Raw genomic sequence first — 56,269 nt, 5'->3', positions numbered from 1 at the left:
ACGAGCCAGTACAGGGCGGCGTCCGGGGCCGAGCCCCGCACGGCCTTGTGCAATGCCGAGATCTGGTCGTAGAAAGCCTCCCCGCCCTTGTCGAAGCGCCGACGCCCCCCCGCGATGACCTCGGCGACGACCCCGTCGGTGACGCTGCCCTCCTCGCCCGCGAGGTCGGCGCAGAGCTCGAGCAGGTTCAGGGCCCGGCGCGCGTCGCCGTCCGCCGCTTCGGCGAGCGTCTGCAGCTGCTCCGGCGTGAGCCGCGCCCGGCCGGCCAGACCCCGTTCCTCGTCGGCCAGGGCGCGCTCCAGGATGCGCACCAGCGCCGCCCGGTCCAGCGGACGCAACACGTACACCCGGGCCCGGGACAGCAACGCGTTATTCAGTTCGAAGGAAGGATTCTCGGTGGTGGCGCCGATAAAGGTGAGCGTGCCGTCCTCCACGAACGGCAGGAAGGCGTCCTGCTGCGCCTTGTTGAAACGGTGCACCTCGTCCAGAAACAGTACCGTGGCCTCGTCGAAGTCCTCCCGCGCCTTGCGGGCTTCCTCGACGGCGGCACGGATGTCCCTGACCCCGGCCATCACGGCCGACAGGGCGATGAACCGGGCCTCCCCCTGCCGCGCCACCATCCGCGCGAGCGTGGTCTTGCCGCTGCCCGGCGGACCCCACAGCACCATGGAATGGATTCGGCCCTCCGCCACTGCCCGGGGCAACGGGCTGTCGGGGCCGAGCAGATGCTCCTGACCCGCGAACTCTGCCAGTTCTGCCGGCCGCATCCGGTCGGCGAGCGGGCGGCTCTCGCCGCGACGGCCGCGTTCGCCGACGCTCTCAGGCATGCCGGCCTCCCGGCAGCAGGGACTCCAGCCGGCGGCACCAGGCATCGGCCCCGGCCGCGGCTACCGCCAGGCCGACAGCGACGCCCGCCGCGTTGGCAGCCATGTCGGCCAGGTCCGCCTGCCGGTAGCCGGTGCGGCCCTGGGCGAACTCGATCGCTGCGCCCAGCAGGAGCAGACCCGCGGCCACCAGTGGCCAGTGGCGCCGCTCGTGCACGCCGCAGAACCACAGTGTGAGGGTCAGGTAGGCCCCGGCGTGCAGCCACTTGTCGAAGTGGCGCGGCGCCGTCTCCATCTCGGGCCAGGGTATGAGGGAATTCACGGTCAGGATGACGACGATCGCGTAGCCCGCCGCCTGCCACCAGCGGCGGTAGCGAAGCCCGGCCACCGCGTTCACCTGCTGCCTGTCGCCGCCGGTGTGGCCGCGGACGACTCCTGCACGCCGATGATGTCGACTCCCGCCGGCGGCTCGAAGGTGAACAGCGCGGCCTCGAGGGATTCGTTCATGACCAGTTCGGTGAACTCGATGCGCGTGACCTGCCCCAGTGCATCGGTGAGTTCCATCATCTCCAGCTCGCCGCCGGCGAAGGACAGGCTCACGGCGCGGAAGTCCGACTCCGGCGCCACCGGCTCCAGCCGCAACCAGTCACGGTCGTCATGGCTGTAGGAGCCGAGATAACGGAACGCCTCCAGGGCGCCGGCATCGCCGCCGAGCAGCATGGCCGGCGACTGGCTCAGCGAATCGGTCTGCTCGCGCACCGTGACCTGTTCGAAATCCGCATCATAGAGCCAGATATTCTCCCCGTCGGCGACGATCAGCTGCTCGTAGGGCTCGGTGTACTCCCAGCGAAAACGGCCCGGTTTCAGGATCGCGAACTCCCCGGCCGACCGCTCCACCGCCTCGCCCCGGGTATCGAACAGCACCTGCCGGAATTCTCCGCGGATGGTGTCGATGTCCGCGAAGAACCGGCGCAGCTGCGCCGGCACCCGCGTCTCGTCGCGCAGCTGTGCGCGCTCGGCATCGCCCGGGTCGGCCCGATCGGTCTGCCCGCCCGGAGCGGCCTGATCGGCCGGATCAATCTGCCCGACCTGGTCGGCTGGTGCCGCCGCCGGGTCCGCATCACCCGACTGCGCCTGCAGCGGGGCCACGGCTGGCACCGCCGCCAGCAGGGCGGCCGCCACGGCCGTGATCAGTGCTACCCGGATTCTCATCGTTTGCTCGATCCCACCTTCAGTCCTCGGGCGGCGGCGGCGCGAGCACCTCGCGCGAGCCGTTCGCCTGCAACGGTCCCACCAGGCCGGCCTCTTCCATGGCTTCCACCATGCGCGCGGCCCGGTTGTAGCCGATCTTCAGGCGCCGCTGGACCCCGGAGATCGAGGCCTTGCGGGTCTCGGTCACGATGCGAACCGCCTCGTCGTAGAGGGGGTCCTGCTCGCTGTCCACGCCCGCATCGCCGGCGCCGCCGATATCCGGCATGCCGGGTATTGGACTCGTGGGGCCGCTGAGAATTTCATCGATGTAGTGCGGCTGGCCGGCCTTGCGCAGGTATTTCACCACCTTGTGGACCTCGTGATCGGCCACGAAGGCGCCGTGCACGCGCTCCGGCATGGAGGTGCCCGGGGGCAGGAACAGCATGTCGCCGTGGCCCAGCAGGTTCTCGGCACCCTGCTGGTCGAGGATGGTGCGCGAATCCACCTTGGCCGAGACCTGGAAAGCGATGCGGGCCGGCACGTTAGCCTTGATCAGGCCGGTGATGACGTCGACGCTGGGCCGCTGGGTGGCCAGGATCATGTGGATGCCCGAGGCGCGGGCCTTCTGGGCCAGCCGGGCGATGAGCTCCTCCACCTTCTTGCCGACGATCATCATCATGTCGGCCAGCTCGTCGATCACCACCACGACGAAGGGCAGCGGCTCGAGGTCCGGCGCCTCGACGGGCTTATCCTCGTCCACCAACTCCGGCGGCTCCCAGGTGGGATCCTTCAGCGGTTCGCCCGCATCCGCGGCCTCGCGCACCTTGCGGTTGTAGCCGCCGATGCCGCGCACGCCGAGCGCTGCCATCAGCTTGTAGCGCCGCTCCATCTCGCCGACACACCAGCGCAGCGCATTCGCCGCCTCGTTCATGTCGGTGACGACCGGTGTCAGCAGATGCGGGATGTCCTCGTAGACGGAGAGCTCCAGCATCTTCGGGTCGATCATGATCAGCCGCACGTGCTCCGGCTGCGCCTTGTACAGGAGGCTCAGCACCATCGCGTTGATGCCGACGGATTTACCGGACCCGGTGGTGCCCGCAATCATCAGATGAGGCATGCGTGAGAGGTCCGCCACGACGGAATTGCCGCCGATGTCCTTGCCGAGGGCGAGGGTGAGCGGCGAGGCCATCTCGTCGTAGACCTTCGAGCGCAGGATCTCGCCGAGGGTCACCAGTTCCCGGCTCTCGTTCGGAATCTCCAGCCCGATGTAGGCCTTGCCGGGGATGACCTCGACCACCCGCACGCTGACCACCGAGAGCGAGCGCGCCAGGTCCTTGGCCAGGTTGGAGATCTGGGCGGACTTCACGCCCGGCGCCGGATCGAGTTCGAAGCGGGTGATGACCGGGCCCGGATGGACGGAGACCACCTCGACGTCGATGCCGAAGTCCTTCAGCTTCAGCTCCACCAGCCTCGACATCGCCTCCAGCGCGTCTTCGGAATAGCCCGAGCTCTGCTTCGGCGGGTCGTCCAGCAGGCTCAACGGCGGCAGCTCGCTCGCCCCCGGCGGTTCGAACAGCGGCACCTGGCGCTCCTTCTCCACCCGGCTGCTCGTCTCGAGCGCCGGTATGACGGGCTCGATGCGGGGCTTGGACCGGCTGGCGGTGCGTTTCTTCTCCGCCCGCACCACTTCCTGGCGCTCCTGCTGCGCGCGTCGGCCGCGCGCCCGGTCACGCAGCCGGTCGATCAGTCCGACGAGCCGCTCCCAGGCTTCGAGCGCGAAATGGCCCACATGATCCATCACCGCGAGCCAGGAGAAGCCGAGGAAGACCGCCACGCTGCCGACCCAGACGGCCAGCAGCAGCAGCGTGGCGCCGAGCGTGCCCATGAGCGACTGCAGACCGCCGCCGACCAGCTGCCCGACCACGCCGCCCGCCGTCTCCCGGAGCTCGGCGGCGGCGAAGTGCAGCGTGCCGAGGCCGCAGCTCGTCGCCAGCGTCAGCAGGAAGCCGACGAAGCGCAGCCCGAACTCGGCCCGGTCCAGCGGCTCGGGATTCCGGCGCTCACGGAAGATGAGCCAGCCGGCGAACAGCATCATCACCGGGAACAGGTAGGCCGGCGCGCCGAACAGCATGTAGCTCAGATCCGAGAACCAGGCCCCCACCGTGCCGATGCGGTTATGGATGCGCTCCGCGCCGCCCGCCTGGGAGAAGGCGGGATCGGCCGGGTGATAGGTGGCCAGCGCCACGAACAGGATGATGGCGAGCGCGCCGAAGACCCACAGCGCCGCCTCCCTGAGGGTGCGCACGAGGGGCGCCTGCACGGGCGCGCGGGGGCCGGTGCGTGACTGTTTCAGACGCGTTGCTTTCGCCATAGGGGGAATTATGTCTCGGAAGCAGCCGCCTACGATAGGTCGCCGGCCTGCGCCTTGGCAACTTTGCGGCAACTTCAGCACAACTTCGACGCGACCGGCGGCCGCGCACGGGGATTTTGCCGACCTCGCCCGCAATCCCATAAACTCGGTGTCTCTGATCGACCGGCACCGCCTGGGTTCCCCCAGGCTCCCATAAGGGTTCCGCCCGGTCGCCGACACACCGAGAGCACGAGACGCGGAGCGATTATGACTGAGACGAGACACTGCCGGGTACTGATTCTCGGCTCGGGGCCCGCCGGCTATTCGGCGGCAGTCTACGCGGCCAGGGCCGGACTCGATCCGGTGCTCGTCACCGGCGTGGAACAGGGCGGCCAGCTCATGACCACGACGGACGTCGACAACTGGCCCGGGGACGTGGAAGGCCTGCAGGGTCCCGGCCTGATGGACCGCATGCTCCGCCATGCCGAACGCTTCGACACCGAGATCATCAACGACCATATCCATACCGCGGATATCACACGGCGCCCGTTCACGCTGCACGGCGACTACGGCAGCTACACTTGCGACGCGCTGATCATCGCCACCGGCTCCTCGGCGAAGTATCTGGGCCTGCCGTCCGAAGAGGCCTACAAGGGCCGTGGCGTCTCTGCCTGCGCCACCTGCGACGGCTTCTTCTACCGCGGCAAGCCCGTGGTGGTGGTCGGCGGCGGCAACACGGCGGTGGAGGAAGTGCTCTATCTCTCCAACCTGGCATCGAAGGTGACGCTGGTGCACCGGCGCGACAGCCTGCGGGCCGAGAAGATCCTCCAGGACAAGCTGTTCGCCAAGGCGGACGAAGGCAAAGTGGAGATCGTCTGGGATCACGTGCTCGACGAGGTGCTGGGCGACGACAGCGGCGTCACCGGCGTGCGCATCCGCGACGCGGCACACGAACACGCCACCCGCGAGATCGACTGCGATGGCGTATTCATCGCCATCGGCCACAACCCGAACACGGAGCTGTTCCGCGAGCAACTCGAGACCCGCAATGGCTACATCGTGGTGAAGTCCGGCATCGACGGCAACGCGACCGCCACGAGCGTGCCGGGCGTCTTCGCCGCCGGCGACGTGGCCGACCACGTGTACCGCCAGGCCATCACCTCGGCAGGTACCGGCTGCATGGCGGCGCTGGATGCGGACAAATACCTCGAGTCCCAGGAGACGAACCGGTCCCGGGAGGCCGCGGCTTAAGCCGTGGCCGGCCCGCTGCCACGCGAGAGTGACACCGGCATACGCATCCATGCCGGCATCGACGAGATCGCACCCGCGGCGTGGAATGCGCTGGTCGACCCGCGCTATCCCTTCCTGCGCCACGAGTTTCTGGCGGCGGCCGAGCGCCACCGTTGCGTCTCACCCGAGACTGGCTGGACGCCCCGCCACGTGGCGCTGTACGAAGCCGGGCAACTCCTCGGCGCGGTGCCCCTGTACGAGAAGACCCATTCCTGGGGCGAATTCATCTTCGACTGGGCCTGGGCGGATGCCTACCGCCGCGCCGGGCTCCCCTACTACCCCAAGCTGGTCGCCGCGGTCCCGTTTACGCCGGCCACCGGTGACCGGCTGCTGACCCGCGGCGACGGGGCGCAAGCCCGGCGCGCCGCGCTGGCGGCCGCCGTGGTCGCCCATGCTCGGGAGCGCGACCTGTCGTCGGCTCACGTCCTGTTTCCCGCACGGCAGGAACTGGCCGCGCTGGAGGAAGCCGGTTTCCATGCGCGCAAGGACTGCCAGTTCCAGTGGCGCAACCGGGGCTACGCCGACTTCGAGGATTTCCTGGCCGACTTCAGCTCCGCCAAGCGCAAGAAAGCGCGGCGCGAGCGCCGCCGCGTGGCCGAGGCGGGCATCGGTTTCCGCAACCTGGCCGCCGACGAACTGAGCGAAGCCGAGTGGGCCGAAGTCTTCCGGCTCCTGAGTCACACCTTCATGCGTCGCGGAAACCTGCCGTATCTGAGCCTGGAGTTCTTCCTGGAACTGCGCCGCACACTGCCGGCCGCCCTGCGCGTGATCGTCGCCGAATGCGACGGCGCCATCGTCGCGGCCGCCGTCTTCTATCGTGGCAGCGATACGCTGTACGGCCGCTATTGGGGCAGCGACGACGACTACCACAGCCTGCACTTCGAGACCTGCTACTACCAGGGCATCGAATACTGCATCGCCGAGGGCATCGTGCTGTTCGAGCCCGGCACCCAGGGCGAGCACAAGATTCGCCGGGGCTTCCTGCCGACGGCGACCTGGTCGGCCCACTGGCTTGCGCATCCCCAGTTCGCCGCCGCCGTCGGACGCTATCTGGACGAAGAGCGCGAGCACGTGGACGACTACATCGAGGCGGCTGCGGAACATTCTCCGTTCCGCAGCGACCTCCGGGCCGACTGAAGCGCCCGGCGTTGCCGCGATGTACCGCATCCACTGGCTGTCACGGCACGACCCGCCGGACGCGTTCCCCGACGCCGGACTCGCACTGCGCGATCCGGACGGGCTGCTGGCTGCCGGCGGGGATCTGTCGGTGGAGCGGCTGCTGGCCGCCTACGAACGCGGCATCTTCCCCTGGTACGAGGAAGGCCAGCCGGTGCTGTGGTGGTCCCCGGACCCCCGCGCGGTGCTCCGCCCCGGCGGCTTACACGTCTCCCGGAGCCTGCGCCGCAGCCTGCGCCGGGCGGGCTACAACGTGACCTGGAACCGGGCCTTCCGCCGCGTGGTGACCGCCTGCGCCGAGCCCCGGCCGGGCCAGTACGGCACCTGGATCACCGCGGCGATGGAGGAGGCGTTCGCCGAGCTGCATAGCCGGGGCTGGGCCCACTCGCTGGAGGTGTGGCAGGGCGACGAGCTGGCCGGCGGCCTCTATGGCCTGGCGATCGGCCGGGTATTCTTCGGCGAGTCCATGTTCAGTCGGCGGACGGATGCGTCGAAGACCGCCATGGTCGCACTCGGTGCAGAGCTGGTCCGTCGGCACTTCGCCCTGATCGATTGCCAGGTGGTTTCACCCCACCTGCTCAGCATGGGTGCGGAGACGCTGCCCCGGAGCGAGTTCCTCGACCTCCTGCGGCGCCATTGCGCCCGCCGATGCAAACTCCTCGATGCACCTGCGGAAGCGCTTCCGGCGCGGGTGCTGGCCGCTCCGGGCCGCGTTGCAAACGGGGCCTAGTTTCTGCACAATGCCGGCCTCCCAGAGAACCGAGGTGTGCCGAACACGTGGCGAAAGAAGAAGCCATTCAGATGGAAGGAGTCGTCGTCGAGACGCTCCCCAACACCACATTCCGTGTGGAACTCGAGAACGGTCACATCGTGACCGCCCACATCTCGGGCAAGATGCGCAAGCACTACATCCGCATCCTCACCGGTGACAAGGTCACGGTAGAACTGACCCCCTACGATCTCTCCAAGGGCCGCATCGTCTACCGCGGACGGTAACCTTGTAGGAGGGGCTTTAGCCCCGATCCATTATCGAAAATCGGGCCTGAAGGCCCTCCTACTCCTCCTACTCGGAATCTTCCGGCAGGTGGGCCAGTTCCCGGCGCACCGGTTCCGGCTTCAGCTCCAGGTCGCCGTCCTCGCTCACCCGGATGCGCACGTGCCCGCCTTCGGCCAGCTGGCCGAACAGCAGCTCCTCCGCGAGCGGACGCTTGATCTTCTCCTGGATGAGCCGCGCCATCGGCCGTGCGCCCATGGTCGGGTCGTAGCCGCGCTCGGCAATCCACGAACGGGCCTCGTCGTCGAGTTCCAGCGTGACGTTGTTGGCGGTGAGCTTCGCCTCGAGCTCCACCACCAGCTTGTCGACCACCCGGGCGATGGAAGTGGTGTCCAGCGAGGAGAACTGGATGATGGCGTCCAGCCGGTTGCGGAACTCGGGCGTGAACGTCTTGTTGATGATCGCCAGCGCGTCACTCGAGTGATCCTGCTGCATGAAGCCGATGGAGCTGCGGCTCACCTCGGCCGCGCCGGCATTGGTGGTCATCACCAGGATCACGTTGCGGAAATCCGCCTTGCGGCCGTTGTTGTCCGTGAGCGTGCCGTGGTCCATGACCTGCAGCAGCAGGTTGAACACTTCCGGATGCGCCTTCTCGATCTCGTCGAGCAGTACCACCGAGTGCGGGTTCTTGCTCACGGCTTCGGTCAGCAGGCCGCCCTGGTCGTAGCCCACGTAGCCCGGCGGCGCGCCGATCAGCCGCGACACCGTGTGCCGCTCCATGTACTCGGACATGTCGAAACGCACGAGCTCGATGCCGAGCGAGAGAGCGAGCTGACGGGTGACCTCGGTCTTGCCCACGCCGGTGGGGCCGGCGAACAGGAAACTGCCGACCGGTTTCTCCTCCTCGGTGAGACCGGAGCGCGCCATCTTGATGGACGACGCCAGCGCCTCGATGGCGGTGTCCTGGCCGAAGATGACCAGTTTCAGGTCCCGCTCCAGATTCTTCAGCACGTCCTTGTCGGAGGCGGACACGCTCTTCGGCGGGATGCGCGCCATGCGGGCGACGACGTTCTGGACCATCTCCGCCGTCACCGTGTCGCCCCGCTCGGCCGCCGGTTTCAGCCGCAGATTCGCACCGGCCTCGTCGATGACGTCGATGGCCTTGTCCGGCAGATGGCGGTCATTGATGTGACGCGAGGACAGCTCCGCCGCCGCTTCCAGCGCATCAGTGGCGTAGCGCACGCCGTGATGTTCCTCGAAGCGGCTGCGCAGCCCTTTCAGGATCTCCACCGTCTCCTCCACGCTCGGCTCCGGCACCTCGATCTTCTGGAACCGGCGCGCCAGCGCATGATCCTTCTCGAAGATGCCCCGGTACTCCTGATAGGTGGTGGAGCCGATGCAGCGCAGCTGGCCGTTCGCGAGCACGGGCTTGATCAGGTTCGAGGCGTCCATCACGCCGCCGGAAGCCGCACCCGCGCCGATCACGGTGTGGATCTCGTCGATGAACAGGACGGCACCCGGGTCCTCGCGCACCTCCGCCAGCACGGCCTTCAGGCGCTTCTCGAAGTCGCCCCGGTACTTGGTGCCCGCGATCAGCGCGCCCATATCCAGGGCGTAGATCGTGCAGTCCTGCAGCACCTCCGGCACCTTCTCCTCGACCACCATCCGCGCGAGGCCCTCGGCCAGCGCGGTCTTGCCCACGCCGGCCTCGCCCACATAGAGGGGGTTGTTCTTGCGCCGCCGACAGAGGATCTCCACCGTGCGCTCGATCTCGATACTGCGGCCGATCAGCGGGTCGATACGCCCCTCCTCGGCCAGCCGGTTCAGATTCGTGGCGTACTTCTCGAGCGCCGACGAGCCGCCCTCCGGCTCGACACCGGGCTCCTCCTGCGCCGCCTCGGCGCCCTCGCCGCCTTCGTCACCGATCTTCGTGATGCCGTGGGAGATGAAATTCACCACATCCAGGCGCGTGACGTCCTGCAGGTTCAGGAAATAGACCGCCTGGGATTGTTTCTCGCTGAATATCGCCACCAGCACGTTCAACCCGGTGACCTCCTTGCGCCCGCTCGACTGGACGTGGAAGACCGCCCGCTGCAGCACGCGCTGGAAACCGAGCGTGGGCTGGACGTCGTTCTCGTCTTCCATCGACACCCGCGGGGTGGACTCGTCGATGAATTCCGTGAGTTGCGCGCGCAGCTTCGCCACGTCGGCGTCGCAGGCCCTTAGCACGTCGTGCACCTGGGGCACGTCCAGCAGCGCGAGCAGCAAGTGTTCCACCGTCATGAATTCGTGGCGGTTCTCGCGCGCCGACTGGAAGGCCTCGTTCAGGCAGAATTCGAGTTCACTGTTCAGCATAGTTGGTTCCGACCGTCCTTCGTCGAAGTAGTTCGGGAGGCTCAGGCCTCCTCCATGGTACACAGCAGCGGATGCTGGTGCTGTTGCGCGTAACCGTTCACCTGGGCCACCTTGGTCTCCGCGATCTCGTAGGTGTACACGCCGCACACGCCCTTCCCCCGCGTGTGCACCTCGAGCATGATGCGGGTCGCCTTCTGCCGGTCCATGCCGAACACCCGTTCCAGCACCTCCACGACGAACTCCATGGGCGTGAAATCGTCGTTGATCAGGACCACCCGGTACAGCGGCGGACGCTTGAGTTTCGGCCGGGATTCCTCGACCGCCAGACCGGTGTTGTCCTGCTGATCCTGGTTCGGTGTCTCTTCGCTCATGATCGGGTGGGGAGCTTCCTGCTGTTCGACGATGACGCCCGTGGGCCGGCGATGCCCGACTCCGGATTATATATGCGGCCGCCTGTGCCGTTGACAACCCGTGCCGCCGCACGCTCCCCGGAGCGGGGGCCGGACTGCCGGAGGCCGCATCAGCGCTCCGTTTGCGCCGATTTTTTAGGTAGTTACCACCTTGTTCGGTGATATGCTGACCCTTATCATGCCTCCGATGCGTTAGACGGAGCGGGATGCTCTCCGGGCGGGGGAGCCAGACAAGGCGCAGGGGTGCCGCGCAAACCCATGAATGCGGAAATGAAACTGGCGGAGCTCAAGAGCATGAGCCCTTCGGATGCGATGTCGGCTGCCGGCCGGCATCTGCCCCGGTGGGTGGCACTCGCGCTCGTGATCGCCATCGGCTGGCAACTCGCTTCCATGATCTGGATGCTCGTCCCCGCCAGCGAGGACGACGTCGTCGCGCCGCCGCCGGCTGCAACTCCTGCCCCGTCGGCGTCCGGTAACCGGGTCAGCGGCATCGACGTTGCCGGCATCGTCAACGCGCACCTGTTCGGTGAGGCCTCCGCCGATGCGCCGGCGCCCGTCCAGTCCGAGATCGACGACGCACCCGAGACCCGCCTGAGCCTGACCCTGAAGGGCACGGTAGCGGCAGACGATCCGGCCTACTCACTGGCCATCATCGCCGACAGCCGCGGCGATGAGAAAGTGTATTCCATCCGCGACAGCATCCCCGGCGGCGCCTCGCTGCATGCCGTCTACGCCGACCGGGTGATCCTGAACCGCGCCGGCACGCTGGAGGCGCTGAAGCTGCCCCGCGAAGCCGAGGGCCAGACGATCAGCCGCAGCCGGCAGACGAGTTCCGCGCGCGTCGCGACAGCATCGAGCCGACCCAGCGTGCAGCAGATGATCACGGACAATGCGGTCCAGCTCATGGACGTCATCCGTCCGCAACCCTATTTCGCCGACGGCCAGCAGCGCGGTTACCGGGTGTATCCCGGGCGGGACCGCAAAAGCTTCGCCGCGCTCGGCCTGCGGCCGGGCGACCTGGTGACCGCCATCAACGGCACGCCCATGAACGACCCCCGGACCGGCATGGAGGTATTCCGGACCCTCGGCGACGCCACCCAGATCACGGTGACCGTGGAACGCAACGGTCAGTCCGAACAGCTCACGCTCAGCACCAGCCAGCTGGAACTGGGCGATGACGGAAGCAGATGAAGACGGCAGGGAACATGCATAACGAGAACAGCCACACCCGCAATTCCTTCACGGCGCTGTTGCGCGCATCCCTCGCAGCGGCCGCGCTGGCGGTGTGCGGCCTGGCAGTCGCGCAGAACGCGACGATCACGCCCAACTACAAGGACGCCGACATACGCCAGATCATCGAGGCGGTGAGCGACGTCACGGGCCGCAACTTCATCGTCGACCCGCGGGTGAAGGCGCAGGTCACCATGCTGTCGTCCACGCCGATGTCGGCGGATGCGTTCTACGAGACGTTTCTCTCCATCCTGGATGTCTACGGTTTCGTGGCGGTGCAGAGCGGCAATGTCGTGAAGATCCTGCCGGACGCCAATGCCCGCCAGATACCCGGCGCGGAGACCTATTCCGGGGACGCCGCCAACGACGACATCGTCACCCAGGTCATCGAGGTGCAGAACATCGCCTCCGCCCAGCTGGTGCCGATACTGCGGCCCTTGATCCCCCAGTACGGCCACCTGGCGGCGCATCCCCCGTCGAACATGCTGATCATCTCCGACCGCGCGGCGAACGTCCGGCGGCTGCTGCGCATCATCGGCCGCATCGACCAGGCCGGCGACGAGGACATCGAGGTGGTGCCGCTGGAGCACGCCACCGCCGGCGATGTCGTGCGGGTGCTGACCTCGCTGGCGCAGGCCCAGCGCACGGAGGGGGCGGGCCAGATGGGGCTGGTCGCCGACGACCGCACCAACAGCGTGCTGATCAGTGGCGAGAAGAACCAGCGCCTGAAGATGCGCACCCTGATCGCGCACCTGGATACACCACTGGAAGACGGCGGCAATACCCGCGTGCGCTATCTGCGCTACGCGAATGCCGAGGAGCTGTCCACCAAGCTGCAGAGCCAGTTCACCGGCGCCGGCGCCGGCGGCCAGGGGGGCCAGGCCGCGGCGCAGGGCGGCGGCATCGCCGGCGCCGCAGGAGGCCCGGTACAGATCTGGGCCGACGAACTCACCAACGCGATGATCGTCACGGCACCGCCCAAGGCCATGCGCGCCATCATGGCCGTGGTGGACAAGCTGGACATCCGCCGGGCGCAGGTGCTGGTGGAGGCGATCATAGTCGAGATCACCGCGGACAAGTCCGCGGAGCTCGGCGTGGAATGGGCCGTCGACGGCAGCGCCGACAACAACGCCATCGGCATCCAGAACTTCCCCTCCTCGGGCGTGAATCTGCTCGGGCTCGCCGGGGGAGCCGCCGGCGGCGGCACCGAGGGTGCGGCGAACGCCCTGTCAGGTCTCGGCTCCGGCATCACGCTGGGCGTGGGGCGAATCTCGGAGAACGGAACGAGCTTCGTCGCCCTGCTTCGCGCCCTGCAGGGTGACGCCGACACCAACATCATCTCCACGCCGACCATCGTGACCATGGACAACGAGGAGGCGTCCATCGAGGTGGGCCAGGAGGTGCCGTTCCTAACCGGCCAGTTCACCAACACCGGCGCGAATACCGGCGCCGTCAACCCCTTCCAGACCATCAACCGGGAGAGCGTCGGCACAAAGCTCGAGATAACGCCCCAGATCAGCGAGGGTGAGTCCATCGTGCTGAAGATCAACCAGGAGATCTCGAGCATTGCCCAGGGCGCCACCGGCGCCGTGGACCTGGTGACCCAGGAGCGCAAGATCTCGACCTCGGTGATCGTTGAGAACGGCGGCATCCTGGTGCTGGGTGGCCTCATCGACGACACCATCCGCGAGAGCGACCAGCGTGTGCCCGTACTCGGCAGCATCCCGGTGCTGGGGAACCTGTTCCGCTCACGCTCTACCAATACGGTGAAGGCCAATCTGATGGTGTTCATCCGGACTTCCATCCTCAGGAACCCGGAACAGACGCATATGGCGACCGAGGAGAAGTACAACTACATGCGCGAGATGCAGCAGGAAGAGGGTCGCATCCGCCTCATGCCCGGCAAGACACGGCCGACGCTGCCGCCGCTCGAGACCTACGAGCCGAGCGAGCCGCGCGAGCGTCCCGGCGACATCATGTCCGGGGAGGACATCGACGAATGAGTGAGATGGAGACCACCGAACTGAGTCTGGCCGAGGAGATCCCTGCGACCGAGCCGCCGAAGATCGGCGACCTGCCGGACAAGCGCCTGCCCTTCTCCTTCGCCAAGCGCCACGGGGTGCTGATCCGCGACTACGTCGACGGCAAGGCCGACGTGATCTGCCGGGTCGGCGTCTCGCCGGCGAGCCTGGCGGAGGTGCGCCGCTACGCCGGGGTACCGCTGAAGCTCACCCGCGTGACCGCGGAGGCCTTCGACGCCATGCTGCGACAGGCCTACGAGGGCGGCAGCAACAACGCCATGCAGATGATGGAGGGGCTGAGCGACGACACGAACCTGTTCCAGGTGGCCCAGGAGCTGCCGGAACCCTCGGACCTGCTGGAGAGCGACGACGACGCGCCCATCATCCGGCTGATCAATGCCGTGCTGACCGAGGCGGTCAAGGAGAACGCCTCCGACATCCACGTGGAACCCTACGAGAACCGGCTCGTCATCCGCTTCCGCGTGGACGGCGTGCTGCGCGAGGTACTGGAGACCCGGCGCGCGGTGGCCCCGCTGATCACCTCGCGCATCAAGGTCATGTCGAGGCTCGACATCGCCGAGAAGCGCCTGCCCCAGGACGGACGCATCTCGCTGCGCATCGCCGGGCGCGCCGTCGACGTGCGCGTCTCCACGATCCCGTCCGGACACGGCGAGCGGGTCGTGCTGCGTCTGCTGGACAAGCAGGCCGGACGCCTGGATCTCAATTCGCTGGGTATGGACCAGTCCTCCCAGCGCACCATGGACGAACTGATCCACAAGCCCCACGGCATCCTGCTGGTCACCGGCCCCACCGGCTCGGGCAAGACCACCACGCTGTATGCGGCGCTGGAGCGCATCAACGACAACAGCCGCAACATCATGACGGTGGAGGACCCGATCGAGTACTACATCGACGGCATCGGCCAGACCCAGGTGAATACCAAGGTGGAGATGACCTTCGCCCGAGGCCTGCGCGCCATTCTGCGCCAGGACCCGGACGTGGTGATGGTCGGCGAGATCCGCGACCTGGAGACGGCCGAGATCGCCGTGCAGGCATCGCTGACCGGCCATCTTGTGCTCTCCACCCTGCACACCAACACCGCCGTGGGCGCAGTGACCCGCCTGCGCGACATGGGCGTGGAGCCCTTCCTGCTCTCGTCCAGCCTTATCGGCGTACTGGCCCAGCGGCTGGTGCGCGTGCTCGACGACGATACCAAGGTGCCCTACACGGCTCGGGAGTACGAATGCCGCGTCCTGAAAGCCGATCCCGACAACCCGCCGACCATCTACCGCGCGGGCGACGTGGACGACGGCGGCTTCCGCGGCCGTACCGGCATCTACGAACTGGTACCCGTGGACGATCACATGCGCACGATGATCCACGACGGCGCCGGCGAGCACGAGCTGGAGAAATACGCCCGTAACCTGAGCCCGAGCATCCGCGACGACGGTCGCACCAAAGTCCTCTCCGGCGTTACCACCCTGGAGGAGGTACTCCGGGTCACGCGGGCTGACTGAACCCGCCCGGGACCGGCAACGTGGGAGCTTTCGAATACGTCGCGCTCGACAGCGCCGGCAAGGAGAAGAAAGGCGTTCTGGAGGGCGATACCGCCCGACAGGTCCGTCAGCTCCTGCGCGAGCGCGCGCTTGTGCCGCTCGAGGTTTCCGAGGTGGCCGAGAAGGAGTCGGCGCGCCAGTTCTCCGTGGGGCTGCGTCGCGGTTTCTCCGCCACGGAACTCGCGCTGGTCACCCGCCAGCTCGCCACCCTCGTCAACTCCGGCATGCCGCTGGAGGAGACACTGCAGGCCGTCGCCCAGCAGACCGAGAAACCACGCACCCAGAGCATCCTGCTGGGGGTGCGCGCCCGTGTCATGGAGGGACACACGCTTGCCGACGGGCTGGAGGAGTTCCCGCAGGCATTCCCCGAGATCTATCGGGCCACGGTCTCGGCCGGCGAGCAATCCGGTCATCTGGACGCGGTGCTCGAGCGGCTGGCGGACTATACGGAGACCCGCCAGGCCCTGCGCCAGCGCATCACCAACGCACTGGTCTACCCCATCGTGCTCGTGCTGATGTCGCTCGGCATCATCGCCTTCATGCTCTCCTACGTCGTGCCCCAGGTGGTCGGCGTATTCGAGACCACCGGCGCCGAGCTGCCCATCCTCACCCGGCTGCTGATTGGCATCAGCGACTTCCTGAGGGAATGGTGGTGGCTGCTCATCGCCGGCATCGCCGCCGTCGCCTTCGGCGTGTGGCGTTTACTGAAGATAGAGGGGCCGCGCCGGCGCTATCACCGTCTGTTGCTGCGCCTGCCGCTGATCGGCCGCATCACGCGTGGTGTCAACACCGCGCGGTTCACCCGCACGCTCAGCATCCTTGCCGGCAGCGGCGTACCCGTGCTGGAGGCGCTGAAGATCTCCGCCGAGGTGATCATGAACGTGCCGATGCGCGAGGCGGTGCAGGAAGCCTCGCTCAGGGTGCGCGAGGGCGGCGCCATCTCCCGCTCGCTGTCGGCGAGCCGCCTGTTCCCGCCCATGACCATCCATCTCATCTCCAGCGGTGAGTCCAGCGGGCAACTGGAACAGATGCTGGGCCGTGCCGCCGACAATCAGGAGCGGGAGATGGACGGACTCATCACGACGATGATGGGGATCATGGAGCCGCTGCTGATCGTGTTCATGGGCGGCGTCGTGCTGACGATCGTGCTGGCCATCCTGCTGCCGATATTCCAGATAAACAATCTCATCCAGTAGTTGAATTCCCGCATAAATACAGAAACTTACGAGTTTTGTAAAAACTGTGGCCCACCCTGTTGCGCTGGCACCCTCATTCGGGATATACATGCGCCGAACGTGACATAAACTCTCTGACACGAGCCGGCGCGGGGACGCTCCCATGGACGAGACGTTGATGCAGTTGGAACGGGAAGATCCACTCGACGTGGACGACGAATTCGAGGACGAAGATATGGAGGATGCGGATCTGGCCGCAGAAGACGATGCTGACGACGATAACGTCGGAGAGTTATCCGTCGAGATCAACGTCGAGCAGCTGGTCGCCGAGATCGAGGGCTCGCAGTCCGGCGGCACCGGCAGCTTCGCGGCGCGTCGCCGGCTGGAGGAGCTGATGGAGCAGAAGCGCTTCGAGCGCGCCCTGCGCGACATGGACGACTGGGATTTCGACGACTGACTCAGGCACTTCAGTGGAACTCCCGCGAGCGCACGGCCAGATTCCCCAGCAGACCGTTGTGCTCCGTCAGCCTCCTGGCGATGACATGGATCACCTCCCCCTCTATCTGTACCTCGCCTTCCACCCCCATCAGCCGCGCCGATAGCAGCGCACGTCGCTCGGCCTCGGCGATCGCCTTCCATACCACCAGATTGACCTGACCGGTCTCGTCCTCGAGGGTGACGAACGTGACCCCGCTCGCGCTGCCCGGCCGCTGGCGGGTCACCACCAGCCCGGCCACCCGTACCCGCGTCCCGTGCCCGGCCGCCGGCAGTTCCTCCGCCGTGATGTAGCGCCGACGGCGGAAACGCTCCCGGAGCAGTGCCATCGGATGACGCCCGAGGGTCAGGCCGAGGCTCTCGTAGTCGGCGCGGACGTCCTGTCCCTCGGCCGGCCGGGCCAGGAGCGGCGATGCCTCGTAGCGGGTCATCGACCGGAACAGCCCCTCCGGCGCCTCCACGCCGGCCACGTCCCAGCGGGCCCGGAAGCGGTGTCCCGCGAGACCGGCCAGCGCGCCGGCCGCGGCCAGGGCGGACAGGGCGGCGCGGTCCAGACCCGCCCGTTCGGCGAGGTCCTGTACGGAGCCGAAGCGCCCGCCGCTCTCCCGCGCCGCCACCAGCGACTCCACCGCGGCCGCGGCGAGCCCCTTGACTCGGTCGAATCCCAGCCGCACGGCGGCCGTGCCGTCGTCGCACCGCTCCAGCGACGACTCTTCCCGGCTCGCGTTCACGTCTACCGGTCGCACTTCCACGCCGTGGCGAACGGCGTCCTGCACCAGCTGGGACGGCGCGTAGAAGCCCATGGGCTGGCTGTTCAGCAGCGCGCACAGAAAGGCCGCCGGCTCGTGGCATTTCAGCCAGGCGGAGACGTAGACCAGCAGCGCGAAGCTGGCCGAGTGGGATTCCGGGAAACCGTACTCGCCGAAACCCTGTATCTGGTTGAAGATCTGTTCGGCGAAGCGCTCGCTGTAACCCCGCGCCCGCATACCGGCCTTCAGCTTGTCCTCGAAGGGGCCGAGCCCGCCGCGGCGCTTCCAGGCGGCCATCGCCCGCCGCAGCCGGTCCGCCTCGCCGGGTGTGAACCCCGCGGCCACCACCGCGAGTTCCATCACCTGTTCCTGGAAGATGGGTACGCCAAGGGTGCGATCCAGCACGGCGCGAACCTCTTCGCTGGGGTAGCTCACCGCCTCTTCGCCGCTGCGCCGGCGCAGATACGGGTGCACCATGTCGCCCTGGATCGGCCCGGGGCGGATGATGGCCACCTCGATGACCAGGTCGTAATAGCAGCGAGGCCGTAGCCGCGGCAGCATCGCCATCTGGGCGCGGGATTCAATCTGAAACACACCCATGGTGTCGGCGGCCGAGATCATGTCGTAGACCGCCGGGTCCTCCGCGGGAACGCCGGCCAGGTCCAGCTCCCGGCCGTCGAAGCCGCGCACGAGGTCGAAACAGCGGCGGATCGCGGTCAGCATGCCGAGGCCCAGCACGTCCACCTTCAGCAGTCCCAGCTCCTCCAGGTCGTCCTTCTCCCACTGGATCACGGTGCGCCCCTCCATGGCGGCGTTCTCCACCGGCACGAGCTCTTCCAGCGGGCCGTCCGAGATGACGAAGCCGCCCACGTGCTGGGACAGATGGCGGGGGAAGCCGATCAGCTCGCGCACCAGCGTGAGCAGCCGGCGCATGACCGGACTGTCCGGATCGAGGCCGGCCTCGCGAACCCGCTCCGGGTCGACGTGGCTGCCGTCCCACCACTGCATGGCGCGCGCCAGCCGGTCGGTCTGCAGCGAGGAGAGCCCGAGCGCCTTGCCAACGTCGCGCATCGCGCTCCGCGGCCGGTAGGTGATCACCGTGGCTGCCAGCGCGGCATGCTCACGGCCGTACTTCGCGTAGATGTACTGGATCACCTCCTCCCGGCGCTCGTGCTCGAAGTCCACGTCGATATCCGGCGGCTCGTCACGCTCCTTCGAAATGAAGCGCTCCACCAGTGTGGACATCCGTTCCGGGTCCACCTCGGTGATGCCGAGACAGAAACAGACCGCGGAATTGGCGGCCGAGCCGCGGCCCTGGCAGAGGATGCCGCGGGACCGCGCCCAGGCCACGATGTCGTGCACCGTGAGAAAATAGGGCTCGTAGGCGAGGTCGGCGATGAGCGCGAGTTCGTACTGCACGAGGTCGCGCACCTTGCGCGGCGCGCCGTCCGGCCAGCGCCGGGCCATGCCCTCCTCCGTCAGGTGCGCGAGCCAGCTCGCGGCGGTGTGGCCGGCCGGCACCAGTTCCCGGGGATATGCGTAGGCGAGTTCGTCCAGGGAGAAGTCGATTCGCTCCGCCACGGCAATCGTCTCGTCAAGCAACGCCGGGGGATAGAGCTCGCCGAGCCGCGGACGCGAGCGCAGGTGGCGCTCGCCGTTGGGGTGCAGGGCGAACCCCGCCTCGGCCACAGGCACCTTCAGCCGGATGGCCGTGAGCGTATCCTGTAATGCCCGGCGGCCGCGGCGGTGCATGTGCACGTCGCCCGCTGCGGCCAGCGGCAGGCCGGTGCGCCGGGCGAGCCGGCCGAGCCCGTCCAGCCGGGGCCGGTCCAGCCCGTCGGCGGCGAGTTCCGCGGCGATCCAGCAACGGCCGGGAAACAGCCCGGCGAACCAGTCACCGTGTCGGCTGCCGCCGAGATCCCGGCCCGGCAGCCACAGCACCAGGCAGTCCGGCAGGCCGTCTTCCAGGTCTTCGCGCTGCAGCCGGTAGGCGCCCTTCTCCGCGTTGCGCCTGCCCCGGGTGATCAGGCGGCACAGCCGGGCATAGCCGCGGCGGCTGGCGGCGAGCACTACCAGCACCGGTCCGTCGGCGAGGCGGAATTCGGCGCCGACGATGAATTTCAGGTCTCGCCCGCGGGCGGCGCCGTGGGCACGCACCACGCCGGCCACGGAGCACTCGTCGGTGAGGGCCAGCGCGGTATAGCCCATCGCGTCCGCCCGCTCCACCAGTTCCTCCGGATGGGAGGCGCCGCGCAGGAAAGTGAAATTGCTGACGGCGTGCAGTTCGGCGTAGTGAGGTGCCATCTCAGCCGAAGATGCCCTGCAGATACCACCCGGCCGGCGGGCGGCGATCCCGGTAGACCCAGAGCCTCGCGCCGGTGCGCGTCTCGGCCACGTAGTAGTCCCTGGCCGTGTCCGCCCCGTCCCACCAGCCGCTCTCGATGCGCTCCGGTCCGTCCACGAACTGCAGCGGACCATCGTGGCAGGGATGCCCTTCGTGCATGGCGAGCCGCTGGGGCTGCGTCAATATCCACAGCGGGCGCTCGAGTAGCAGATCATCGCCCTCACCCCGGCCGGCGGCCGCGGGCAACTCCCGTACCCGGTTCCAGGGTGACGGCCCCGCACCGCCGCCGCCTGCCATGCCCTCCAGGGGATCGGTCTCGTCCCAGGCCTGCTGGGGCCGGTGCTCCGCGAGACTCCGGAGCCCGCGGACGGCATTCTCGCCCAGGCGGGCCCGCAGGCTCTCCACCAACCGGGGCAGCCCGCCGTCATGCCGGCCGACCTGGCCGGGCACCAGCGGCAGGGCCACCGTATCGCCCTCGCGCTGCTCCAGCCGTCCCGTGGCGAGTTCCACGGCGATCGCCGGCGCCGGCAGACGGAGGCGCTCCAGCCGGATGCCGAGCAGGCTCCGCCAGTGCTCCACATCGCAGCCGGCATCGCTGAAGCCCAGGGTGAGCGGCGTCACCCCGCCACGCAGATGGAAGAAGCGGAACCGCAGGCGGCGCGCCGTCCGCTGATGGCGCAGCAGAAACTCCTCCAGGGAGGCCAGCAGCCGCGAGCAGCCGGCCGCGAGCAGCGCCTCGTCCCGGGTTTCCTCTCCGAGGTCGATCTGCTCGCGGAATCGCGGCGGACCCGTGTAATGGAGCCGGGGATCCGGCAGTCGGCCGAAGGCCCGGTCCAGCGTCTGCAGCCGGGCCGCGCCGAAGCGCCGGGCGAAGCCTTCGCGGGGTAGCCGGCGGCACTCGCCGATGGTCGTCACGCCGATGCCCGTGAGCCCCTGCAGCACCGCCGCCGGCCACCCGGTAACCCGCAGATCCAGCGGATTGAGATGCCGCGGCAGTGCCGTTACCTCATCCACCCGACCGCCGCCTTCCCGCGAGAGCCAGAGCGCCGCCAGCGGCGTGGGGCCCACGCAGACGAGGGCCCGGTGGCCCCGTTGCCGCAGCCCTTCGGTGACCAGCCGGCAGAGCCGGTCCAGGCCGCGGAACAGACGCAGGCTGCCCTGCACCTCCAGCAGCAGCGCATCCGGGGCCTCCAGACTGACCAGGGAGCTGAAGCGTCCCGCCCAGTCAGCCAGGGCTTCCAGCAGGATGCGCTCGCGCCGCGGCCGACGGGAGAGGGTAAGGAGCCCCGGTGCCAATGCCAGGGCGGCGCTCAGCGTCTGACCGGGCCTGATCCCGGCTGCCGCGGCGGCCCGGTTCGCGAGATGGACGGCGACCTGCCCGCCTTCCTCTTCCACCACCGCCACCGGCCCGGTGGGCGCCGCCGTGGACTCGTCCAGTGCCTCGAGGGCAATCCCGGGCAGACGGACACACAGCCACAGCTGCGAGCGGCGCTGCCGCGAATACGCAGGAGACGGGTCTTCGGCCGGGGGTTCGCCGCCACCGAGGGGCAGCGGCTGCTGCCGGTCGGGTTCGGGGACGGCCGTTACCCGCCCCCGCTCGGACCGGGGGTGCGGAGACTCCCTTTCGGCCGGCAGGACGGAATCGGGCTCGGACGGCGATACCATGGAGAAGCGGCCACGTCGTCAGCCCGAACCGGCGCCCCTGCCGACGCCCACCGCTGCCGCACCGTCCTCCAGGCCCTCTCCCGGCGGGCGCACCAGCGGCAACGGGCAACCGCCATCCCGGCCGTCATAGTCGCTCACCAGCGCGGGCCGCGCCCCGCGTACCTTGAACAGGTCCACGTCGGTGCCGTTGCTGCCGGGGCGCAGCATCAGTCGCAGCGCGGCGGCGGAAGCCTCCCGCCTGGCGGCGGCCGGCCGGAAGGCGATGGCCCAGCTCTCGCCCCTGCCGGCTGCGAGCTGCAGCCGCCGGCTGGTGCGCTCGTCCATGCGGTTGATCCAGGCCAGAACCGCCACGCAGGTGCCCGAAGACAATGCCTGCTCCATCGCCCAGAGCGCCTCCTGGTCACGGGCCGGATGGATCAGCAGTATCCGGGAGACTTCCAGCCCCCACTGCATCAGCGCCGGCGCATAGGGCACATGGGGCGGCGCGATCCAGACCACCCAGCCCTCACGCTGCCGGCACAGTGCAGAGAGCGCCGGCATGAACAGGCGCAACTCGCCGATGCCGCAGGTAGCGGACAGGGCTTCGGTCAGTGAGGCGAGCGGCCAGCCGCCGCCGGGCAGGCAGGCGTCGAGCTTGCGGTAACCCGTGGCCGCCACCCGGCCGGCCTGACCTTCCCGCACGGCGCCCTCACTGCCGCGCCAGAGACGGTAACTGCCGAGCAATTGTTCGAGGGCTTCGTCCACGGGCGGAAGAGGCGTCAGTGCACCGGCATGCCGTCGCGGATGACGCCGACGACCACGCCTTCGATGACCAGCGGCTGGTGGGCGAGATCCACCCGTATCGGAGCGAACTCGCTGTTCTCCGGCATCAGCCAGACCATGGTGCCTTCCTGCCGGTAGCGCTTCACGGTGACCTCGTCCTCCAGACGGGCCACCACGATCTGGCGGCTCCGTACCTCGGGCGTGCGATGCACGGCCACCAGGTCACCGTCCAGGATGCCCACATCCTTCATGCTCATGCCCTGCACCCGCAGCAGGTAATGGGGCTTCGGCCGGAACAGGCTCTTGTCGATCTGGTAATGGGCCTCGATGTTCTGTTCGGCCAGGATGGGCTGGCCGGCGGCCACCCGTCCGACCAGCGGCAGGCCCATCTGCTCGCGCAGGGAATCCTTCAGCTGGATGCCGCGGGAGGTACCGGCCCTCAGTTCCAGCACCCCCTTGCGCTGCAGCGCCCGGAGGTGCTCCTCGGCAGCGTTGGGTGAACGGAAACCCAGCTCCTCGGCGATCTCGGCACGGGTGGGCGGCATGCCCGTCTCGGCGATGAAATCCTGGATGAGTTTCAGAATCTGCGACTGGCGTGGGGTGAGATCGGCCATGGTGTTATCCTGTATGCATGCCCAGATACTGTGATTATATACAGGTTCCGTTCCGGCGCAAGTTTCTCTGGCTCATCCTGCCCGCCGCCCTCCTGGCCGGCGGCTGCGCCACCCTCTCCGAGACCGAATGCCGGCAGGCCGACTGGGAGGCTCTGGGAGAGGCGGATGGCGCACGCGGCTATCCGCCCGAACGCATCGAAGAGCACCGGGAGGCCTGCGCCGAATACGGCGTCCTCCCCGACCGGGAGGCCTATGCCCGCGGCCGCCTCGCGGGCCTCGACCGCCTGTGCACCGTCGCCGGCGGCCTGGCCCAGGGCCGCGACGGGCGCAGCTACCAGGGCGTCTGCCCGCCGGGCTACGAGGAAGACTTCTACACCGGATACCAGCTGGGTCGGCGCATCCACCGGGTGAAAGAGGAACTCGACGATACCGAGCGGGCTCTCCGCCAGCTGGATCTCGATCTTCAGCGTGGGGATCTGAGCGACGATCAGCGCCGCTCCATCTATTTCCGTCTCCGCGATCTGCAGCGCGAACAGGACTTCCTGGAACGCGAACTCGCCCGACTGGAGGACGAAGCCCGCCGGCTGCTCAGCGAACTCTGACGGAAAGCGCCGGATACGTGTCGCAAAACGCAGACAAATCAAATGCCTCGGGCGAAAAAAAACCGCCTCCGACACCCTGATTACGTTGAACACTGACCGCGTTTAATAAATAATACGCTTGTTTTTAATGCCTCCAACAGGGGAAAACGCATATGAAGAGAATCGCAACGAAACTCGGCGCCGTCGCAGCCACGATGCTGCTGGTCACCGGTTGTGCCAACCAGACCGCTCTCGACGAAGTGCAGGCGACCGCCGAACGCGCTGCTGCCGACGCCGCTGCTGCGAAGTCGGCCGCTGAAGCCGCACGTTCCGCAGCGGACCGTGCCAGCCAGATGGCTTCCAGCGCTCAGAGCACCGCCAGCCAGGCGCTGTCGGCCGCACAGGGCGCGCAGAGCTGCTGCGATGCGAACCGCGAACGCCTGGAGCGCATGTTCCAGAAATCGATGTCCAAATAATTCGCGGATTCAGAGATTCTTCAACGCCGCGCTCGTCGCGGCGTTTTTTTGTCCGCAGGATTCGTCTGCGAGTCTTCTCCGCCCGGGCGGCGGGTTAATCCTGGTCCGCTACCAGCGTCTCGCCGATTCCGGCCGCGTCCACCCGGCGCGGTATGCCGTCGGCGGCATGATGCAGCGCTTCCACCCGGTCCCAGTCCACTTCGACGCGTCGCTCGCCGGTGGCCGCCACGTAGAGTTCCGTCAGCCGCGTCAGCGTACTGACCGGCGCCGCGTCGTCCGTCTCCGCGGGACTCTCCAGCGGCTCATGGGCCTCCATGAGCAGCTGCCCGTCATACCAGCCGAACTTGTAGGGCTCGTCGATGATCCGCACCGGCGTTCCGGTCGGGATGCGCTCGAAGGCGAACTCGATGTCTTCCGGGAACATGCGGATGCAGCCGTGGGTCACACGCATACCGACGCCGGCAGGCCGGTTCGTTCCGTGAATGAGGTAGCCCGGGATCGCCAGGCGCATCGCGAATTGCCCGAGCGGGTTATCCGGCCCCGGCGGTACCACCCGCGGCAACGAGCGGCCGTCGGCTTCGTGCTCCTTGCGCACGGATTCGGGCGGGTACCACGCCGGATCCCTGGCTTTGACCGTGATGCGGGTCACTCCCAGCGGCGTCTCCCAGTCCATGCGGCCGATGCTGATCGGGAAGGTCATGACCGTGCGCGCGCCATCCGCCTCCGGCGGCGGGAAATAATACATGCGGTACTCGGGCAGATTCAGCACGACGCCTTGCCAGGGCACGTCCGGCAGGATGAAGCGGGTCGGCAGGACCACCTCGGTGCCGTCGCCCGGCAGCCAGGGGTCCACGCCCGGGTTGGCGCGGACGATATCGTAATAGCCGAGTCCGTGACGGCGGGCGATGTCCAGCAGCGTGTCCCACTCGCGGGACTCGACCGTCGTCATCCGCCCGACCACGGTATCGCCGTTGTCCGGCAGGTCGAATACCTCACCCTTCGCCGACATCGCGACGAACAGACCGAGCGTCGCCGTAGCGATCAGGCCGAGCCTGCCTGCAACCGTCCTCATCGAGCGGATCTCTGCGCAACGCACCACGGGGTGCAACGGCGGAGATTCTCCCAGATATCCCGCATCCGGTCGACGTCCCGGCGTTGACCGCCTTCCCGGAGTCGCCTACCTTTCCTTCGTGCCCCTCCCCGTCCCTCGGACCGTGAGCGAAACCCATGAGCATCAAAATCAGTCTGCACATCAGCGAGCACGACCTCAAACAGTTCCGAAAGGCCATGAAAGGGGCCCGCGACGCGGCGAAAGATGCCGACGAGATGGAGATCGTCACGGCCACCCGGGACGTGATGGAGTCCCTGCATCCGGGAGCGCTGCCGGACTTCGTGCGCGAGCGGCTCCCGCGCCTGCAGGCCATGTGCGCCATGCTGGAAGACGAGGAATGGGCCTTGCCCGCCGCGGAACGGCTGAAGCTGCTCTCCGCGCTGATCTATTTCGGCGACCCCGAGGACCTGATCCCCGACGATATGCCCGGACTCGGCTACCTGGACGACGCCATCATGATCGAGCTCGTGCTGCGCGAGCTGAAGCACGTCATCGAGGCTTACGAGGATTTCTGCGGATTCCGCGACAACTATTTCCGTCGCTTCAAGGTGGGTACCGACGCGGCGACCCGCCGCGAGCGTATTGCCGCGCGGCGCGAGCAGCTGCACGAGCGCATGTTACGGCGCACCCGGCGCGACCGGGAGACGGCGGCGGTACCCGCGCCGCTCTGGTAGCGCGGCCGCAGCGTCAGTAGCGGATCAGCGCAGAACCCCAGGTAAAGCCGCCACCGAACGCCTCCAGAAGCAGGGTCTGGCCCCGGTTAATGCGCCCGTCGCGTATCGCCACGTCGAGGGCCATCGGCACCGACGCGGCGGATGTATTGCCGTGGTCCTGCACCGTGAGCACCACCCGCTCCATGGGCATGTCGAGGCGCTTCGCCGTGGCCTGGATGATGCGGATGTTCGCCTGGTGCGGGATGAGCCAGTCGATATCGCTCTTCGACAGGCTGTTGGCGGCCAGTGTCTCGTCGACGACGTTACCCAGGGTCTTCACCGCCACCTTGAAGACCTCGTTGCCACGCATGTGGATGGCCGCCTCGCCCCGCAGCATGTCGTCCAGCTTCTCGGACGGACCCGCCGGGTAGTACAGCAGATCCTTGTACTGGCCGTCGGCGCCGAGGTGGGTGGACACGACACCGGGCTCATCGGCCGGCTTCAGCACCACCGCGCCGGCACCGTCGCCGAACAGCACACAGGTCTGGCGGTCGTCCCAGTCGGTGATCCGGGAAAGCGTCTCGGCGCCGATCACCAGCGCGCAGCCGGCCGCGCCCGTGCGCACGAACTTGTCGGCCACGCTCAAGGCATAGATGAAACCGGTGCAAGCCGCCTCGACGCTGAATGCGGCGCAGTCGTGGATGCCCAGCTTCTCCTGTACCAGGCAGCCGACGTTGGGGAAGACCCGGTCCGGCGTGGTCGTGCCCACGACGATGAAGTCGATATCGGCCGGGCCGACGCCGGCGGCCGCCATGGCTTCCCGCGCGGCGCCCACCGCGAGATCGCTGGTGTACTGGTCGTCGGCGGCGATGTGGCGGCGCTCGATGCCGGTGCGCGTGCGGATCCACTCGTCGGTGGTGTCCACCTTCTTTTCGAGGTCGGCGTTGGTGAGGATCCTGTCGGGCAGGCAGCGGCCGGTGCCCTCGATACGCGAATATTTCATGCGGCTTCCCGTTGCAGCAGACGTCCGATCTGGGACGGCACGTCGTGCTCGACCTCCACCACCGCCGTCTCGATGGCGTGCAGGAAGGCAAGCTCGTCGGCGCTGCCGTGACTCTTCACGACGATACCGGTGAGACCGACCAGGCTCGCGCCATTATATTGCCTGGGATCCAGCCGGGCCCGTAGCCGGCCGAGCACGCTGCGCGCCGCGAGTGCCTGCAGCTTCGAAAGCCAGGTCTCGGTGAAGACCGCCTTCAGCATCTCGGAGATGAATCCGGCCGTCCCTTCCATGGTCTTCAGCGCCACGTTGCCGGTGAAGCCGTCGGTCACGACAACGTCGGTCTTGCCGGAGATGATGTCGTTGCCCTCGACGTAACCGACGTAGTTCAGCCCGCTGGCGGCGAGCAGGGCCGCCGCAGCCTTCACGGTCTGGTCTCCCTTGATCTCTTCCTCGCCGATGTTGAGCAACGCCACTCGCGGGTGTTCCAGACCGCGAACGTCGCCGGTCACGACCGAGCCCATCATGGCGAACTGGAACAGCTGCTCGGCCGTGCAGTCGGTGTTCGCGCCGAGGTCGAGCATGTGGACCGAACCGCCGCGCGCGGGCATCTCGGCGAGGATGGCCGGCCTGTCGACACCCTGCACCGTCTTCAGCACGAACTTCGCGATGGCCATCAGCGCGCCGGTATTACCCGCGCTGACGCAGGCCTGCGCCTCGCCCTGCTTTACCAGGTCGACGGCCACGCGCATGGACGACTGCTTCTTGCGCCGCAGCGCATCCACCGGCGCATCGTTCATGGTGACGATCTCGGGCGCGTGGCGGACGACGAGACGCCCGGCAGCATCGTCACCGGCAGCGGCGACGAGAGGCTCGAGCACGGCTTCGTCACCCACCAGCACAATGGCCAGGGCGGGATGGCGCCGCAGCGCCTGCCTCGCCGCCGCCACCACGACGCCGGGACCGAGGTCCCCGCTCATGGCATCCAGGGCGATGGTGAAATCGACGGCCTGCATGGGTGTGGAGAACCGGCCCGGATCGCCCGGCACCGGCTCAGGCAGGAATCAGTCCTGCTCTTCCACGATCTTGGGCTTCACCACCTGGCGGCCCCGGTAGAACCCGTCCGGACTCACGTGGTGACGCAGGTGAGTCTCGCCGGTGGTGGGCTCCACGGAGAGCGTCTCGCCCTTCAGTGCGTCGTGGGCGCGGCGCATGCCACGCTTGGAAGGTGTCTTGCGACTTTTCTGAACTGCCATTTTCCGGTCTCCAAAAAAAACTGACCCGCCGGCAGCCCTGAGGCGTCAGGCGGGATCGGTGTCGAATCGATTTTAAGTCATGTGAGGCCCGGCCGTGGGGTCACTCGCCCTGATCCTCGTCTTCTCTCAGCAGCGCCTTCAGTGCGCTGAACGGCCGCTGCGTCTCCGGCTCCGCTTCCGCCTCGTCCGTTGCGTAGTGCTCCGTCACAGGGCGGCAGCGCGAACGGTCCTCGTGCATGAGGGCCAGCGGTAACGCCAGCAGCAACTCCTCCTCCACCAGGTCGAGCAACCGCACGCCGCGGTCCTCCACCGGCCAGACCTCGAAGCCCGGCAGGGCCTCGTCGGTCATGTCGGCGTCCGGCAGCAGGAACGCGATGTCCGCTGCCAGCGCCAGCTCCATCAGTCCCAGGCATCGTTCGCAGACCAGTGGCAGCGTAACCCGGGCTGTTCCGGTCACCGCCGGCACCGGCTGACTGCCCTCGACCTGCCGGCGCTCGAAGTCGAGTTCGACCGCGAGCGGCCAGCGTTCCCAGTCCCCGGGCACCTCCCGGTCGCAGCGCGTCGACACCTCGCGGACGAGGCCCGCCAGACGATCCGTGGAGCCCAGCGGAATGGTATCCCTGATCTCCTCACGTCGGGCGGCCAGCGCGTCGGGCCGCACCGCCTGCAGCATGGGGCTGGACATAGCCGGCGGATGATAAGAGCCTTGACCCCTGCTGTCAAAGAAAACAAGGGGCGTCGCAGGGGCCCACAAGTCCTTACAGGTGACTGATCGAGAATGGAAAATCCCGCTTCGAACGAGGTCGTGCTAGCTTCCTCCTCGCCCTACCGGCGCGACCTGCTGGCACGGATCCTGGGCCGCTTCGAATGTGTGGCGCCCGAGCTGGACGAGACCCCGCTCGAAGGCGAAGCCCCCGCCGCCCTGTCGCTGCGGCTGGCACGGGAGAAGGCCGCGGCCGTCGCGGCCAGGCACGCCGGCGCCACGGTCATAGGCTCCGATCAGGTTGCGGTGCTGGAAGGCAGGGCCTGCGGCAAGCCCGGCAGCCGGGACGCGGCCGTGGCGCAGCTGCTGGCGGCGCGCGGCCTGCCGATGCGATTTCTGACCTCGGTCTGCATCCTCCCGGGTCCGGGGGGCGAGGAAAGGGTGCATACAGACGTCACCGAGGTGCGCTTCCGGCGTTTCGAGCGCGCGCTCGCGGAGCGCTACGTGGACCGGGACCGCTCCTGGGACTGTGCCGGCGGCTTCAAGGCCGAAGCCAGCGGCCCGGTCCTGTTCGAGCGCATCGAGAGCCAGGATCCGACAGGGCTCGTAGGCCTGCCGCTGATCTGGCTGGCCCGCACGCTCGAGGATCTCGGCATCCCGCTGCTCTGACGATCCGTCAGCTGCGCCGCTCTTTCAGCCTCGCCAGCACGGCGTCAAGCTCCGCGGGCAGCGGTGCGGTAAACAGCCGGTCGTTGCCATTGCCGTCGACGAAGCCGATGGACTGGGCATGGAGGAACAGTCGCCGGAGTCCCAGCCGGGCGAAGCGCGCATTGGCCGCCTCGTCGCCGTAGCGCTCGTCTCCCAGCACGGGATGTGCGCAGGCCGCCGCGTGCACCCGGATCTGGTGCGTGCGACCGGTCTCCGGCTGCGCCTTCAGCAGGGTGCAGCTACCGTAGGCCGCCTGCACGCTGAAGCGGGTACGCGACGGCTTGCCGTTCTCGTGATCCACCTGGACGTGGCGCTCGCCGCCCTTGCGTCGGTGTACCGCCAGCGGCAGATCCACCGTGCGGGCGCCCAGCTGCCAGTCGCCGGCGACCAGCGTCAGATAGGCCTTCTCCACCGCCCCCTCGCGGAACAGCGCATGCAGCTCGCGCAGCGCACTCCGCTTCTTGGCCAGCACGAGACAGCCGCTCGTCTCCCGGTCCAGCCGGTGCACCAGCTCGAGTACTTTCAGCTCCGGGCGGCCGGCGCGCAGCGCCTCGACCACGCCGAAACTGATGCCGCTGCCACCGTGCACCGCGACGCCACTCGGTTTGTTCACGACCAGCAGACGCTTGTCCTCGTACACCACCGCCGCCAGCAGCCGCTCCACCAGGCCGCGGTCGGGGCGGCCCGCCTGCGCGGGCTCGATGGTGACCGGAGGCAGGCGCAGCTCGTCCCCGGCACAGAGACGGTAGTCGGCCTTCACGCGGCCACCGTTTACCCGCACCTGCCCCTTGCGCAGGAGGCGGTAGATACGCGGCCTCGGCAGGCCCTTCCACTCCCGGGCGAGGAAATTGTCGATCCGCTGCCCGGCGTCGTCGGCGGCGACGGCGAGCTTTCTCACGCCATGGCGCACCGAACCGTTGCCGGCGGCGGAGTCGGTGGAGGACTTATCGAAGGAGGACAATAACTTAAGCCGATTGCTGAAGGCGCAAGAGGTTGCTATATTACTGACCGGTCACGGTCCCGTACTCCGCTATCGTACCGGATCGGACGGATTCAGCGGGGCGCCCCCATCAACCCGGAATGATTTCCCGGTACAGAGATTGGGACGCCATTGTTCAGAGGCCCCGGATTTGGGGGCCGTGCGTGGTCGCGAGCCGGTCTGCACGACGGGCGACACCCGAGCATCTGAGCCGCCAGGGTTTCAAGGGTTTTTCATGATCATTGCCGCGCTGCTGTCGATCATCGCGCATCGACTCGGCAAGTCTTATCTGAAGTACGAAAACGACCCCGGATGCGTCCGGCCGGTCGCCGCATACCCCTGCCCTTCCCGGTTCGCTCGGTCAGTCCCGGCAGCAGACACCGACTCGCCGCCCGCACAAGAAATCAAAGCAGGGCACTATGAAAAGAATGCTGGTGAACGCAACTCAGGAAGAAGAGTTGCGCATGGCGCTGGTCGATGGCCAGCGGCTCTACGACCTTAATATCGAGACACCGTCACAGGAAAGAAAAAAAGCCAACATCTACAAGGGCAAGATCACCCGGATCGAACCCAGTCTCGAAGCCGCCTTCATCGACTACGGCGCAGAGCGGCACGGCTTCCTGCCCTTCAAGGAAGTCTCCCCCGAATACTACGTGAAAGAGTCCGAGGGCAACGGCCGTCCCGGTATCAAGGACGTGCTGCGCGAGGGCCAGGACATCGTGGTCCAGATCGACAAGGAGGAGCGCGGCACCAAGGGCGCGGCACTGACCACCTTCGTCAGCCTGGCAGGACGCTTCCTCGTCCTGAAGCCGAACAAGCCGAAGTCCGGCGGCGTCTCCCGCCGCATCGTCGGCGAGGACCGCGAGCAGATCCGCGAATCGCTGGAAGAGCTCGAGATACCCGACGGCATGAGCATCATCGTGCGCACCGCGGGCATCGATCGGTCCGCCGAGGAACTGAAGTGGGACCTGGACAACCTGTTCGCCGTGTGGGAGGCCATCCTGAAGGTGGTCGTCGAACGACCCTCCCCGTTCCTGATCTACCAGGAATCGAACGCCATCATCCGGGCGATGCGCGACTACCTCACCAACGACATCGGCGAGATCCTGGTCGACGACACCAAGGCCTACAACGAGGCCCGGGAGTTCGTCGAGCGGGTGATGCCGCACAATCTGCGCAAGCTGAAGTACTACGACGACGCGGTACCGCTGTTCACCCGTTACCAGATCGAGAGCCAGATCGAGTCGGCCTTCGCCCATTCGGTGATCCTGCCCTCCGGCGGCAGCCTGGTAATCGACCACACCGAAGCGCTGGTCTCCGTCGACATCAACTCGGCGCGGGCGACCAAGGGCGAGGACATCGAGAGCACCGCGCTCAACACCAACCTGGAGGCGGCCGACGAAGTGGCGCGCCAGCTGCGCCTGCGCGACCTCGGCGGACTCGTCGTCATCGACTTCATCGACATGGGCCCGCAGAAGAACCAGCGCGAGGTCGAGAACCGGCTGCGCGAGGCGGTACGCATGGACCGCGCCCGGGTGCAGATCGGCAAGATCTCCCGCTTCGGGCTGCTGGAGATGTCCCGTCAGCGCCTGCGGCCCTCGCTCGGGGAGTCCAGCCACCAGATCTGCCCCCGCTGCAACGGCACCGGCAACATCCGCGGCGTGGAATCGCTTGCGCTGGCGATCCTGCGCCTGGTCGGCGAGGAAGCGCGCAAGGAGCGTACCGCGAAGGTCATCGCCCAGCTGCCCGTCGACGTCGCGACCTATCTGCTGAACGAGAAGCGCGACTGGGTGCAGAACGTCGAGGACCGAAACGAGGTCGAGCTGCTGCTGGTCGCGAACCCGGACCTCGAGACGCCCAACTACTCCATCCGCCGCGTGCGCGACGACCAGACGCTGCTGCCGGAGAACACCGGTGTCAGCTACGAGCTGGCAGCCGTCGACGGCGAGGACGAGATCCCCTCCTGGCAGGCGGACAAGAAGCCGTTGGAGAAGCCGGCGGTGACGGCCATCGTCCCGTCCGCCCCTGCCCCGCCGCCGCAGCGGCTGGCCGAAGACCAGCCTCAGGGTCCCCAGGGACCCGGCCTGTTCGTCCGCCTGTGGCGTTATCTGTTCGCCACCGGCGACGAGGACAGCGGCGGGAAGAAGACCCGCGGCAAGCGGGACTCCGGCAAGCGCCCGGCCTCCTCCAGGTCGCGCCAGGGTAGCAGTAGCGGCAAGAGCAGCAAGGCCGGGAAAGGCAAGCAGCAGCAGTCCCGCAAGGATGGCGACGAACAGCGCAGCCGCGGCGGCAAGAAGAGCGGCGCACGCAAGGGCCGAAAGAGCGACGGCAAGAGCCAGCAGGCCGGTAAGCCGCAGAAGCCCACCGCAGATGGCAAGGAGAGCCCGGACGACAAGAAGGCCCAGAATCAGGGCCAGAGCGATGGCCAGCAACAGTCGCAGAAGAGCACCGGCGGCGACGGCGGCGGCCAGAAGAAACGCCGCGGCAGCCGCGGGCGCGGACGTCGGCGCCGCGGGCCGAGGCAGGACGATCAGCAGCAGGCGGCCTCCGGCGAGGCCGGAGAAGCTCGCGACGAGTCCGGCGGCGGCGATAGCGGTGAGGCCCGCTCCTCACGGCCGAAGTCGCCCGAGGAGTCCGCACCTCGCAAGGAGTCGAGCGAAACCGGCAGTGCCAAAGCGACCGGTGAGAGCCAGCCGCATCAGGAGGCGAAATCGGACTCCCGGCGCACCCAGGAGACCGGTGGCGCGGAGAGCACCGGCGACGGTTCCGGCGGCCGCGGTCGCCCGCCGAAGCCGGCTGCAGTCGCGGATACCGGGGCGCCCGAGCAGCCGTCGTCTCCGGCAAAGCCTGCGCCTGCCGAGCAGCCGGCGGCAGCGGAAAGACCCCCGGCTCCGGAACGGCGCCCGAGCGACAAGCAAGAGCAGCAGCAGGCGGAAACGTCCGCGAAACCGGCTGCCGCGAATCGCAATAGCAATAGCGACAGTGCCCGCGACAGCAATCGCGGCAGCGACGACGACGACGGCAATGGCAGAGCCCGCAGGCGCAGTGCCGGCTCCGGTGCGAAGGAGGCGAGCTCACCTGCCGCCGGGCGCGAGGCGACGAAAACGACGGACGCGGGCAATAAAGACACGGCGCGGCAGGGGAAACCGGCGGACCAGGACAGGCTCCTGCCGTGGGAGATGCCCGTCCGCTCCGATCCGGACAAGCGCTACACTGTCTGGTCCTCCACGCCCGAGGACGACGGCGACAAGCCCTGAACGACCGGGCGGGTCCGGGTCGGCGGCAGCCGGCTCAGGCCCGCCCGAGCCTCGCCCGGACGTCGCGCAGCAGGCCTTGTGCGGCATCTTCCACCAGGTCGAGCACCCGCTCGAAGCCTACCGCGCCGCCGTAGTAGGGATCCGGCACCTCCTGGCGGGAGGGGTCGCTGCCGAACTCCAGGAACAGGCGGATCCTGCCGTGATGGTCCTCGAGCGCGGCGCCCAGCAGGATCTCGTGGTTGTCCCTGTCCATCGCGAGGACGTAGTCGAAGCGCTCGAAATCCTCGGCGGACACCCGTCTGGCGGACTGGCCGGACAGGTCGAAACCGCGTCGTTCCGCCGCGGCTGCCGCCCGCTGATCCGGCGGCTCGCCCGTGTGGTAGGCGTGAGTACCGGCCGAGTCGATGTGCACGAACTCCTCCAGGTCCGCATCGACCACCAGCTTGCGGAACACGCCGGCCGCGGTCGGTGACCGGCAGATGTTGCCCATGCAAACAAAAAGCACGGAAACACTAGGTTTTTGGCTATCTAAATCAGTCACTTAATATTGCCTCTGTCCGTCTCCGTCCGTGGTAATTCGCCTGAATTCTTGCTACATTTGCTACGTGGACTTGCTACACGGAGCGGCAAATGTCGAAGCTCACGGACATCAAGGTAACTCGTACCAAACCCGGCAAGAATGATAAATGGCTCGCCGATGGTAATGGGCTCTATCTTCGCATTACACCCGCCGGGGCGCGATCCTGGTGGTATCGGAAAACCAGCAAGGGCCAGCGGATACAGGACCGCATTGGTAGCCTGGATGAGTATGGACTGAAAGAGGCCCGAGCAGAGGCCGCGAAGCTGGCTACCAAAAGCACCGGACGCGGGACCGTCGAGGACTTGGCCGAACGCTGGTACAAGGACTGCATAAAAGGCGTCTACCGCCGACCCCACCACGTACGCGGCTACATGGATCGCGCCATTATTCCCGACCTGGGAGACAAGCCGCTGCGGAGAGTCTCGCGGTCCGATGTGGTGGACATGCTCACGGCCTACAAAAAGCGCGGCACGGTCGCGGCCAACAATCTGCGCAGGATCGCGGCGCAAATGTTTGGCTATGGCGTGGAGCTTGGGTGGCTGGATACCTCCCCCGCCGATGGCATTACCGAGCGCGTCTGTGGCCCGTCTGCGCAGGATCGGGAGCGGGTGCTGACAGACGATGAAATCCGGCATATCTGGAATCATGACGGCCCCCACCAGAAACTAATCCGGCTCCTACTGCTAACCGGCTTGCGGATCGGTGAGGCGCGGATGGCGACATGGGCAGACGTTGAGGACGACCAGCTGCATATCCCGCCGGAGCATTCCAAGAATGGCCGCGCCCATTGGGTACACCTCCCTCCCCTTGCTCTGGGCGTCATTGGCGACCGTGGCAAAGACAACGAGCCGCTAGTCTCGGACACCTCCCCGACTGCGGCGCAAGCGTGGCTGAAGCGACATTGCGTCAAGTACAAGATTGACCCCGCCTTCACTCCGCACGATCTGCGGCGCACTTACGCCACCCGCCTGAATGAACTTGGCATTGCCCCGCACGTTGTAGAGCGGTGCCTTAACCACGTCCTACAGGGCGTTATGAAGGTCTACAACCGCGCCGAATATGAAACTGAACGCAAGGATGCCGCAGAGACTTGGGCGGCTGAGATCGAGCGCCTGCTAGGCGTGGTGAGGCCGCAGAATGTAGTCCGCATGGAGGCGAACCGGTGAGCGTTAACCGAGCAGATTTGAAGGCACTAGGCGGGCGCGGTGGATCATGGGTCCGCGACCATCTGACCAGTGAGGACCGAGAGCGGCTTACCGCATTGGCGATGACGGCCGGTGCGTCTGATGACGGCGCAGCGCATCTAGTCGCGGCAGCAAGCCTTGCTGTGCATCTCTACGTTGAGGACAGGGTGCCTATGCCGGGCGATGCGCGGCGCGCACTCATCAAGGTTGAAAGGGCGGCAGATAAGTTTCTAGCCGCACTGATTGATCTTGACCCTGAAACACAAGAGACGCTGCGCGCGGCTATCGTCGCACGGACATGGCGAACCGGCGGCTACGTACAGTCAGACCGGCTTCGCGAGATTGCAGAATCGGCGCTCTTGATTCGTGAGGCCGCTATTGCCGCCGCTCCGGCCCCCAAGCGCGGAGCACCACCTAGGCGCGATGCCCGACAGCTAGTCGCCACACTGGCAGACTCTTGGCGGGAAAATATCGGCAAACCGCCCGCCTACTCTCGGCGCTCACACTTCTACAACTTTGCGCGGGCTGCCCTAGAGATTGTCGGCTACGTAGAGCCGGAGGACGGCGAGAGCGAGCCTAGCGTAGAAACGCTAATTAAGAGCGCCATATAGTCACCCCTCGGAATTAGCCTTTTTGGATTGAATTAGGCCGAGACTCAAGGCCCACCATCGTTCGCCATACTCCGCTCACGTTCTACAGAACAGCGGAGAGAACGATGACACAGACCACCTCCCCTATTGAGCCGGTAATGGCGACCGTGGACCAGGCGTGTGCTGCCCTGGGTATCGGCCGAACGGCTTTCTACCAGCTAGTTAAAGACGGACTCATTCGGCCGGTGAAGATCGGCACGAAGGGCACCCGCGTGCCTGTCGAGGAATTGCGGGCGGTGCCAAAGCGGCTCCGCGCGCGTACGGAAAGCGAGGTAGCGGCTTAGGCAAAAAAATACCGCCTGGCGTGCGTCTTTCTTTGGCGAGACAGCGCACAGCAGGCGGCGGGGATGGCAATGATTATACATGAACTTTTGCAGCGCCTAGATGGCGTGAAGGATTGCGGGGGCGGCAAGTACCGGGCGCGATGCCCCGCCCATCAAGGCAAGTCACAGAGCCTAGCCATACGGGCGTGCGATGACGGCAGGCTGTTGCTGCATTGCTTCGCGGGCTGTGACGTTGAGAGCGTTTGCGATGCGGTAGGGATGAAACTGCGGGATCTGATGCCGCCGAAGGCGGTTTCTCACCACGTACGCGGCGAACCCTGGAACCCGCGAGACGTACTAGAGAGCGTGGCGCATGAAATCTTTGTTGCCACGATGGTAACGGAGGCAATCGCCCTTTCCGGTGAGGCGTCACAAGACGACCTCGACACCATGACCCGGTGCGCTGGCCGACTGTCTCACGCGCTCAATCTGATTCGCTATCGCAGGCCGCCGGAACTGCGGGCCATCCGCAGCGGGAGGGCCGCGTGATCGAATACGGCAAAGGCCAATCCGCGTTGCGCGCCATTCCGCAAGACGAGAGGTGGAAAGACAAGCTGCGCACGGATCGGAACGGCAATTACCAGGGCGATGAGGCGAACGTCCTAGCGGCGCTGCGCCATGCTCCCGCGTTAAAGGGTGCCGCCCGGTTTAACCAGTTTTCAAACAAGGTGGAGATCGGCCGGGAGGTGCACTGGCGCGATGCCACGGTGGGCGAGGAATGGACCGATGCGGACGACCTCGACGTAATGGCATGGCTCCAAGAGCAGGACATCCCCATAAGGGCGCGGAATGCCATTGGCGAGGCGGTGCAGCGTGTCGCAAGGGATAACGCCTATCACCCCGTAAGGGACTACCTCAACGGCCTGGAATGGGACGGAGAGCCACGGTTAGACCATTGGCTAGCCGACTACCTGAGCGCCGATGCGGACTCAGCATATCTAGCCGCCGTGGGCCGTGCGTTCATGGTGTCGGCGGTGGCGCGAATCTATGAACCAGGGTGTCAGGCTGACCATGTTCTAGTGCTGGAAGGCGGTCAAGGCGTGGGCAAGTCTCGCACCATGCAGACGCTAGGCCACCCCTGGACGACCGACTCGATCCCCGATCTGCACTCGAAGGATGCCGCCCTGCAACTGGCGGGCGTGTGGCTTGTGGAGCTGGCCGAGCTGGCCGCGCTCAGGCGTTCCGAGGTGGAGCCTACCAAGGCGTTCATAACGCGCCGTGTGGACCGCTACAGGCCACCCTACGGCAAGCGGGCCATAGACGTACCCCGACAGTGCGTATTCATCGCCACAACGAACGAGAGCGCCTATCTCAGGGACAGGACGGGCAACCGCCGATTCTGGCCGGTGCGGGCTAACTACGTCGAATTGGACGCGCTCGCACAGGTACGGGGCCAGCTATGGGCAGAGGCCGTGCACCTCTACCGACACGGCGAGCCGTGGCACCTCACCGGAGAGCGGGCCAATGCGGCAGAGCGCGAGCAGCAGCGCCGCGAGTACCGCACGGAGCTAGAGCAGCATGTTGCCGACTACCTCGGCCGGCTGGAAGCCAAGGGAGTCTCAGAGGTGACGACTACCGATGTATTCCGGCACGCGCTCGGCCTGGAACTTCCGAAGGATATGGAGAAAGCCCGCAGGCTCGGCCCCGAGATGGTCGCGGCAATGGGCGACCTGGGGTGGAGGCGCGTCGGTGAAAAGGGCCGGTATCCCAACCGGCGTGTGTTGTACGCAAAGCAATCGAGAAATAGCAGGAGAAAAGCTAATGGATGACTTGAACAAGACAGAGATGCTGGCGCGGGACGTTTTCTTTAACTGCCTCCAATCTGCCGTGCGGAATGACCTATCGGCCGGGGAGGTGGCCGAGGGACTTCGGGACGTGCTGGAGCTTCTGGGCGACATCACCACGGAGGAAAGCCACGTCGAGTGCCGCATGGTGGACAGCAATACGCTAGTCCGTCTGCCGTGCTCCGTGTGCGGCTGTCTCAATGAGCGGGCTTACACAAAGGTGGAGATGGCGAACGGGCCAATGGAAGGCGGTGCTGTCTGTTTCCGCTGCCTGGAAGATCGGGAACGAATCACCCCGATTCTGGAAAGCATTACCGGATTCACTTGGGCGCTTCCCAGCGTCGAGGAATTCCACGCCGAGGAACGGCGGCGCAATGATGAGGCCGAGCGGCTGCATAACGAGCATGAGCAAGCCATGCGAGAGAGGCCGGACGCCTTCGAGCCAGACCCTGCCGACGGGCTGCCGTTCTGAACTCACAGAGGGTGGTAGTGCCAATTCCTTATGACTTCTCCAAACGCGCGCGCACGCGTAAGGGTAGGAATTTTTTCTCTGTGAACCTCTGTGAGTTTAGCCGGAGATGATGGAGGACAACGACGATGTTTGAACGAAAGACAGATTGCGACGAATGCCAGGCACTACGGGACGGGCAAGACCTTTTCCGGGTAGTGGAGGAACTGGCTATTAAGCACGACCTAGATGCCGAGCGTGTGGGCCGTGCGATCAGGGAGCTTCATAGCCTTTGGTATGCGCTGACGATCAATGCTTTCCCGGAGTTACAGATAGACCCGGAAACCGTGGCAGCGGATGCGCGTGATTCTCTCTGGCATCGAATGGACAACAAGCAGGGACACACTCACTGATGCGGCACAGACTCCACGGCACGAATCGTTGGCGGCGTATTCGGATCACTTGGCTGACCAATAACCCCTTGTGCGTGTTTTGCGAGCAGCGTGGACGGCTGACACCGGCGACGGTGGTGGATCACATCCGGCCTCATCGGGGCGACCCGGTGCTGTTCTTCGACCTCACGAACCTACAGAGCTTATGTAAGCCCTGTCATGACTCGGTAAAGCAGCGGCTAGAGCGAGGTGGCAAAGCGGGCAGCGACAAGGATGGGCTACCGCTGGACCCCAAACATCATTGGTACCGGTAGGGGGCGGGGTGCGCTCTGGGAGTCTGGCAATACGACCGGTGCCGGCAGTTTTCCTTTGCTAAACCTCAACAATTTTTGTTTTCTGAATGAAAATTTTTTTTTAACCCAAAAAACCGAATTATGGAGCAAACCATGAGTGAAGCTGGAACCAATGCCGAGCGACTGCGGAACATGAGCGAGGCCGAACTGCGGGCGCGGGCTACCGAGTCGGTAAAGACCATTGCCCGGACTCTAGCCGAGACGCTATCGCCGGATGATAGCTGGCGGTTGTTGATGGGCGCATCCGTGTGGGTGCTGTTGGGCATGGCTGGCACCGAGGGCACCGCAGCAACCCTTCGAGAGATGGCCGACAAGCTGGAAGAGGACGGTGACGAGGCGCTGCATTGATGTTGTTTTCCCGATTCAGAATCCGGCGCTGGCTGAAGCGTAACGGGCCGCGTTATGCGGAGCGGCGACTGCGGAGGAATGGCTACTCTCAGCGAGAGGCGAAGATTGCCATTTCGGAGGCGAAGCGTGGCTGAGATCGAGTTACCGCCGAGGAAAGAGGTTAAGGCGGCACTCCGTGAGCTTGGCCTATCTGCCCGCCAGGTGGATGCGGTACTTCGTCACGGATGGCGCGGCCTGGTGACTGAGTCGGAAGCCGAGGCGGCAGAACTCCGCGAGCAACTGGAAAGCCTGAACTCCAAATTCACAAGAAACTGATTTCGTGTTATTATTGTCCTACAAATATCGCCTACGCATGTTCGCATCGAACGGCGCGGGCCGGACGCTGGAAGCCTTCGTGAAATGTCCGCATCGGACAGGCACCGAACGCCTCGCAGTTGAATGGCTCGCGCATGAGTGCGCCTGGCGATCCCGCCTTTAGCGTTCCTGCGCGTGCCTCACGTTAACCAACTGAGGTACACAAATCATGGCTAATAGAGAATTGCTCGACGCGGTTAATTCCGTTGTCGATTCGTTCGATTCATTCAAGACACAGGCCGACAAGAAACAGGCCGAACTTTTGGACCGGATCGAAATCCTGGAATCTAAGAGGGATGCTCCGCGCAAAACGGCCGCGAATGACGACAACTACTACAGCCGCGATCAGTTCGAGCACAAAGACGTTTTCGTTGAGTGGATGCGCTCTCCCGGTAACGGTGCTGCAAAGCGGCGTCTCGAAGAAGCCGAAAATGAGATGGCGAAGAAAAACGTCACCATCGGCACGGACGCTAGCGGCGGCTATGCCCTTCCCGCGCTGATTGCTGACCAGGTAGAGCGGCGCGTCACTACCCTTAACCCCTTCCGGCAGCTGGTCCGGGTGCAGCAGGTTGGATCTTCCGACTATGCACACCTTGTTTCCAAGAATGCCGCTGGCAGCGGTTGGGTCGGTGAAGGTGGCTCCCGCAGCGAGACGGACACCTCCGACCTGGTGGAGCGCAAGCCGACTTTCGGCACGGTGTACGCCTATCCGAAAGCCTCCGAGGAAGCCTTGCAGGACATCTTCTTCGATGTCGGTGATTGGCTTGTCGGTGAGGTGGGTGACGCCTTCGCGGCACAGGAAGCCACAGCGATTGTGTCGGGCAACGGCACGAACAAGCCGACTGGTTTTCTCAACGCGAGCCCGGTTACCACGGCAGACGATGCCAGCCCGGAGCGTACCGCCGGAACCCTTCAGTACATCCCGATGAACAGCACCTCTCCGGTGATGCTTCACGCGGACGATCTGTTTGACCTGGCGGGTGCCTTCAAGGATGGCTATCTGATGGGCGACCGCGTGGCGTGGGTGATGCGTAACGCCACCATGACGGTGATCCGCAAGCTGAAGGACTCCAACAATCAGTACCTGTTTGAGCCGAGCCTTCAGGACGGCGTACCGGGGCGGCTGTTGGGCTATCCGGTTTATCTGACCGATGCCATGCCTGCATACGCGGCAGACGCACACCCGATTGCCCTTGCCAATTGGAATCGCGCGTATCTGCTGGCCGAGCGTTCCGATATTCGGATCACGGTGGACGACAATATTTCGACTCCTGGCCAAATCAAATGGTACGTCAGGCGTCGAGTCGGCGGCATCGTGCTCAATGACCAGGCCATCAAGGTGCTGAAGTACGCGGACGCATAACCTATCGGGCCCTCCCGCACGGGGCGGCGTGAGCCGATAGGTGCGGCGCGGCGTTACTGTGAGAGTGGCCGCGATTCGCAACAACCTCACAGAGCCTGCGGCGTCTACTCCGCGCACGGCAGGCAGCGGCCCCGGCGTCGTCCGTGTCTCTCAAGGCGGGCGGCGTCGGGAGCCGATTTGGAGATGGCATGAACCCTTATTCAAAAATCCGGGCATTAAGTGAGTGCGGGTTAACGGTGCGCGATTGCGCCGAGCTACTCCGTGTCCGTGAGTCGGAGATACATCGGCATGGATCACTTGCGGCGACCCCTTCACGATGCACTACTAGACTTGGCCGGATGGCTCCGGGGCGGCGTCAACGGTTGGTATGGCGTCAACCCGATACACCCTAAACGGGTTGCCAATGACAATCCGGTCTATGGCTCGACTCCGCTATATGATCGGGATTGCGCACCGCATATCGTGGAGATGATGAGACTGCTAGAGCGGGCACCGCGAGAGCATCAGCGCACCGCAATACATTGCTACCTGGCAGACGGTCCACGGTCCCTGTCGGGCCGGGCGGATCAGTTGGGCATTCCACGGTCTACGCTGTGCCGTCACCGGCAAAACCTGTTGGATTACTTGCTCGCCGCGTCTATGGATGAGCCGCCGAGGGTATCCGCGTAGCGATCGAACGGGTGCCGATTGTCGCGTTACGCCTAAAACTGGACATTCGACCAATGGTAATGCACTATGAAATTCAGTGGTTTAACCTTTTATTCTGGAGTTTTGAGCATGATCCGTTCGCGGAGTCATCACAAAAAGGCAAAAGCCGCTCGTAAAGCCAAGAAGGCAGCCTCAGTGAAGAAAAAGAAAACTGCCGCCGAGAGGATCAAGAGCCTGCCAGCAACAGTTACGGCTACGGGTGCGATTCGCCTTGACCCGAAAGAGTACTGGCGCGCGGTAAGGCTGGCGAAGAAGGCGAGCTAAATCCAGTCACCTCCCGATGGAGTCTGCCTATCTCATTTTGGTATTGGCAGGCGGGTTCGTTTTTGCTCGCACGTTCGCTCCATCTAGAACATTAATCCAACTGTCTACCGGCTATGCGCTGGCATTTTGGACAGTAGTTGTCGGCGCAGTATGGTTTCAGTTAGTCACCGTCCTTTGGTGGCTTCTGACGGCCGGTGCGTGGGTGATTGACTTGTGCTTTGCCTGGGCGGCCGATCAGGGCGCCGCCGTTCTCCCACACGCTTGGCCGTTCGACTTTTCGCGCTCTGATGCGGCGGGCGCTCCCCTAAAGTTACTTTTCCCTCCGACGAAAGAGTCATTGCCTTGGCTGTCCGTTGCGACCTTCTGGCTAAGTTCTTTGACGCCGCAGTTGGCGAACGTCTTACTTTTCAAATATGTCATCTCTGAGAGGGAGCTTACTCACAAATACGCGATGATCTACGGGAGTGATTTTGAGCGGTCTGTGCACAATGCCAATATGCAAGGACAGGAATTATTGATCACTCTCCGGACTGGAAAAGTCTATGCTGGCTTGGTTTTTGGTACCCCAGATTTGGGCGGCAAGACATCGGCCGGTAGTGGTATATCCATCTTGCCAGTACGCAGTGGATACAGAGATGCAAAAGGCAGGGTGGAGTTCACCACTGATTATCGGTGGCTAGACGACGAGTCGGCAGACATAGGCATCGATCAGATTGTTACCTTTGTTCTTACCTCCGAAATAGTGTCGTTCACAAACTTTGATCACGATCTTTACGAAGAATTTCACAAGCACGATGAGGCCAATAATGGCTAGCGACGACAGCACAGCGTCCGGGCCAGAAACTAAAAATACTTAACGTACACCCAAGGCGTTAATCCATCATGCGGCGCGCTAGTGTCTTTTTCGCTCCCGCTAGCCGTTTCTTGATCTCTCCCGCCTCAGCCTCAAGGCGCTCCACCTCTCGCAGGTAGGGTTCTACGTCTGACCCATCCACCATCGCGGGCACGCTGGCCGCGTCTGCCACGTTGTCGCTGACGATCCCCTTCGACTCCCCCCGCATGATTTCGAGCCGGTGCTTACAGTGCTGGCCGTTCTGCGCGGCCTTACAGGTACAGAGCGCGGTGAGGTTTGCGCCGCTGCGCTCAAAGGTGACGGTGTAAGGCTCCGCTACCGAGCCTTTGACTTGGAATTCATAACGCGCCATTGCTCCCCCTCCGTAATTTGGTGTTTCTGCCGATAGTGCCAACAAATAGCGGGCGCTGCATTCCGTGGGATTTCCTACCGTGACCGTATGGACTGGATCGAACGATGCCGCCCGCCAGACCCCGATATCGGGGATATGATCGAGGACGCCTATCTAGCGGGCCGGATAACGGCGTTACAGGCCGCGTTCGCGGACATCTGGGCGCGGCAGTTTGCTACATGCCTCAACTGACCGCATATGACGCTATTTGTAGTTGCTACGCGGGCTTGGCTTTGCTACGAAATTGCTACGCGGGTCCGGTTTTTTCTTATATTCCGAAAGCTTACGGGTGACGAAAAGTGTTGCCCATGCAGACGAAGAGTACCGAGACCTTCTCGCTCGTTTCCGTCACCGTCGCTCTGCTCCCAGGCTGCCGCCTTGCTACATTCAGGACAACCGGATTCTATAACATCGACACCGGGCGGACCGGAGAGAAGTGATCGCCAGCGTGAAGGTCGTCTGCGCACCCGACAGCTACAAGGAATGCCTGTCCGCCACGGCGGCCGCAGCTGCCATGGCCGACGGCGTGCGTCGCGCGCTGCCCGACGCCGAGGTGGACGTCTGCCCGGTCGCGGACGGCGGCGAAGGCACGGTGGAAGCTCTGGTGTCCGCCCTCGGCGGGGAATACCGCGAGAGTCCCGTCACCGGCCCCTGCGGCGAGCCCGTCGTCGCCCGCTGGGGACTCGTGGACCGGGACACGGCAATCATCGAGATGGCCGCGGCCGCCGGACTGCAACTCGTGCCGAGGACCCGGCGGGACCCGCGCCGGACGACCACCTTCGGCGTCGGCGAACTGATGCTCGCCGCCGCCCGTGCCGGCGCCCGGCGCCTGATCGTGGGACTGGGCGGCAGCGCCACCGTGGATGGCGGCTGCGGCATGGCCCAGGCCCTCGGGTGGCGTTTCCGCGAGGGCGATGGCGACGGCAATGGCCCCGGCCGCCTGCTCGAAGCCCCTCTGACCGGCGGCGACCTCCTCTCAGCCCGCCACATCGGGGCCGGCGGCGCGGAGGCGGTCCTCGCCGGCGCGGAGGTCATCGGCGCCTGCGACGTGGATGCGCCGCTGCTCGGAGCCGCGGGCGCGGCCACGGTCTTCGGGCCGCAGAAAGGCGCCGACCCGGCGGACGTCGCGGAACTGGAGCAAGGTGTTGCCCACCTCTCCCGCCTCGTGCGGCGGGAGCTGGGCGCGGACATGGCCACCCTCCGCTACGGCGGCGCCGCCGGCGGACTCGGCGCCGGGCTCGCGGTCTTCGCCCGCGCGCGGCTGGAATCCGGCATCGAACGTGTGCTGGAGACCTGCCGCTTCGGCGAGCGTCTGCAGGGAGCCGATCTCTGCCTGACCGGCGAAGGCCGTATCGACGGGCAGACGCTCGCCGGCAAGGCCTGCCTGGGTGTCGCACGGGCAGCCGCCGCCCGGGGCGTACCGACGGTGGCACTGGTCGGGGCGGCAGGACCGGATGCCGACGCCGTCCTGTCTGCAGGCCTCACCGAATGGCGGCTGATCGGCCCCGGACTGACACCCCGCGAGAGCATGCGCCACGCATCCACGCTGCTGGCCGCGGCAGCCGGCGAGGCGGCGCTGGAGCGCGCCGGCGCCCGCTGAAGGTCAGAGCCGCTCGGAGAGAATCTGGCGGACCCGTTCCAGGTCCGCCACGGTATCGACGCCAGGTGCCGGCAACTGCCCGGCGACGCCCACGCGGATACGCAGACCCAGATGAAGAGCCCGCAGCTGTTCCAGCCGTTCGGTGAGCTCCAGCTCCGCGGGCGCGGCGTCCACCAGACGTGCCAGCGCGCCGCAGCGGTAGGCATAGAGACCCAGATGGCGCAGCGCATGACGGGGTGCCACCCGCCCCGGCTCGGCGGCCGCGCTCCTCGGCCACGGGATCGGCGCGCGGCTGAAATACAGCGCATAGCCCGCCTCGTCCACCACCACTTTCACGACGTTGGGGTCGTGGAACTCGTGCACATCGTGCAGCTGGGCCGCCAGCGTGGCGATGTCCGCCCCGCCCTCCGCCAGCAGCGAGGCGGCACGACCGATCAGCGCCGGCGGCATGAGCGGCTCGTCACCCTGCAGATTGACCACGATCGTTTCGTCCGACCAGCCCCGGCTGCGCGCCACCTCGGCGATCCGGTCCGTACCCGATGCGTGATCCTCGCGGGTGAGAACGGCTTCCGCGCCGAAGGCCTGGGCCGCCTTGAGCACGCGGTCACTGTCCGTCGCGACGATGACGCTCTCGGCGCCGCTCTCCCGCGCCCGCTCCCACACGTGGTGGATCATCGGCCGGCCGGCGATATCCGCCAGCGCCTTGCCGGGCAGCCGCTCGGAGGCGTAGCGCGCCGGTATGACCACGTGGAATGGCACGGAGACACCGGCGCCGTTGTCGGCGCTGCTCTCGGCGCTATTCTCGGAGCCAGGGTTCATCGCGCCGCATCCAGTCGCTCATCCAGTCTCTCCAGGAATGCGTCTGCCGTGGCCGCATCGATATCGACGCTCACCGGCACGTACCAGTGACGCCGCCCGGCGCGGCCGGTCACCTTCACCGCGTCTTTCTCGGTCATGAATACGGGCAGGGTATCCGGCGGGTCCAGCTCCTGCCGCGACGGCTCCGCGTGGTCTGCGAGCGGATGCTCGATCACCTTCATCCCCGCGTCGCGCAGCATACGGAAGAAGCGGGCCGGGTTGCCGATGCCCGCGATCGCGTAGACCGCCTGGCCGGAGAACTCCGCGAGGTCGCGCCGCAAGTCGTCGGCCACGTTCACGGCCCCTTCCGGGCGCAGAGTGAAGCCGATGGCATGGTCGATGCCGGTCAGGCCCTGGCTGAAGACCTGGTCGACGGTGTCGAGCCGCGCGGGCGGCTCGCGCAGCGGGCCGGCCGGCAGACAGCGGCCGTTGCCGAGGCCCCGGTCGAAGTCGACCACGGCGATCTCGTAGTCCCGGGCCAGCCGATAGTGCTGCAGGCCGTCGTCGGCGATGATCACGTCGGCGCCGGCCTCGACAGCGGCCCTCGCGGCCGCCACCCGGTCCGGATGCACGTACACGGGGCAGTCTGCATGGCGGGCGAAGATCAGCGCCTCGTCCCCCACGCGCGCCGGGTCGGAGCCAGGCTCCACCCGCAGCGGGCGCGGCCCCGGTTCGCCGCCGTAGCCACGACTGATGACGCCGGGCTGACGGCCGCGTTCGGCGAGCCGGCGCGCCAGCCACAGGGTCAGCGGGGTCTTGCCGGTACCACCGACGTTGATGTTGCCGACGACGATCACCGGTGCGCCCGCGCGGTGTCGCGGCAGCACACCCGCCGCGAACAGACGGCGCCGCAGGCCCACCAGGAAAGCGAACAGCGCGCCCAGCGGCCTCAGCAGCAGGCCGCCGGAACCCTGGCCGTACCAGACGTCTTCCAGCCAGCGGCGCATCCTCAGGCCTGGCTATCGCTGAACTGCATGCGGTGGAGCATGGCATAGGGCCCCTCGCGCCGCAGCAACTCCTCGTGGGTACCGGTCTCGATCACCCGCCCCGCCTCCATGACGACGATCAGGTGGGCGTTCTCGATCGTCGACAGCCGATGCGCGATCACCAGGGTCGTGCGGTCCTCCATCAGTTCGGACAATGCGCGCTGGATACGCCGCTCGGATTCGCTGTCCAGCGCCGATGTCGCCTCGTCGAGGATGAGCACGGGCGCGTTCTTCAGCAGCGCGCGGGCAATGGCGATGCGCTGGCGCTGACCGCCCGAGAGCAGCACGCCCCGATCGCCCACCACCGTCTCCAGCCCCAGCGGCAACTCCCGCACGAACTCCATCACGTAGGCGTGCTCCGCGGCCCGTTCGATGTCGGCGCGGTCGACGCCGCCGGCCGCACCGTATGCCAGGTTGTTGGCGATGGTGTCGTTGAACAGCACCACGTCCTGGCTCACCAGGCTGATCTGCGCGCGCAGGCTGGCGAGGGTGTAGTCGCGCACCGAGCGCCCGTCGAGCAGGATCTCACCCGAGTCGGTCTCGTAGAAGCGCGGCAGCAGGCTCACCAGCGTGGACTTGCCGCTGCCGGACCGGCCGACGATGGCGACGGTGCGCCCGGGCTCGACCGTGAGGTTCACGTCCCTCAGCACCACGCCTTTCTCCTGCGCGTAGGCAAAACTGACGTCGCGGAACTCCACCTTGCCGGCCACCCGGTCCACCTCCCAAGTGCCGGTGTCCTGCTCCGCCTCCATGTCCAGCACCTCGAACACGCTGTCGGCGGCGGCGATGCCCCGCTGCAGCGGCGCATTCATGTTGGTGAGCCGGCGCAGGGGATCGAGGAGAAAGACCATCGCCGTCATGAACGCCGTGAAGGTGCCCGGCGTGAGTTCACCGGCGAACGACTGCGCGCCGGCCACGTACACCACGCCCGCGACGCCGACCGCGAACAGCATCTGGGTCACGGCGATGCCGCCGGCCTTGGCCACGACCAGCTTCATGTTCAGACGACGGTTGTTCTCGTTGGCTGCACCGAAGCGGCGGCGCTCGTAGTCCTGGCCATTGAACACCTTCACCACCCGGTGGCCCTGCACCGCTTCCTCGGTCACCTGGGTGACGTCGCCCACCGAGTTCTGGATGCGCTGGGAGTAGCGGCGGAAGGTCTTGCTCAGGTAGCCGATCAGCACCGCGATCAGCGGCACCACCAGGGCGACGAAGGCCGTGAGCATCAGACTCTGATAGATCATCACCCCAAGCAGCGAGATGATCTTCAGCGTGTCGCGGATGAGCACGGTAACCACGTTGGTGGCGGACTCGGCCACCATTTCGATGTTGTAGGTCATCTTCGACAGCAGCGGTCCCGACGAGCGCGTATCGAAGAACGAGGCCGGCAGCACCAGGTACTTGTCGAAGGTCTCGTCACGCAGCTTCGTGATGATCTGGCGGCCGATCCAGCCCAAGCCGTACTCCGAGCCGAAGCCGGCGATGCCGCGGACGAGGAAAGCGGCGACGAAGGCGATCGGCATCCAGGCGGCGACGCTCTCGTTGCGCGCGAGCAGCGTCTCGTCCATCAGGGGCTCCATCAGCATCGCGATGCCCGCCTCCACCAGCGCAGAGAGCGCCATGGCGATGCCGGCCAGTATCAGTACCAGCCGGTGGCGGGCGGTGTAGCCGAGCAGGCGCCGATAGACGGAGAGCCCGTGGGAATCGACGGAGACGACGGCCATGACCAATCAGTCCTCGCCGGCGACCGTGGCGATGTCGATCTTGACGAAGCCCATGCGGCCGGCGACGTCCATCACCGTTACCACCGACTGGTGGCGGGCGTCGGCGTCCGCGACGATGGTGACCGGCAGACCGGTGTCGCCGCCGGAGATCTCCAGCAGCGCGCGGCGCAGCGTGACCGGGCTGTTGTTCACCAGCTCCCGCCCGTTGACCAGGAAGGCGCCGGCGGCGGTGATGGCCACTTCCAGGCGCTCTGCCTCGGCGGCCGGAGCCACGCTTTCGGCCTCCGGCAGCGTGATGGTGAGCCGGGACTCCTTCACGAAACTGGTGGAAACCATGAAGAAGATCAGCAGCAGGAACACAACGTCGATCAGCGACGTCAGGTTCACCTCGGGCTCCTCCTTCGATCGGGTGGCGAGGTTCATGACTGACGCTGTCCCGCGTCGCGCCGCCGCTGCACGGCTTCAACCAGCTTCAGGGCCTCTTTCTCCATCTGCACCACGAGTGCGTCCACACGGCTGCGGAAATAGCGGTAACCGATCAGGGACGGGATGGCCACGGTGAGTCCGGCGGCCGTCGTGATCAGCGCCTCGGAGATCCCGCCCGCGAGCGCGCCGGGATCGCCGACGCCCTGCGTGGTGATGGCCGTGAAGACCTCCACCATGCCGACCACCGTGCCGAGCAGCCCCAGCAACGGCGAGATCGCAGCGATCGTACCGAGGGTATCCAGGTAGCGTTCGAGTTCGTGGACCACGTGGCGGCCGGTATCCTCGATGCTCTCCTTCATCACCGCGCGGTCCCGGTTGCGGTTGACCAGGCCCACGGCCAGGATCTGGCCCAGCGGCGAGCCCTGGTGCAGCGACTGGATGTGGCTCTGGGTGAGCTCGTTCTTCTTGATCCAGCCCCAGACCCGGGCGGTGAGATCCTGCGGGACCACCCGTTCCTGTTTCAGTGACCAGAGCCTCTCCAGCATGATGCCCATGGCGAGGACCGCGCACAGGATAATGGGCAGCATCAGCCAGCCGCCGGCTTTGATGATTTCGACCATAATCCAAGGCTGCGCCAGAAAACGGAAATATACCTGCTAGGAACTGCCGGGACCAGAAGCCCCGGCCGGCGGAGCCGGCGACCAGAGCCGACGCCGTGAGTCCCTGCGCGCAGACATCTGCGCTTCACGGTCGTCGCTGCAGAGCGTGATCGCAAGCGCCCCGTAGTCGCCGGTACTCATCACCCGGGCACCGCCCGCCTGCCAGCGGCGGGCGACCTCCGGGCGGGGGAAGCCCCAGCGGTTGCGCCAGGCGGCCGTCGCGATCGCGACACGGGGTCTCAGGGCATCGACCAGTGCCGCGCTGGACGAGGTGGCGCTGCCGTGATGGGGCATCAGCACCACGTCCGCCCGCTGCAGCCCCCCCGCCGCCAGCAGCCGCCGCTCGCTGTCGCGCTCGATGTCGCCCGGCAGCAGCAGGCGCCGTTCGCCGGCGCTCACCTCGAGCACGCAGGAGCCGTCATTGCCGGCGGCGCCCGCGACCGCCGGCCAGAGCACGCGGAAGCCGATGCCGTCCCAGGACCAGCGGCCACCGCGCTCGCAGGCGGCCGCGTCCACGCCGGCCAGCTCGCCCGGCTCGCCGCTGGCCACCTGCGCCACGGGCACGGCGGCGGCGACGCTCGCCGCGCCGCCGGCGTGGTCGTTGTCGGCATGACTCAGCATCAACAGGTCCAGGCGCCGCACACCGAGCGTGCGCAGCGCCGGCACGACCACCCTCTCGCCCGCATCGGAGCCGCTGGCGTAGGCCGGGCCCGCATCGTAGAGCATCGCGTGATGACGCGTGCGCACGACCACCGCGAGCCCCTGACCGACGTCCAGCACGTCTGCCCGGACGCAGCCCGGAGGCACCCCGCTTCCCCGCCACAGCAGCAGCGACAGGGTCAACCACACGGGTATCCAGCGGCCCGGGAGACAACGGGGCAGCAACAGCGACAGCGTCGCGACGGTGGCAAGCGCGATGACTATCGGGCCGCGGCCCGGCGGCCGGTAGCCGGCGCCCGGCAGCGTGGCCAGCCACTGCAGCAAGTCGAGCACGAGATCGAGGGCCGCGTGGGTCAGGGCCAGCAGCCAGGCGGCGGGTAATGCGGCAACTCCACCGGCAGCCGCCGCGACGCCACCGGCCAGCGTCGCCGGCACGACGAACAGGCCGAACGCCGGAATGGCTACCAGATTGGCCGGGATGGCCGACCACGCGATCCGGTCGAAGAACAGCAGCGTCAGTGGCGCGAGGAGCACCCAGAGCCGCCACTGCAGGGACGCCAGGGTACGGATCTTGCCGCCGGCACCGCCGCTATCCCCCCGCGCGGCGTCGCTGCCCGCGATCGCGATTATCGCCGCCACGGCGCCGAATGACATGGCGAAACCGGGCGTGAGACAGTCGAGGGGCTGCACCAGCAGGACGACGATCAGCGCCAGGGCGAGCCCGGTCACTGGCCCGAGCGGCCGGCGCCAGCGGCCGGCGAGCACCACGGTGCCGAGCATCAGCAGCGCCCGACGCACCGGCGTGCCGAAGCCGGCCAGCAGGCCGTAGACCGTGGCCGCCGCCAGCGCCAGCAGCGCGGCGCGGTCCCGTCCGCCGACGCCGGGCGACCTTCCCGCCAGGGCGAAAACCAGGCCGGCGACCAGCCCGACGTGCAGCCCGGAAATCGCCATCAGGTGGGAGGTGCCCGTCGCCTGGAACAGCTCGGTGGACGCCGCATCCAGCCGATGGCGGCTGCCGGTGGCGAGCGCCACCATGACGCCACGGCCGGCCCCGTTCGGCAGCACGGCCGCAAGCGCGCTCTCGAGCCGCGAGCGCCACCAGGCCAGCCGCCGCGGACCGGGTCCGCCGAGGCGTCGTCCCTCGCCGCGCACGTAGCCGGTGGCACCGATGCCCCGCGTGAAGAGCCATCGCTCGTAGTCGAAGCCGCCCGGGTTGACCAGGCCGCGGGGCGCGCGCAACACCACCGTGAAGCGCCAGCGCTCACCGATGCGCGGCACCGTATCCGGCTCGTACCAGTTCAGCCTTATCCGCTCCGGCAACGCCGGATCGGTGCCACGGGCCACGAAAGTCACCGCGCGACCGCGCCGGCGGGGAAAGTCTTCGATCACGAACGTTGCGGTCGTCTCCAGGCGGTCGTCGGCAGCAGGCAGGCGGTCGGCCAGCTGCCAGTGGGCATGCAGCGCGAACCAGGCCGCCCCGGCGAGGGCGACGGCCGGCAGCCGCGCCGGACGCAGCACCAGGCCGGCGACGCCCACTGCGAGGCCGGTGAGGATGAGCCACAGCGGCGGCAGAGCGGGCAGACGGGCGGTGAGCAGCATACCCGCGAGCAGGGCGAGAGCCGTGACCGCCATCGTCGGAATCCCCTGCCCCGATCCGTTAAGATGACCCCGCCCGGACACCGTGCCCTGCAGGGACCATGCCCAGACGCTTCTTCCGCCGGCTGAACTTCGACCGCCATGCCGTGGCCCGGCAGTGGTATATGCGTCCGTTCGAGCGCATCCTGCACGAGCCACGCATCTGGAGCACGCGCCGGCGCAGCATCGTGCCGGGGGTCGGCGTGGGGCTGTTCTGCGCCTGGATCCCCGTGCCCGGGCACAGCATCATCGCGGCGCTGGTCGCGCTGGCCCTGCGGGTGAACATCCCTGTCGCCGTCCTCGCTACGCTGATCACCAACCCGGTGACCATGGGGCCCTTCTACTACGCGGCCTACCGGGTCGGCGCCGCCATCCTGGAGATGCGGACCCGGGCCAACGTGGACATCCCCGCCGACTCGGTGACGGAGATGATGGGCATCTGGCAGCCCTTCCTGCTGGGCTGCTTCATCCTCGGCAGCGCGACCGCCGCCGTCGGCTACTTCTCGTTGAACCTGATCTGGCGGCTGTCGGTCAGCGGCTACGTTCGTGCGCGGCGCCGCCGTGCGGCCCGGCGCAGCAACCACCGCTAGGCCGGCGCGAGCCGGCCGTCCTTCAGTTCCAGCTGCCGGTCCATCCGCGCCGCGATGGCCAGGTCGTGGGTCACGATCACCAGGCTCGTGCCGTATTCGCGATTCAGCGCCAGCATCTGATCCAGCACGTGCTCGCCGGTATGCCCGTCCAGATTGCCCGTGGGCTCGTCGGCGAGCACCACCCGCGGCCGGGTGATCAGCGCGCGGGCCACCGCCGCCCGCTGGCGTTCGCCGCCCGACAGCTCACCGGGCTTATGATGCGTGCGCTCGGCGAGCCCGACCCGGGCGAGCAGTTCCCGCGCCGATTCCAGCGCGCTCGCACGCTCCACCCGCCGGATCAGCAGCGGCATGGCCACATTTTCCTGCGCCGTAAACTCCGGCAGCAGATGATGGAACTGGTAGACGAAACCGATCGCCGCGTTCCTCAGCCGGCCCCTCTCGCCGTCGCCGAGCCGGTGCATCGCCCGGCCGCAGATGCTGATCTCGCCGCCGCTCGGCGCATCGAGCCCGCCGAGCAGTTGCAGCAGCGTGGTCTTGCCCGAGCCGGAAGCGCCGACGATGGCCACCCGCTCGCCGGGCATCACCGTGAGATCGACACCCTCCAGCACGGTCAGTTCGCCGCCCGCTTCGCGAAAGCTGCGTTTCAGTCCCCGGCACTCGATGACCGGCTCCATACCTTCCGTCAATGTGCTCTTCCCTTGCCTATCCTCTATGTGCGACGTGGTGGCTGCCGCCGCCATTTCTGCCCGCTGCGCCCGGAAATCAGTCGAATCGCAGGGCGTCTGCCGGGTCCGTGCGCGCGCCCCGCCAGGCAGGATACAGCGTCGACAGCAGCGACAGCGCGAGCGCCACGCCACCGATCAGCGCCAGGTCGCCGGCGCGAAGGTCCGCTGGCAGATCGCTGATGAAATACACGTCCGGCGCCAGGAACTTGAAGCCCAGAGCCCCCTCGGCGAGACCCACGATCGTCTCCAGATTCAGCGTCAGCGCCGCGCCCAGCGCGAGACCGACGCCCGTACCGATGACGCCGATGATGGCGCCCTGTATCACGAACACCGACAGGATACCGCCGGGCGGCGCGCCCAGGGTGCGCAGTATGGCGATGTCGCGCTGCTTGTCCTTCACCACCATCACGAGCGTGGAGACGATATTGAATGCCGCCACGGCAATCACGAGCAACAGGATCACGAACAGGATCGATTTGGTGATCTTGATGGAGCGGAAGAAGCCAGAGTGCCGCCGCGTCCAGTCGCTGACCAGGACGCCGCCGCCGAGCGACGTCGCCACCTCGCGCACGATGGCCGGCGCGCCGAACAGGTCGCCCAGCGCGAGCCGCAGTCCGCTCACGTCGTCGCCAAGCCGGAACAGCCGGGCGGCGTCGTCGATATGCATGAAGACCTGTCGGCGGTCGAACTCGTACATGCCGGCGCGGAAGGTGCCGGCCACGGTGAAACGGCGCATCCTCGGGATCAGGCCGGCGGGCGTCACGACGCCTTCCGCCAGCATCAGCAGTACCTGCTCGCCGGGCGCAACGCCCAGCGCATCGGCCAGGTCGACGCCGAGGATCACCCGGTAGGAGCGGGGTTGCAGATCGGCGAGCGAGCCTTCCCGCATGAGCCCCTCGATGCCGGAGACGTCCTTCTCCCGGACGGGGTCGACGCCGCGGATGGCGACGCCGCTCATCGCCGCAGCGCCCGCCACGAGCCCACGGCCCGAGACGAACGGCGCCACTGCGCGCACGCGCGGGTCGGCAAGCGCGCCCTCGGTGAGCCGCTGCCAGTCCTCGAGCCTGCCCGCCGGACCCTCGATGGTCGCCTCCGCGGACATCGCCAGGATGCGCTCCTGCAGTTCGCGCTCGAATCCGTTCACCACCGACAGGACCACGATGAGCACCATCACGCCCACCGCGATGCCCGCCATCGAGATCAGGGAGATGAATGAGACGAAGCTGTTGCGGTGGCGGGAGCGCACGTAGCGCGTGCCCACCAGCCACTCCCAGTATCTCGCGCCGGGCGATGGCCGGGAGACAGCCCTAGTCATAGCGCAGCGCCCTCGCCGGCTCGACCGCCGCTGCGCGCCGCGCCGGATACAGGGTGGCCAGGCCCGTGAGCGCCAGTGCCGCCGTGGCGATCGCGACCACGTCGGCCAGCTGCAGATCCGAGGGGATCTCGGTCACGTAGTAGACGTCGCCGGGCATGATCTGGAAGCCGAAGGTCTGCTCCAGCAGCGGCACGATCACCGGCACATTCACCGCCAGCAGCGTGCCGAGGGCCACGCCGCCGATGGCACCCACCCACCCGATCACCAGCCCCTGGGTGAGGAATACGCGCAGCACGCTGCCCGGGCTCATGCCCAGCGTCCGCAGGATGGCGATGTCTGTCTCCTTGTCGGTGACCACCATGACCAGGCTCGCCACGATGTTGAAAGCGGCGACGGCGACGATGAGCGAGAGGATCAGCGACATCATGGTCTTCTCGAGCCGCACCGCGCGGAAGTAGCTCGCGTTCTCCCGGCTCCAGTCGCTGGTCTCGTAGCCCTCGCCGAGGCTCTCCTCCAGCGCCACCGCGGTTGCAGGCGCCTGCATGACGTCGTCGGTCTTCACCCGAATACCGCTGACCGCGTCGCCGAACCGCTGGATGGCCGCCGCGTCTTCGAGCGCGACCAGCGCCAGCGAGGCGTCATGGTCCTGCAGTCCGGCCTCGAACACGCCGGCCACGTGGAAGCGCCGGAGTTCCGGGCGGACCTCTCCTTCCGTCAGCCGCGGGATGAGCAGCATCACCTCGTCGCCCACCCGCACCCCCAGGTTGATCGCCAGCAGCCGGCCCAGCACGATGTTGAAGCTGCCCGGCTCCAGCCGTCCGAGCCGCCCCGACACCATGCTGGAGGCGGCGGCCGAGACGCCGGTCTCCAGATCCGGGTCGATGCCGGTGACGAACAGGGGCTGCAGCCCGGCGCGGGACCGGGCCATTGCCTCGAATTCCACGTAGGGGGCCGCCGCCAGCACCCCGGGTTGAGCGCGCACCCGGTCCAGCAACTGCGGCCATCGCTCCAGGGTGCCGTCGGCGCCCGTCACCGAGGCATGGGCAGTCATGCTCAGCAGGCGGCTGCGGAGTTCGTTCTCGAAGCCGTTCATCACCGACAGGATGACGATGAGCGCCGCCACGCCGATCGCAATTCCGATTGACGCCGCCAGCGTGATGAACGAGACGAA

Annotated in this window: 54 protein-coding genes (2 of these 54 only partly in view); 27 read left to right on the top strand and 27 right to left on the bottom strand. The window is 66.8% G+C overall.

Going from position 1 to position 56,269, the window contains the following annotated elements:
- The 4 genes in view from ACJMKX_RS01375 to ACJMKX_RS01360 are tightly spaced (at most 19 nt apart) and all read right to left on the bottom strand, a layout consistent with a single transcriptional unit that may run on beyond the window.
- Positions 1-827: the 5' portion of a replication-associated recombination protein A gene (locus ACJMKX_RS01375; RefSeq protein WP_405220244.1), read on the bottom strand. The gene continues 532 nt to the left of window position 1, outside the view; only the first 827 of its 1,359 coding nucleotides appear in the window; the start codon lies at positions 825-827; the stop codon falls past the left edge of the window.
- Entirely contained in the window at positions 820-1,212 is a 393-nt protein-coding gene (locus tag ACJMKX_RS01370; RefSeq protein ID WP_405220242.1) for a VanZ family protein, read from the bottom strand. The genes ACJMKX_RS01375 and ACJMKX_RS01370 overlap by 8 nt, the downstream gene beginning before the upstream one ends.
- A 5-nt stretch (positions 1,213-1,217) precedes the next feature.
- Positions 1,218-2,036 carry an outer membrane lipoprotein chaperone LolA gene (gene lolA / locus ACJMKX_RS01365; RefSeq protein ID WP_405220240.1) on the bottom strand — a complete coding sequence of 273 codons (819 nt, stop codon included), beginning with the start codon at positions 2,034-2,036 and terminating at the stop codon, positions 1,218-1,220.
- Positions 2,037-2,055: 19 nt separating this feature from the next.
- Positions 2,056-4,386, bottom strand: a complete 2,331-nt coding sequence (locus tag ACJMKX_RS01360) for a DNA translocase FtsK (RefSeq protein WP_405220238.1) — start codon at positions 4,384-4,386, stop codon at positions 2,056-2,058.
- A gap of 246 nt (positions 4,387-4,632) precedes the next feature.
- Here ACJMKX_RS01360 and trxB point away from each other — a divergent pair, with 246 nt between their 5' ends.
- The 4 genes from trxB to infA are packed head-to-tail and all read left to right on the top strand — an operon-like array spanning position 4,633 to position 7,827.
- Entirely contained in the window at positions 4,633-5,616 is a 984-nt protein-coding gene (trxB, locus tag ACJMKX_RS01355) for a thioredoxin-disulfide reductase (protein ID WP_405220236.1), read from the top strand.
- Between the two features lie 3 nt (positions 5,617-5,619).
- Positions 5,620-6,792, top strand: coding sequence for a GNAT family N-acetyltransferase (locus tag ACJMKX_RS01350; RefSeq protein WP_405220234.1), 1,173 nt, complete (start codon positions 5,620-5,622; stop codon positions 6,790-6,792).
- Positions 6,793-6,811: 19 nt separating this feature from the next.
- The gene (gene aat / locus ACJMKX_RS01345; RefSeq protein ID WP_405220232.1) at positions 6,812-7,561 is read left to right on the top strand and encodes a leucyl/phenylalanyl-tRNA--protein transferase; all 750 of its coding nucleotides are present in this window, start codon (positions 6,812-6,814) and stop codon (positions 7,559-7,561) included.
- 47 nt (positions 7,562-7,608) lie between these two features.
- Complete coding sequence (infA, locus tag ACJMKX_RS01340) at positions 7,609-7,827, top strand: translation initiation factor IF-1 (RefSeq protein ID WP_405220231.1); 219 nt, start codon at positions 7,609-7,611, stop codon at positions 7,825-7,827.
- Between the two features lie 67 nt (positions 7,828-7,894).
- Here the strand turns inward: infA and clpA are convergent, their stop codons facing one another.
- Positions 7,895-10,180, bottom strand: a complete 2,286-nt coding sequence (gene clpA / locus ACJMKX_RS01335) for an ATP-dependent Clp protease ATP-binding subunit ClpA (protein WP_405220229.1) — start codon at positions 10,178-10,180, stop codon at positions 7,895-7,897.
- A gap of 41 nt (positions 10,181-10,221) precedes the next feature.
- Positions 10,222-10,551 (bottom strand): ATP-dependent Clp protease adapter ClpS, encoded by a 330-nt coding sequence (clpS, locus tag ACJMKX_RS01330; protein WP_405220227.1) that lies wholly within the window; start codon positions 10,549-10,551, stop codon positions 10,222-10,224.
- A 309-nt stretch (positions 10,552-10,860) separates the two neighbouring features.
- Between clpS and gspC the strand changes: the two genes are divergently transcribed.
- The 5 genes from gspC to ACJMKX_RS01305 all read left to right on the top strand — a co-directional run bounded on the left by gspC (position 10,861) and on the right by ACJMKX_RS01305 (position 17,029).
- Entirely contained in the window at positions 10,861-11,781 is a 921-nt protein-coding gene (gspC, locus tag ACJMKX_RS01325; RefSeq protein ID WP_405220226.1) for a type II secretion system protein GspC, read from the top strand.
- Positions 11,778-13,823, top strand: coding sequence for a type II secretion system secretin GspD (gspD, locus tag ACJMKX_RS01320; RefSeq protein ID WP_405220224.1), 2,046 nt, complete (start codon positions 11,778-11,780; stop codon positions 13,821-13,823). Before gspC ends, gspD begins: the two co-directional genes overlap by 4 nt.
- Positions 13,820-15,358 (top strand): type II secretion system ATPase GspE, encoded by a 1,539-nt coding sequence (gspE, locus tag ACJMKX_RS01315; protein ID WP_405220222.1) that lies wholly within the window; start codon positions 13,820-13,822, stop codon positions 15,356-15,358. The genes gspD and gspE overlap by 4 nt, the downstream gene beginning before the upstream one ends.
- A gap of 20 nt (positions 15,359-15,378) precedes the next feature.
- Positions 15,379-16,593 (top strand): type II secretion system inner membrane protein GspF, encoded by a 1,215-nt coding sequence (gene gspF, locus ACJMKX_RS01310; protein WP_405220220.1) that lies wholly within the window; start codon positions 15,379-15,381, stop codon positions 16,591-16,593.
- A gap of 142 nt (positions 16,594-16,735) precedes the next feature.
- Positions 16,736-17,029, top strand: a complete 294-nt coding sequence (locus tag ACJMKX_RS01305; protein ID WP_405220218.1) for a hypothetical protein — start codon at positions 16,736-16,738, stop codon at positions 17,027-17,029.
- Positions 17,030-17,039: 10 nt separating this feature from the next.
- Here the strand turns inward: ACJMKX_RS01305 and ACJMKX_RS01300 are convergent, their stop codons facing one another.
- Genes ACJMKX_RS01300 through lexA form a run of 4 tightly spaced genes read right to left on the bottom strand, consistent with a single transcriptional unit; the run spans position 17,040 to position 23,201 of the window.
- Positions 17,040-20,120 carry an error-prone DNA polymerase gene (locus ACJMKX_RS01300; protein WP_405220216.1) on the bottom strand — a complete coding sequence of 1,027 codons (3,081 nt, stop codon included), beginning with the start codon at positions 20,118-20,120 and terminating at the stop codon, positions 17,040-17,042.
- A gap of 1 nt (position 20,121) precedes the next feature.
- The gene (locus ACJMKX_RS01295; protein ID WP_405220214.1) at positions 20,122-21,825 is read right to left on the bottom strand and encodes a Y-family DNA polymerase; all 1,704 of its coding nucleotides are present in this window, start codon (positions 21,823-21,825) and stop codon (positions 20,122-20,124) included.
- 18 nt (positions 21,826-21,843) lie between these two features.
- Positions 21,844-22,569: a translesion DNA synthesis-associated protein ImuA gene (gene imuA / locus ACJMKX_RS01290; protein ID WP_405220212.1), complete on the bottom strand. Its 726-nt coding sequence runs from the start codon at positions 22,567-22,569 to the stop codon at positions 21,844-21,846.
- 14 nt (positions 22,570-22,583) lie between these two features.
- Positions 22,584-23,201, bottom strand: a complete 618-nt coding sequence (gene lexA, locus ACJMKX_RS01285; RefSeq protein ID WP_405220210.1) for a transcriptional repressor LexA — start codon at positions 23,199-23,201, stop codon at positions 22,584-22,586.
- Positions 23,202-23,218: 17 nt separating this feature from the next.
- On the opposite strand from lexA, the gene ACJMKX_RS01280 reads away from it, so the two are divergent.
- Together ACJMKX_RS01280 and ACJMKX_RS01275 are read left to right on the top strand one after the other, a co-directional pair.
- Entirely contained in the window at positions 23,219-23,803 is a 585-nt protein-coding gene (locus tag ACJMKX_RS01280; protein ID WP_405220208.1) for a DUF2799 domain-containing protein, read from the top strand.
- Positions 23,804-23,955: 152 nt separating this feature from the next.
- Positions 23,956-24,258, top strand: coding sequence for an Lpp/OprI family alanine-zipper lipoprotein (locus ACJMKX_RS01275; RefSeq protein WP_405220207.1), 303 nt, complete (start codon positions 23,956-23,958; stop codon positions 24,256-24,258).
- A gap of 94 nt (positions 24,259-24,352) precedes the next feature.
- On the opposite strand, the gene ACJMKX_RS01270 is transcribed toward ACJMKX_RS01275, so the two are convergent.
- Positions 24,353-25,330 carry a L,D-transpeptidase family protein gene (locus ACJMKX_RS01270; protein ID WP_405220205.1) on the bottom strand — a complete coding sequence of 326 codons (978 nt, stop codon included), beginning with the start codon at positions 25,328-25,330 and terminating at the stop codon, positions 24,353-24,355.
- Positions 25,331-25,485: 155 nt separating this feature from the next.
- Between ACJMKX_RS01270 and ACJMKX_RS01265 the strand changes: the two genes are divergently transcribed.
- On the top strand, positions 25,486-26,043 hold the full coding sequence (locus ACJMKX_RS01265) for a YkvA family protein (RefSeq protein WP_405220203.1): 558 nt from the start codon (positions 25,486-25,488) through the stop codon (positions 26,041-26,043).
- A 13-nt stretch (positions 26,044-26,056) separates the two neighbouring features.
- Here the strand turns inward: ACJMKX_RS01265 and ACJMKX_RS01260 are convergent, their stop codons facing one another.
- The 4 genes from ACJMKX_RS01260 to ACJMKX_RS01245 form a co-directional block, all read right to left on the bottom strand.
- Entirely contained in the window at positions 26,057-27,025 is a 969-nt protein-coding gene (locus ACJMKX_RS01260) for a beta-ketoacyl-ACP synthase III (protein ID WP_405220201.1), read from the bottom strand.
- A complete protein-coding gene (plsX, locus tag ACJMKX_RS01255; protein ID WP_405220199.1) occupies positions 27,022-28,038 on the bottom strand; it encodes a phosphate acyltransferase PlsX in 1,017 nt (338 codons plus the stop codon). Before plsX ends, ACJMKX_RS01260 begins: the two co-directional genes overlap by 4 nt.
- A gap of 48 nt (positions 28,039-28,086) precedes the next feature.
- Complete coding sequence (gene rpmF / locus ACJMKX_RS01250) at positions 28,087-28,278, bottom strand: 50S ribosomal protein L32 (RefSeq protein ID WP_405220198.1); 192 nt, start codon at positions 28,276-28,278, stop codon at positions 28,087-28,089.
- A gap of 100 nt (positions 28,279-28,378) precedes the next feature.
- The gene (locus tag ACJMKX_RS01245) at positions 28,379-28,963 is read right to left on the bottom strand and encodes a YceD family protein (RefSeq protein WP_405220197.1); all 585 of its coding nucleotides are present in this window, start codon (positions 28,961-28,963) and stop codon (positions 28,379-28,381) included.
- A gap of 93 nt (positions 28,964-29,056) precedes the next feature.
- Between ACJMKX_RS01245 and ACJMKX_RS01240 the strand changes: the two genes are divergently transcribed.
- Positions 29,057-29,650, top strand: a complete 594-nt coding sequence (locus tag ACJMKX_RS01240) for a Maf family protein (RefSeq protein WP_405220195.1) — start codon at positions 29,057-29,059, stop codon at positions 29,648-29,650.
- Positions 29,651-29,657: 7 nt separating this feature from the next.
- Here ACJMKX_RS01240 and ACJMKX_RS01235 read toward each other — a convergent pair whose 3' ends face one another.
- Positions 29,658-30,650 (bottom strand): RluA family pseudouridine synthase, encoded by a 993-nt coding sequence (locus tag ACJMKX_RS01235; protein ID WP_405220193.1) that lies wholly within the window; start codon positions 30,648-30,650, stop codon positions 29,658-29,660.
- A 437-nt stretch (positions 30,651-31,087) separates the two neighbouring features.
- Here ACJMKX_RS01235 and ACJMKX_RS01230 point away from each other — a divergent pair, with 437 nt between their 5' ends.
- The gene (locus ACJMKX_RS01230) at positions 31,088-33,925 is read left to right on the top strand and encodes an Rne/Rng family ribonuclease (RefSeq protein WP_405220191.1); all 2,838 of its coding nucleotides are present in this window, start codon (positions 31,088-31,090) and stop codon (positions 33,923-33,925) included.
- Positions 33,926-33,959: 34 nt separating this feature from the next.
- Here ACJMKX_RS01230 and ACJMKX_RS01225 read toward each other — a convergent pair whose 3' ends face one another.
- Complete coding sequence (locus tag ACJMKX_RS01225) at positions 33,960-34,415, bottom strand: low molecular weight protein-tyrosine-phosphatase (protein WP_405220189.1); 456 nt, start codon at positions 34,413-34,415, stop codon at positions 33,960-33,962.
- Positions 34,416-34,555: 140 nt separating this feature from the next.
- On the opposite strand from ACJMKX_RS01225, the gene ACJMKX_RS01220 reads away from it, so the two are divergent.
- From ACJMKX_RS01220 to ACJMKX_RS01170, 11 genes are all read left to right on the top strand, one after another.
- Positions 34,556-35,671 (top strand): tyrosine-type recombinase/integrase, encoded by a 1,116-nt coding sequence (locus tag ACJMKX_RS01220; RefSeq protein WP_405220188.1) that lies wholly within the window; start codon positions 34,556-34,558, stop codon positions 35,669-35,671.
- Between the two features lie 733 nt (positions 35,672-36,404).
- Positions 36,405-36,623, top strand: a complete 219-nt coding sequence (locus ACJMKX_RS01215; RefSeq protein ID WP_405220186.1) for a helix-turn-helix transcriptional regulator — start codon at positions 36,405-36,407, stop codon at positions 36,621-36,623.
- A 524-nt stretch (positions 36,624-37,147) separates the two neighbouring features.
- Positions 37,148-38,431: a VapE domain-containing protein gene (locus ACJMKX_RS01210; protein WP_405220184.1), complete on the top strand. Its 1,284-nt coding sequence runs from the start codon at positions 37,148-37,150 to the stop codon at positions 38,429-38,431.
- A complete protein-coding gene (locus tag ACJMKX_RS01205) occupies positions 38,424-38,918 on the top strand; it encodes a hypothetical protein (RefSeq protein ID WP_405220182.1) in 495 nt (164 codons plus the stop codon). Before ACJMKX_RS01210 ends, ACJMKX_RS01205 begins: the two co-directional genes overlap by 8 nt.
- Before the next feature lie 125 nt (positions 38,919-39,043).
- Positions 39,044-39,307 (top strand): hypothetical protein, encoded by a 264-nt coding sequence (locus ACJMKX_RS01200; RefSeq protein ID WP_405220181.1) that lies wholly within the window; start codon positions 39,044-39,046, stop codon positions 39,305-39,307.
- Entirely contained in the window at positions 39,307-39,600 is a 294-nt protein-coding gene (locus ACJMKX_RS01195; RefSeq protein ID WP_405220179.1) for an HNH endonuclease signature motif containing protein, read from the top strand. The genes ACJMKX_RS01200 and ACJMKX_RS01195 overlap by 1 nt, the downstream gene beginning before the upstream one ends.
- A gap of 132 nt (positions 39,601-39,732) precedes the next feature.
- On the top strand, positions 39,733-39,987 hold the full coding sequence (locus ACJMKX_RS01190; protein WP_405220178.1) for a hypothetical protein: 255 nt from the start codon (positions 39,733-39,735) through the stop codon (positions 39,985-39,987).
- 126 nt (positions 39,988-40,113) lie between these two features.
- Complete coding sequence (locus tag ACJMKX_RS01185) at positions 40,114-40,302, top strand: hypothetical protein (RefSeq protein ID WP_405220177.1); 189 nt, start codon at positions 40,114-40,116, stop codon at positions 40,300-40,302.
- Between the two features lie 208 nt (positions 40,303-40,510).
- On the top strand, positions 40,511-41,704 hold the full coding sequence (locus tag ACJMKX_RS01180) for a phage major capsid protein (RefSeq protein ID WP_405220176.1): 1,194 nt from the start codon (positions 40,511-40,513) through the stop codon (positions 41,702-41,704).
- Positions 41,705-42,439: 735 nt separating this feature from the next.
- Complete coding sequence (locus ACJMKX_RS01175; RefSeq protein ID WP_405220174.1) at positions 42,440-42,676, top strand: hypothetical protein; 237 nt, start codon at positions 42,440-42,442, stop codon at positions 42,674-42,676.
- A gap of 16 nt (positions 42,677-42,692) precedes the next feature.
- Entirely contained in the window at positions 42,693-43,490 is a 798-nt protein-coding gene (locus tag ACJMKX_RS01170; protein WP_405220172.1) for a hypothetical protein, read from the top strand.
- A gap of 58 nt (positions 43,491-43,548) precedes the next feature.
- Here ACJMKX_RS01170 and ACJMKX_RS01165 read toward each other — a convergent pair whose 3' ends face one another.
- Positions 43,549-43,881: a hypothetical protein gene (locus tag ACJMKX_RS01165; protein WP_405220171.1), complete on the bottom strand. Its 333-nt coding sequence runs from the start codon at positions 43,879-43,881 to the stop codon at positions 43,549-43,551.
- A gap of 475 nt (positions 43,882-44,356) precedes the next feature.
- On the opposite strand from ACJMKX_RS01165, the gene ACJMKX_RS01160 reads away from it, so the two are divergent.
- A complete protein-coding gene (locus ACJMKX_RS01160; RefSeq protein ID WP_405220170.1) occupies positions 44,357-45,520 on the top strand; it encodes a glycerate kinase family protein in 1,164 nt (387 codons plus the stop codon).
- Between the two features lie 3 nt (positions 45,521-45,523).
- Here ACJMKX_RS01160 and kdsB read toward each other — a convergent pair whose 3' ends face one another.
- The 6 genes from kdsB to ACJMKX_RS01130 are packed head-to-tail and all read right to left on the bottom strand — an operon-like array spanning position 45,524 to position 52,465.
- Entirely contained in the window at positions 45,524-46,279 is a 756-nt protein-coding gene (kdsB, locus tag ACJMKX_RS01155) for a 3-deoxy-manno-octulosonate cytidylyltransferase (protein WP_405220750.1), read from the bottom strand.
- Positions 46,280-46,335: 56 nt separating this feature from the next.
- Positions 46,336-47,325: a tetraacyldisaccharide 4'-kinase gene (gene lpxK, locus ACJMKX_RS01150; protein ID WP_405220169.1), complete on the bottom strand. Its 990-nt coding sequence runs from the start codon at positions 47,323-47,325 to the stop codon at positions 46,336-46,338.
- Positions 47,326-47,327: 2 nt separating this feature from the next.
- Positions 47,328-49,088 (bottom strand): lipid A export permease/ATP-binding protein MsbA, encoded by a 1,761-nt coding sequence (gene msbA, locus ACJMKX_RS01145; RefSeq protein ID WP_405220167.1) that lies wholly within the window; start codon positions 49,086-49,088, stop codon positions 47,328-47,330.
- A 6-nt stretch (positions 49,089-49,094) separates the two neighbouring features.
- Complete coding sequence (locus tag ACJMKX_RS01140; protein ID WP_405220166.1) at positions 49,095-49,511, bottom strand: ExbD/TolR family protein; 417 nt, start codon at positions 49,509-49,511, stop codon at positions 49,095-49,097.
- Positions 49,508-50,134 carry a MotA/TolQ/ExbB proton channel family protein gene (locus ACJMKX_RS01135; protein ID WP_405220164.1) on the bottom strand — a complete coding sequence of 209 codons (627 nt, stop codon included), beginning with the start codon at positions 50,132-50,134 and terminating at the stop codon, positions 49,508-49,510. The genes ACJMKX_RS01140 and ACJMKX_RS01135 overlap by 4 nt, the downstream gene beginning before the upstream one ends.
- Before the next feature lie 36 nt (positions 50,135-50,170).
- Complete coding sequence (locus tag ACJMKX_RS01130; protein ID WP_405220162.1) at positions 50,171-52,465, bottom strand: DNA internalization-related competence protein ComEC/Rec2; 2,295 nt, start codon at positions 52,463-52,465, stop codon at positions 50,171-50,173.
- A gap of 65 nt (positions 52,466-52,530) precedes the next feature.
- Between ACJMKX_RS01130 and ACJMKX_RS01125 the strand changes: the two genes are divergently transcribed.
- Positions 52,531-53,058, top strand: coding sequence for a DUF2062 domain-containing protein (locus ACJMKX_RS01125; protein WP_405220160.1), 528 nt, complete (start codon positions 52,531-52,533; stop codon positions 53,056-53,058).
- On the opposite strand, the gene ACJMKX_RS01120 is transcribed toward ACJMKX_RS01125, so the two are convergent.
- The 3 genes from ACJMKX_RS01120 to ACJMKX_RS01110 all read right to left on the bottom strand — a co-directional run.
- Positions 53,055-53,732: an ABC transporter ATP-binding protein gene (locus ACJMKX_RS01120; protein ID WP_405220748.1), complete on the bottom strand. Its 678-nt coding sequence runs from the start codon at positions 53,730-53,732 to the stop codon at positions 53,055-53,057. The genes ACJMKX_RS01125 and ACJMKX_RS01120 overlap by 4 nt on opposite strands.
- Before the next feature lie 88 nt (positions 53,733-53,820).
- Positions 53,821-55,098, bottom strand: a complete 1,278-nt coding sequence (locus ACJMKX_RS01115) for a lipoprotein-releasing ABC transporter permease subunit (RefSeq protein ID WP_405220158.1) — start codon at positions 55,096-55,098, stop codon at positions 53,821-53,823.
- Positions 55,091-56,269, bottom strand: the 3' portion of a protein-coding gene (locus ACJMKX_RS01110) for a lipoprotein-releasing ABC transporter permease subunit (RefSeq protein WP_405220156.1). Its footprint extends 90 nt past the window's final position; the window shows 1,179 of its 1,269 coding nt (coding positions 91-1,269); its start codon lies beyond the right edge, outside the window; it ends in the stop codon at positions 55,091-55,093. The genes ACJMKX_RS01115 and ACJMKX_RS01110 overlap by 8 nt, the downstream gene beginning before the upstream one ends.

It is taken from the genome of Lentisalinibacter sediminis (assembly GCF_040706615.1).
In the GTDB taxonomy this organism is placed as follows: domain Bacteria; phylum Pseudomonadota; class Gammaproteobacteria; order Steroidobacterales; family Woeseiaceae; genus Lentisalinibacter; species Lentisalinibacter sediminis.
This window is presented reverse-complemented; position numbering and strand designations above follow the sequence as displayed.

Coding starts and splice junctions, on each gene's coding strand:
- ACJMKX_RS01265 (WP_405220203.1), top strand. CDS start 25,486: ATGAGCATCAAAATCAGTCTGCACATCAGCGAGCACGACCTCAAACAG.
- ACJMKX_RS01180 (WP_405220176.1), top strand. CDS start 40,511: ATGGCTAATAGAGAATTGCTCGACGCGGTTAATTCCGTTGTCGATTCG.
- ACJMKX_RS01280 (WP_405220208.1), top strand. CDS start 23,219: ATGCCCAGATACTGTGATTATATACAGGTTCCGTTCCGGCGCAAGTTT.
- rpmF (WP_405220198.1), bottom strand. CDS start 28,278: ATGGCAGTTCAGAAAAGTCGCAAGACACCTTCCAAGCGTGGCATGCGC.
- ACJMKX_RS01135 (WP_405220164.1), bottom strand. CDS start 50,134: ATGGTCGAAATCATCAAAGCCGGCGGCTGGCTGATGCTGCCCATTATC.
- ACJMKX_RS01140 (WP_405220166.1), bottom strand. CDS start 49,511: ATGAACCTCGCCACCCGATCGAAGGAGGAGCCCGAGGTGAACCTGACG.
- ACJMKX_RS01115 (WP_405220158.1), bottom strand. CDS start 55,098: ATGACTAGGGCTGTCTCCCGGCCATCGCCCGGCGCGAGATACTGGGAG.
- ACJMKX_RS01125 (WP_405220160.1), top strand. CDS start 52,531: ATGCCCAGACGCTTCTTCCGCCGGCTGAACTTCGACCGCCATGCCGTG.
- plsX (WP_405220199.1), bottom strand. CDS start 28,038: ATGCAGGCCGTCGATTTCACCATCGCCCTGGATGCCATGAGCGGGGAC.
- trxB (WP_405220236.1), top strand. CDS start 4,633: ATGACTGAGACGAGACACTGCCGGGTACTGATTCTCGGCTCGGGGCCC.
- ACJMKX_RS01175 (WP_405220174.1), top strand. CDS start 42,440: ATGAAATTCAGTGGTTTAACCTTTTATTCTGGAGTTTTGAGCATGATC.
- ACJMKX_RS01260 (WP_405220201.1), bottom strand. CDS start 27,025: ATGAAATATTCGCGTATCGAGGGCACCGGCCGCTGCCTGCCCGACAGG.
- ACJMKX_RS01120 (WP_405220748.1), bottom strand. CDS start 53,732: ATGGAGCCGGTCATCGAGTGCCGGGGACTGAAACGCAGCTTTCGCGAA.
- ACJMKX_RS01295 (WP_405220214.1), bottom strand. CDS start 21,825: ATGGTATCGCCGTCCGAGCCCGATTCCGTCCTGCCGGCCGAAAGGGAG.
- ACJMKX_RS01275 (WP_405220207.1), top strand. CDS start 23,956: ATGAAGAGAATCGCAACGAAACTCGGCGCCGTCGCAGCCACGATGCTG.
- ACJMKX_RS01230 (WP_405220191.1), top strand. CDS start 31,088: ATGAAAAGAATGCTGGTGAACGCAACTCAGGAAGAAGAGTTGCGCATG.
- ACJMKX_RS01215 (WP_405220186.1), top strand. CDS start 36,405: ATGACACAGACCACCTCCCCTATTGAGCCGGTAATGGCGACCGTGGAC.
- ACJMKX_RS01195 (WP_405220179.1), top strand. CDS start 39,307: ATGCGGCACAGACTCCACGGCACGAATCGTTGGCGGCGTATTCGGATC.
- ACJMKX_RS01245 (WP_405220197.1), bottom strand. CDS start 28,963: ATGTCCAGCCCCATGCTGCAGGCGGTGCGGCCCGACGCGCTGGCCGCC.
- ACJMKX_RS01305 (WP_405220218.1), top strand. CDS start 16,736: ATGGACGAGACGTTGATGCAGTTGGAACGGGAAGATCCACTCGACGTG.
- ACJMKX_RS01200 (WP_405220181.1), top strand. CDS start 39,044: ATGTTTGAACGAAAGACAGATTGCGACGAATGCCAGGCACTACGGGAC.
- ACJMKX_RS01270 (WP_405220205.1), bottom strand. CDS start 25,330: ATGAGGACGGTTGCAGGCAGGCTCGGCCTGATCGCTACGGCGACGCTC.
- ACJMKX_RS01205 (WP_405220182.1), top strand. CDS start 38,424: ATGGATGACTTGAACAAGACAGAGATGCTGGCGCGGGACGTTTTCTTT.
- msbA (WP_405220167.1), bottom strand. CDS start 49,088: ATGGCCGTCGTCTCCGTCGATTCCCACGGGCTCTCCGTCTATCGGCGC.
- gspC (WP_405220226.1), top strand. CDS start 10,861: ATGAAACTGGCGGAGCTCAAGAGCATGAGCCCTTCGGATGCGATGTCG.
- clpS (WP_405220227.1), bottom strand. CDS start 10,551: ATGAGCGAAGAGACACCGAACCAGGATCAGCAGGACAACACCGGTCTG.
- gspD (WP_405220224.1), top strand. CDS start 11,778: ATGAAGACGGCAGGGAACATGCATAACGAGAACAGCCACACCCGCAAT.
- ACJMKX_RS01170 (WP_405220172.1), top strand. CDS start 42,693: ATGGAGTCTGCCTATCTCATTTTGGTATTGGCAGGCGGGTTCGTTTTT.
- lolA (WP_405220240.1), bottom strand. CDS start 2,036: ATGAGAATCCGGGTAGCACTGATCACGGCCGTGGCGGCCGCCCTGCTG.
- clpA (WP_405220229.1), bottom strand. CDS start 10,180: ATGCTGAACAGTGAACTCGAATTCTGCCTGAACGAGGCCTTCCAGTCG.
- ACJMKX_RS01225 (WP_405220189.1), bottom strand. CDS start 34,415: ATGGGCAACATCTGCCGGTCACCGACCGCGGCCGGCGTGTTCCGCAAG.
- ACJMKX_RS01130 (WP_405220162.1), bottom strand. CDS start 52,465: ATGGCGGTCACGGCTCTCGCCCTGCTCGCGGGTATGCTGCTCACCGCC.
- ACJMKX_RS01360 (WP_405220238.1), bottom strand. CDS start 4,386: ATGGCGAAAGCAACGCGTCTGAAACAGTCACGCACCGGCCCCCGCGCG.
- ACJMKX_RS01220 (WP_405220188.1), top strand. CDS start 34,556: ATGTCGAAGCTCACGGACATCAAGGTAACTCGTACCAAACCCGGCAAG.
- lpxK (WP_405220169.1), bottom strand. CDS start 47,325: ATGCGCCGCTGGCTGGAAGACGTCTGGTACGGCCAGGGTTCCGGCGGC.
- ACJMKX_RS01190 (WP_405220178.1), top strand. CDS start 39,733: ATGAGTGAAGCTGGAACCAATGCCGAGCGACTGCGGAACATGAGCGAG.
- lexA (WP_405220210.1), bottom strand. CDS start 23,201: ATGGCCGATCTCACCCCACGCCAGTCGCAGATTCTGAAACTCATCCAG.
- ACJMKX_RS01165 (WP_405220171.1), bottom strand. CDS start 43,881: ATGGCGCGTTATGAATTCCAAGTCAAAGGCTCGGTAGCGGAGCCTTAC.
- aat (WP_405220232.1), top strand. CDS start 6,812: ATGTACCGCATCCACTGGCTGTCACGGCACGACCCGCCGGACGCGTTC.
- ACJMKX_RS01240 (WP_405220195.1), top strand. CDS start 29,057: ATGGAAAATCCCGCTTCGAACGAGGTCGTGCTAGCTTCCTCCTCGCCC.
- ACJMKX_RS01300 (WP_405220216.1), bottom strand. CDS start 20,120: ATGGCACCTCACTACGCCGAACTGCACGCCGTCAGCAATTTCACTTTC.
- gspE (WP_405220222.1), top strand. CDS start 13,820: ATGAGTGAGATGGAGACCACCGAACTGAGTCTGGCCGAGGAGATCCCT.